At 37.7% G+C, this 57,671-nt stretch carries 37 protein-coding genes and 2 pseudogenes (2 of these 39 cut by a window edge); 7 read left to right on the plus strand and 32 right to left on the minus strand.

Annotation, left to right across the window (positions count from 1 at the left end; translation table 11 throughout):
- The 6 genes from E1I69_RS05520 to E1I69_RS05545 all read right to left on the minus strand — a co-directional run.
- Positions 1-529: the 5' portion of an ABC transporter permease gene (locus E1I69_RS05520; protein ID WP_136378677.1), read on the minus strand. The gene continues 419 nt to the left of window position 1, outside the view; the window shows 529 of its 948 coding nt (coding positions 1-529); it begins with the start codon at positions 527-529; its stop codon lies beyond the left edge, outside the window.
- Between the two features lie 53 nt (positions 530-582).
- Positions 583-2,073, minus strand: coding sequence for a sugar ABC transporter ATP-binding protein (locus E1I69_RS05525; RefSeq protein ID WP_136378601.1), 1,491 nt, complete (start codon positions 2,071-2,073; stop codon positions 583-585).
- A gap of 113 nt (positions 2,074-2,186) precedes the next feature.
- Entirely contained in the window at positions 2,187-3,143 is a 957-nt protein-coding gene (locus E1I69_RS05530) for a sugar ABC transporter substrate-binding protein (protein ID WP_136378602.1), read from the minus strand.
- Between the two features lie 207 nt (positions 3,144-3,350).
- Positions 3,351-4,553, minus strand: a complete 1,203-nt coding sequence (locus tag E1I69_RS05535; RefSeq protein WP_136378603.1) for a response regulator transcription factor — start codon at positions 4,551-4,553, stop codon at positions 3,351-3,353.
- A gap of 5 nt (positions 4,554-4,558) precedes the next feature.
- Positions 4,559-6,373, minus strand: a complete 1,815-nt coding sequence (locus tag E1I69_RS05540) for a cache domain-containing sensor histidine kinase (RefSeq protein ID WP_347561784.1) — start codon at positions 6,371-6,373, stop codon at positions 4,559-4,561.
- 15 nt (positions 6,374-6,388) lie between these two features.
- Complete coding sequence (locus E1I69_RS05545) at positions 6,389-7,390, minus strand: substrate-binding domain-containing protein (RefSeq protein WP_136378604.1); 1,002 nt, start codon at positions 7,388-7,390, stop codon at positions 6,389-6,391.
- A gap of 251 nt (positions 7,391-7,641) precedes the next feature.
- On the opposite strand from E1I69_RS05545, the gene E1I69_RS05550 reads away from it, so the two are divergent.
- The 6 genes from E1I69_RS05550 to E1I69_RS05570 all read left to right on the plus strand — a co-directional run bounded on the left by E1I69_RS05550 (position 7,642) and on the right by E1I69_RS05570 (position 12,690).
- Positions 7,642-8,445 carry a DnaD domain-containing protein gene (locus tag E1I69_RS05550; protein WP_242634537.1) on the plus strand — a complete coding sequence of 268 codons (804 nt, stop codon included), beginning with the start codon at positions 7,642-7,644 and terminating at the stop codon, positions 8,443-8,445.
- Between the two features lie 538 nt (positions 8,446-8,983).
- Entirely contained in the window at positions 8,984-9,160 is a 177-nt protein-coding gene (locus E1I69_RS24355) for a hypothetical protein (protein WP_154670397.1), read from the plus strand.
- The gene (locus E1I69_RS05555) at positions 9,147-9,710 is read left to right on the plus strand and encodes a hypothetical protein (protein ID WP_136378606.1); all 564 of its coding nucleotides are present in this window, start codon (positions 9,147-9,149) and stop codon (positions 9,708-9,710) included. The genes E1I69_RS24355 and E1I69_RS05555 overlap by 14 nt, the downstream gene beginning before the upstream one ends.
- Before the next feature lie 281 nt (positions 9,711-9,991).
- A complete protein-coding gene (locus tag E1I69_RS05560) occupies positions 9,992-10,819 on the plus strand; it encodes a nuclease-related domain-containing protein (RefSeq protein WP_136378607.1) in 828 nt (275 codons plus the stop codon).
- 53 nt (positions 10,820-10,872) lie between these two features.
- On the plus strand, positions 10,873-11,295 hold the full coding sequence (locus tag E1I69_RS05565) for a hypothetical protein (RefSeq protein ID WP_136378608.1): 423 nt from the start codon (positions 10,873-10,875) through the stop codon (positions 11,293-11,295).
- A 435-nt stretch (positions 11,296-11,730) separates the two neighbouring features.
- On the plus strand, positions 11,731-12,690 hold the full coding sequence (locus tag E1I69_RS05570) for a DNA/RNA non-specific endonuclease (protein ID WP_136378609.1): 960 nt from the start codon (positions 11,731-11,733) through the stop codon (positions 12,688-12,690).
- Between the two features lie 612 nt (positions 12,691-13,302).
- Here the strand turns inward: E1I69_RS05570 and E1I69_RS25185 are convergent.
- The 19 genes and pseudogenes from E1I69_RS25185 to E1I69_RS05660 form a co-directional block, all read right to left on the minus strand.
- Positions 13,303-13,461 (minus strand): annotated as a pseudogene (locus E1I69_RS25185) (ATP-binding protein); the annotation flags it as partial.
- A gap of 227 nt (positions 13,462-13,688) precedes the next feature.
- On the minus strand, positions 13,689-17,315 hold the full coding sequence (locus tag E1I69_RS05580; RefSeq protein ID WP_136378611.1) for a recombinase family protein: 3,627 nt from the start codon (positions 17,313-17,315) through the stop codon (positions 13,689-13,691).
- A 122-nt stretch (positions 17,316-17,437) separates the two neighbouring features.
- Complete coding sequence (locus tag E1I69_RS05585) at positions 17,438-18,946, minus strand: recombinase family protein (RefSeq protein ID WP_136378612.1); 1,509 nt, start codon at positions 18,944-18,946, stop codon at positions 17,438-17,440.
- Complete coding sequence (locus E1I69_RS05590) at positions 18,885-21,239, minus strand: S8 family peptidase (RefSeq protein WP_136378613.1); 2,355 nt, start codon at positions 21,237-21,239, stop codon at positions 18,885-18,887. The genes E1I69_RS05585 and E1I69_RS05590 overlap by 62 nt, the downstream gene beginning before the upstream one ends.
- A 22-nt stretch (positions 21,240-21,261) precedes the next feature.
- Positions 21,262-22,356, minus strand: a complete 1,095-nt coding sequence (locus E1I69_RS05595; protein WP_136378614.1) for an AAA family ATPase — start codon at positions 22,354-22,356, stop codon at positions 21,262-21,264.
- Between the two features lie 209 nt (positions 22,357-22,565).
- Positions 22,566-23,477 carry a hypothetical protein gene (locus E1I69_RS05600; RefSeq protein WP_161974840.1) on the minus strand — a complete coding sequence of 304 codons (912 nt, stop codon included), beginning with the start codon at positions 23,475-23,477 and terminating at the stop codon, positions 22,566-22,568.
- Positions 23,453-26,167, minus strand: coding sequence for a recombinase family protein (locus E1I69_RS05605; RefSeq protein ID WP_161974841.1), 2,715 nt, complete (start codon positions 26,165-26,167; stop codon positions 23,453-23,455). Before E1I69_RS05605 ends, E1I69_RS05600 begins: the two co-directional genes overlap by 25 nt.
- Before the next feature lie 115 nt (positions 26,168-26,282).
- Positions 26,283-27,398 (minus strand): recombinase family protein, encoded by a 1,116-nt coding sequence (locus tag E1I69_RS05610; RefSeq protein WP_136378617.1) that lies wholly within the window; start codon positions 27,396-27,398, stop codon positions 26,283-26,285.
- 285 nt (positions 27,399-27,683) lie between these two features.
- On the minus strand, positions 27,684-28,418 hold the full coding sequence (locus E1I69_RS05615) for a hypothetical protein (protein ID WP_136378618.1): 735 nt from the start codon (positions 28,416-28,418) through the stop codon (positions 27,684-27,686).
- A complete protein-coding gene (locus E1I69_RS05620; RefSeq protein ID WP_136378619.1) occupies positions 28,405-29,739 on the minus strand; it encodes an AAA family ATPase in 1,335 nt (444 codons plus the stop codon). The genes E1I69_RS05615 and E1I69_RS05620 overlap by 14 nt, the downstream gene beginning before the upstream one ends.
- A 316-nt stretch (positions 29,740-30,055) precedes the next feature.
- On the minus strand, positions 30,056-33,430 hold the full coding sequence (locus E1I69_RS05625; protein WP_136378620.1) for a recombinase family protein: 3,375 nt from the start codon (positions 33,428-33,430) through the stop codon (positions 30,056-30,058).
- 114 nt (positions 33,431-33,544) lie between these two features.
- Positions 33,545-34,003 (minus strand): hypothetical protein, encoded by a 459-nt coding sequence (locus E1I69_RS05630; protein WP_242634538.1) that lies wholly within the window; start codon positions 34,001-34,003, stop codon positions 33,545-33,547.
- Between the two features lie 6 nt (positions 34,004-34,009).
- Positions 34,010-34,354 (minus strand): annotated as a pseudogene (locus tag E1I69_RS25425) (recombinase zinc beta ribbon domain-containing protein); the annotation flags it as partial.
- Positions 34,355-34,617: 263 nt separating this feature from the next.
- A complete protein-coding gene (locus tag E1I69_RS05635; protein ID WP_136378622.1) occupies positions 34,618-36,693 on the minus strand; it encodes a hypothetical protein in 2,076 nt (691 codons plus the stop codon).
- A gap of 221 nt (positions 36,694-36,914) precedes the next feature.
- Positions 36,915-40,529 (minus strand): recombinase family protein, encoded by a 3,615-nt coding sequence (locus E1I69_RS05640; RefSeq protein WP_161974843.1) that lies wholly within the window; start codon positions 40,527-40,529, stop codon positions 36,915-36,917.
- Positions 40,530-40,644: 115 nt separating this feature from the next.
- Complete coding sequence (locus E1I69_RS05645; RefSeq protein WP_136378624.1) at positions 40,645-42,111, minus strand: recombinase family protein; 1,467 nt, start codon at positions 42,109-42,111, stop codon at positions 40,645-40,647.
- Between the two features lie 71 nt (positions 42,112-42,182).
- Positions 42,183-43,355, minus strand: coding sequence for an AlbA family DNA-binding domain-containing protein (locus tag E1I69_RS05650; RefSeq protein ID WP_136378625.1), 1,173 nt, complete (start codon positions 43,353-43,355; stop codon positions 42,183-42,185).
- A 26-nt stretch (positions 43,356-43,381) separates the two neighbouring features.
- Positions 43,382-44,962, minus strand: coding sequence for an LA2681 family HEPN domain-containing protein (locus E1I69_RS05655; RefSeq protein WP_136378626.1), 1,581 nt, complete (start codon positions 44,960-44,962; stop codon positions 43,382-43,384).
- A 149-nt stretch (positions 44,963-45,111) separates the two neighbouring features.
- Entirely contained in the window at positions 45,112-46,734 is a 1,623-nt protein-coding gene (locus E1I69_RS05660; protein WP_278186148.1) for a recombinase family protein, read from the minus strand.
- Positions 46,735-47,062: 328 nt separating this feature from the next.
- Between E1I69_RS05660 and E1I69_RS05665 the strand changes: the two genes are divergently transcribed.
- Positions 47,063-47,662 (plus strand): hypothetical protein, encoded by a 600-nt coding sequence (locus tag E1I69_RS05665; protein WP_136378628.1) that lies wholly within the window; start codon positions 47,063-47,065, stop codon positions 47,660-47,662.
- A gap of 94 nt (positions 47,663-47,756) precedes the next feature.
- Here E1I69_RS05665 and E1I69_RS05670 read toward each other — a convergent pair whose 3' ends face one another.
- The 7 genes from E1I69_RS05670 to E1I69_RS05700 form a co-directional block, all read right to left on the minus strand.
- A complete protein-coding gene (locus tag E1I69_RS05670) occupies positions 47,757-48,485 on the minus strand; it encodes a hypothetical protein (RefSeq protein ID WP_136378629.1) in 729 nt (242 codons plus the stop codon).
- Between the two features lie 177 nt (positions 48,486-48,662).
- The gene (locus E1I69_RS05675; protein ID WP_136378630.1) at positions 48,663-52,283 is read right to left on the minus strand and encodes a recombinase family protein; all 3,621 of its coding nucleotides are present in this window, start codon (positions 52,281-52,283) and stop codon (positions 48,663-48,665) included.
- A 121-nt stretch (positions 52,284-52,404) separates the two neighbouring features.
- A complete protein-coding gene (locus E1I69_RS05680; protein ID WP_136378631.1) occupies positions 52,405-54,069 on the minus strand; it encodes a recombinase family protein in 1,665 nt (554 codons plus the stop codon).
- Between the two features lie 6 nt (positions 54,070-54,075).
- Positions 54,076-55,677 carry a recombinase family protein gene (locus tag E1I69_RS05685; protein WP_136378632.1) on the minus strand — a complete coding sequence of 534 codons (1,602 nt, stop codon included), beginning with the start codon at positions 55,675-55,677 and terminating at the stop codon, positions 54,076-54,078.
- A gap of 286 nt (positions 55,678-55,963) precedes the next feature.
- Entirely contained in the window at positions 55,964-56,947 is a 984-nt protein-coding gene (locus tag E1I69_RS05690) for an N-acetylmuramoyl-L-alanine amidase (RefSeq protein ID WP_136378633.1), read from the minus strand.
- Entirely contained in the window at positions 56,931-57,359 is a 429-nt protein-coding gene (locus tag E1I69_RS05695) for a phage holin family protein (protein WP_431731862.1), read from the minus strand. Before E1I69_RS05695 ends, E1I69_RS05690 begins: the two co-directional genes overlap by 17 nt.
- An 86-nt stretch (positions 57,360-57,445) precedes the next feature.
- A protein-coding gene (locus E1I69_RS05700; RefSeq protein WP_136378634.1) for a hypothetical protein crosses the window boundary here: on the minus strand, positions 57,446-57,671 show its final stretch. Its footprint extends 833 nt past the window's final position; the window shows 226 of its 1,059 coding nt (coding positions 834-1,059); the start codon falls outside the window, past its right edge; it ends in the stop codon at positions 57,446-57,448.

A 57,671-nucleotide genomic window follows, 5' to 3' on the forward strand; every position in this document is an offset into this window, starting at 1 on the left:
ATATGATTAAAAGAATAATTAAATAAAATACCGGCATTGGTAGTACCCCACCAATATAACCGGAACCAATTGAATTAAAAGAATCTGACATGACACGAATTGGTTTCCCATCAGAGATTACGTAAGCCGCGCCTCTTGCGATATTCATCGTCGCAAGGGTTATAATGAAAGGTGGGATGATAGTGGTTGCAGCAATATACCCATTTAGTGCACCAATTAACATTCCAACTAAAACCCCTACAGCCACTGCCGCAGCAACAGGAAAACTAAATAATGCAATGAGCGATGTCGTGACAACACCTACTACCGCCATAATTGACCCAACTGAAAGGTCGATACCGCCGATAATAATGATCATGGTCATCGCTAAGGCCAAATATAAATTGGTAGATGTTTGTCTTAATACGTTTAATAAATTATTGGATGAAAGGAAGTTGGGATTAACGAGAGATATCACGATACATAAAACAATTAGTCCGATAATAATCCCCAAGTTTTCCCTTACGAAGTTTTTAATACTGCCCCCCATGTTCATGACAATATTGTCCTTTTTGTTTACATTGTAAGATACTTGAGACACTTTTAATTCCCCCCAGTCGCGTAATGCATGATTGTCTCTTGATCAGAGTCTTCCTTATTTAAGATCTTTTGAATTTTACCCTTGTACATAACGGCAACTCGATCACTCATGTTGATAACTTCAGGAAGTTCAGAAGAAATCATGATAATCGAAACACCCTCTTTTGCCAATCTGTTCATGATTGCATAGATTTCTGCCTTTGCCCCAACGTCAACACCTCTAGTCGGTTCATCAAGTATCAGAACCTGTGGCTTTGTTGCTAGCCATCTAGAAATCAATACCTTTTGCTGATTTCCACCACTTAAATTTCCGACTTCCTGCTCCGGGCTTGGCGTCTTAATTGATAATTCATTTATATAATGATTGGTTTCATTGTTTTCATATTTAAAATTAACCCTTAAAAATTTGATAAAGTCTTGTAAAATTTTAATCGTTAAATTGTATTTAACCGATTGCGTTAAGAATAATCCTTCTTCTTTACGATTTTCCGTAACATATGCAATTTTATTTTTTATGGCATCGTTAGGATTCTTGATATTCACCTTTGTGCCATTGACCATAATTTCTCCCTGCTCAAATGAGTCCAGGCCAAAGATACACTTCATCAACTCTGATCTTCCAGCTCCCACTAGCCCGGAAAAACCAAGAATCTCACCTTTCCTCAGTTCAAAGCTGGCATTTTCAATAACACCTTTTCTTGTTAGATTGTTAACTTTCAAAATCGTTTCACCAGTCGTAGAAAAATCCCTGACATAGTAATTTGTTAATTCACGACCAACCATCATCGCGATTAATTTATCATTTGTTGTTTCTTTTGTTACCACTGTACCTACATACGTACCGTCCCGCATAACTGTAATTCTGTCGGTAATTTCAAATAACTCATTCATACGATGAGAGATATAGACAATTCCTACGCCTTGTTCTTTTAAATTTCGAATTGTCTTAAATAAGAACTCTACCTCTTTATCCGTTAATGACGAGGTTGGTTCGTCCATTACAATAATTTTCGAATGAAAAGAAACGGCTTTTATGATTTCAATCATTTGCTGCTGTGCAACAGTCAATTGATTGACTGTTGTTTTAGCTGATAATCCTAAATCGAAATCATCTAAAAATTTTTGCGCATTTTCATACATCAATTTTATATCTACGAATCTTGCCTTCGTTAACGGCTCACGACCCAGATAGATATTTTCCGCTATCGATAAGTAAGGGACTAAACTGATTTCTTGATGAATAATGCTAATGCCAAATCTCCGTGCATCTTTGACACCATTAATCTGAACTTCATTCCCATTAATAAAAATGTTCCCTTCGTTAATATCATAAATGCCATTCAATATCTTCATTAATGTTGATTTTCCAGCACCATTTTCTCCAAGCAGTGCATGGACCTCTCCACTTTCTAGTTCAAAATCAACACCTTTTAAGGCATAAACTCCAGGAAACTGTTTCGTTACACCTTTCATTTCTAACAGTTTACCGCTCATATTTACCACCTCATTTCATTTGAAAGAAGTGACTCTTAAATGGATGCTTAGCAACATATGCTCTGTTCCTTTTTAAGAGTCACCCATCAGTCAAAAGCGTTATTTATCGTATCTTACTGCCATCCATCAGTGCCGTATTTATCCACATTGTCTTTATTGATGATGAATGTTTCTACTGGCGTTCTTTGTTCAAATTTTTCACCTTTTAGTACTTTATAGGCTACATCAACTGAGATTTGACCAATGGAAATCGGTGATTGAGCACCTGTTCCTACAAACGGACCGCCTTCCGCAATTTCCGCTTTAGCACTTGGAGAACCATCGACTCCATAAATAGCAATATCGGTCTTATTGGCCGCTTTGACAGCCGCTAATGCTCCTAATGCACTTGGGTCATTTCCACCCATAATGGCTATAATATCTGGGTGAGCTTGAAGGATATCCTCTGTAATATCAAGAGATGTTTCTAAGTCACCTTTACCATCCTGCTGCGCTACGACTTCGAAGCCTTTACCCTCAATCGCTTCCATAAAACCTTCAATTCGATCATTGATAGAGTTCATGGTTGGACTATCAAGAATTGCAATCTTTCCGCCATCCGGGTAATTTTTCACCAAATCTTCGCCTGCCACACGGCCTGCATTTTTGTTATCAGAACCAACATATGCAGTAACATATTTGAAATCTTTAACCTCTGTGTCATAGTTAATGATCGGTATTCCCGCTTCCTCCAGCATGACTAAAGCAGGTCTAATTCCTTCCCAGTCAACTGGGTTTAAGAAAATAGCATCGATTCCCTGTGAAATCATGTCTTCAATTTGATTAATTTGAAGTTCTACATTCATCGCTGGATTTGTTGTAATAAGCTCATCACCATTTGCTTCAACCTTTTCGCGGATTGCTTGTTCAAGCACCTGGAAGAATGGATTATTCTGTGTCATCGACGTATAACCAAACACATACTTGTCTTTTGATTCCTTACCATCTCCACCAGATTGTTCGTTGTTGTTACACGCAGCTAACACAAACATTAGCAAGGCAACTAAGAAAACGGATACAAACTTTTTCATGAGATTTCCCCCTTTGTTAAATATGTGAAATTTTTGCGAGTAAGGATGTAAGCCCTTTCCCTGGTACTATCGTATCAATTGCATTAGTTTTAGTCTTTTCGAAAATTTAACAATTTTTATGAATTTTTAACTTTAATAAAAGCGCTTACAATCTTAAAAGGATAGGACACCTGTAATCCAGCGTCCTACCCTTTCGTTATACTCCCACTATTGAAGTGCGCCTTTACGATACTGGTTGGGGGAAACCCCTACAGCTTTTTTAAAGGCAGTGCTGAAATAGTGCTGAGACTCATAGCCAGCTTGCTCTGCAATTTCATACACTTGTAAGTTGGTAAAATTCAGAAGGTGTATTGCCCTCCTTATCCTCAATTCGGTAACTAAACCGGTAAAAGAGGTCCCTAATTCTTGTTTGATGAGCCTACTTAGATAAACAGTTGATACTTGCAACTGATGAGCGACAAATTCTAGTGTTAAACCTGGGTTCGTATATTGCTGATAAATGATTTCTTTCGCACGCCTTACAATCGGAGATATGAGAGATTCCTCTGAAATCTGCCTTATACAATTCTGATACACAGCAGGAACGGAATCGAAATCTCCTGAAATCGTTTCAGAATAAAGAGTTGGGGATATTTTTAATTCAGATTGGGTATCCACATCTAATTCTGTGAACATTTTTTCATCAACATATTCCCAAAGCAAGATAACTAGTCCTGATGGATCAGAAAATATGAGTGAATGCCTGTTTGGTAACATATCTAAAATAACATTCTTCAATTTCCATTGCCGTAATTCATGATTCATTTCTAGATTTAAAGACTGACTCATTTGTAAATCGCGACAGCGAATGACTATCATCATCTGGGGTACTTTCTTTGGGAGCCTCCAAAACTGTAACTGCTCGACAATTTCATCCTTTGTAAGCTTTCCCTCAACCCATTCACGGCAAAACTGTTCTTGAAGAATCAACGTATTATGTGTGATATGATTTGAGGCTATTTCTAGATATTTTGTTTGAGCCATATGGGATTGAATGGAACTTCGAACCTTGTTTAGGACTTCTAATAAGCTATTGGGCTTTATCGGCTTCAAAATATAGTCTTCCACCTGTAGGCGTAGTGCCTCTTGGGCATAGCTAAACTCATCATAGCCAGAAATGATTACAACTCTACATGCTGGAAGCTTTTCCTTGATATTTTTTATTAAGGTAAGTCCATTCATGATTGGCATATTTAAGTCTGCCAGAAGAATATCCACTTCATATTTATATGCAAGCTCTAAAGCTCTTTCGCCGTCTTCGGCTTCTGCTGTCACTTCCATCCCATATTTTTGCCAATCAATCGAATAACGGATTCTTTCACGAATATTTGGTTCATCATCTGCGATTAATACCTTTAAGAGCTGTTCCAATTATCCTACCCCCATTGCAATTCATAATTTGGATTCAGAGGAAGCAAAACCTTAACTAACGTACCCTTTCCTTGAGCACTTTCAATGGATAAACCGAAAGCATCACCATTCGTTAACTTGATTCTTGCCTGTACGTTCATGATTCCGTATCCAATTTTCGTATTATCTTTTGTCTCTTCCAAACTATTAAAATCAATTGCTAAATTTTCTCGGATTTTTGATAATCTCTCTTCTGGAATACCAACTCCGTCATCTTGTACGAAAAGGACTAGTTTACCCTCTTGTTCTTCAGCAGCGATCAAAATAGTGCCTGGTCCCCGCCTTTCCTTGATTCCATGATAAATTGCATTTTCAACAATTGGTTGCAGCACCAGTTTAATAACTGGGATATGGATTAATCTGGAGTTAATTGAAATACGATAATTCAATTTATCTTGGTATCTCGCTTTTTGAATTTTTAAATAGCTTTCAACATGCTCGATTTCTTTTTCCAAGGGGATAATGTCTTTCCCCTTACTAAGTCCAATCCGGAAGAGCTGTGATAAAGAATCCACAACTTCTGACACATCCATTGCCGCTTTTTTTTGAGCCATCCAGCTTATCGTCTCCAGTGTATTGTATAAAAAGTGTGGTTTAATTTGAGATTGGAGTGTCTGCAATTCTGCATCCCGCTTTTGACGCCCTTGAATTTCGATTAATGAAATCAAATCGTTAATCTTAGTCAGCATGGTATTAAAGCTGGTACCAAGTCTCCCAATTTCATCTGCCCGATTCCCCTTATACCTAATCGATAAATCCCCTGATTCAACCTGATTCATAAACGCGTTTAATTGATTGATCGGTCTTGTCATTGAATGGGATAAATAATACGATGCACCAATGCCAAACGCACAAACAATAAATAAAAAGCTAATCACGTAAAAGTTAATCTGCTGAACCTCTATAACCGATTCATTTGTTGGAAAGACCCCAATGGTTGTCCAATTCGAAAACGGCAATTTCCTGTAAATAAACTGTATATTATCTCCATCAATCGATTTAGTAAATGAACCGGATGAATCGTTTTCAAACCAGCTTGCCTTAATCTCATTCACCAAGGAGACTTGCGGAGAATAGATAGCTTCTCCCTCATCATCGATAACCATTAAATATCCAGACTTTCCTAATCTGACATCCTGAATGACTTCCGAGATTGCCCTTAATTTTAGATCAATTAGGATAACACCTGTTACTGTTTGCCTTTCTGGCTCAATAATTGCACGTACACCTGAGACGAGCTCACTATTTAAATAATTGGCATGTGATTTCACACTTCTCCCAGCAGGATGGCCGATAATTTTAAAAATACCATTATTCTCAACGGCTGCTCGATACCATTCCTCTTCAATTAATGAATGAATGTCTCGTGGATACAGTTCATTACTGATATAGTTCCCCTTTTGATTGATGATAAGAATCCCCGCAATTTCAGGATTAACCGTTGTTAACGCCTGTAAAAATTGCTCAATGTCGTACTGATGATTTCCTTCTTGATTAACATCGTGTTGAAGAAAATCTATCACCTGAGGATTCATAGAGATGAAATAAGAAATATCCTGCATATTTTCAACGTACGATTCTAATGATTTATTTGCCTGACCCAATAATTGAAGAGTATGCTCTGTTACTTGTTTCTCAATAATTTTGTCAACGGCAAGACTAATCAATGAACCAAGGCCAATGGAGGGAAGGATACTTATAATTAGCAGTAGTGCTATGATTTTATAACGAATCGGCATATCATTTATTCCTAAAGAAATGACTTTTTTCAATTTCACCACTCAATTCCTTCTCACCTATTCTGCATAATAACTATCTACATTCTTTTTAGTTACAACGGTTATCCCTGTATCCAGTGTTGGAAGTTTGTTATGTGCATATGGATCACTAGGTAATCTAATTAATCCATGATGAAGATGAAACAAATAGTTTAGCGCCCAATAGCCCATGCTCCAAGTGCCCTGAGCAAGAGTAGCCTCTATCGTTCCTTCCTTTATCATATCAAGTGTTTGTTTATCTGTATCAAAGCTAACAATTTTAACGTCCTTATCCTTTTTCAACTGTAAAACAGCCCTTCCAGCACCAACACCTCCATTTGCCTCCGTTATAAAAATACCTTTCAAATCGGGATAATTAGTTAAAATGTCCTTAACAACCTGTTCCGAAACAATTTGATCCCCTCTTCCATCTTCAATCGCGACAATTTCAATTTCAGGATATTGCTTTTCAATTGTCTCTTGAAACCCCTTGAGACGATTAATCTGATTTTGCTGATTAGGGATTGTAACTACCGCTACTTTTCCTTTTCGATTAATGAAATGCGCCAGTTCATGAGCTGCTGTCGCACCAGCATTGACATTATTTGTACCGATAAATGTGTATGCATTACTTTTCGGAGCGTCTGAATCAAAAAGAACAATCGGGATCCCCGCGTCGATTGCTTTAAAAATGGTTACATCCAGTGCATCTGGGTGGATAGCCGAAAGCGCAATACCCGACGGTTTTCTAGCGATTACCTGCTCAAGAACGGTGATTTGCTCCTTCACATCATATTGTGCTGCTCCATGATACTCAACGGAAACGTTAAGTGCCTGGCCTGCATCCTCAAACCCTTTTAAAATCTTTTTCCAATAATCAGTACCTGCCTGGAAGGTGACCATAACATATTTTTCGTCTACTTGTCCCTGCAGTCCTTTTGTTTCATTCAGATTCGCTGTTGCTTCACGTGTTTGAAAGTCTTTTAGATATAATAGAAAAGCAATGATTAATAAAGCATATACAACTAATAGCTTCTTCATTTGTAACCCCTTCCACTAGGTTTTTAGCTAAAGCAAGCACCAAGGAAGTTATCAAAGCTTCCTCTAATACTATTATTCTATTTAAATAATAATTAAATTCAATAAAAAATTCTGTCATTCTTGAGTGATGATCGTTTAGTTATAACATAACCCGGTATCTGGCTCTAGTCCCCAACATCCAGACACATACTCAACAACTAGTATTTCCCCTTATAATTCCGCACAAAAAATTTTATTGTAAATGTGATTTTGTGCTAGAAAAAGTAATTGGTCATAATGTCAAACGGTGGTACACCATCAATTACGAAAATCTCGAAAACTTGAAAACGGATACTCCTGCGAACCACGAAATCTCACCATCTGACCATAATGAACAGACGATATGTTCAAATCCAACAGACGAACTGCTCAATTTAGACAGGCCATGTGTTCAAAATGAGCAGTCTAGCTGCTCAAATTGGACAGAGGATGTGCTCAACTTGAACACACCATTACTAGAGAGTACTTCAGAGAGTACTACAAAGAATACTTCAGAGACTTCTTCTTCTTCAAAAGAGACCTACGAAAAAGAAGACCCATTCCGATTTTTTGAGCAAAACGGATTTGAAACAATTGGAGGCTTTATCGCTGACAAAATCAAAGCATGGTGTACAGATTTATCAGACGATTTCGTTATTGAGGCTATGAAGCTAGCTGTAGAAAATTCATCAAAGCGTTGGAGCTATGTCGAAGCAATATTACGAGATTGGGTGGAAAAAGGGTATCAAACTTTAGATGATGTCCATGCAGCACGTCTTGCGTATAAAAATCAAATGAACCACTCACCTATGAAAAAGCCTCCTAGACAGGAATACATTCCAGAATGGTTTCAAAAGCGTGAGCAGAACCACGAAGCTACACATGACACTGCCTTTAAAAGGGATAAAGGAATTATTGAGGAGCAAATAAAAAAGCGTACGGAACAGGGAGCCACCGCTTCACAGGAACCAACACACAAATCCAGCTTTGAAGAGAAAAAAAGATTGTTTGAGGAGCGTTTAAAGATGTATAGATGAGTGCCAGAAACCAATGCGGGACAATGTACCTGTCCCTTCGCCCACTATTCTAAAATACTATTTATCACATTTTGCCACTATAACAGCGGTTTTGGTTCACTCAAAAAGTCATCCAACAAACGTTTGTTTGAATTTAAAAATCCTTGTTGCTGTTGTGTTAAACAGTCAAACAAACGATTGATTGAAATGTAATTTCTGGATTCGTGCAGGTGAGATTAATTTAATAGTGCCCTACTTTTTTCAGTTAAAGGCTCGGAGGATAGTTCATTGACCCTACATCCCTGAGTTCGGTCACTTCTTGGTTGAATCGGTCATATACAATACTCACTAATTTAGCAAGATAAAGCTTATCATAGTGATGCCTTCCCCCAGTGGCTAATGGAACCTATGCTCCGGAAAACATAAAATATAACATCATTTTACAATTATCTTCATTATTTACCAGCTTATTGAAAACATTGTAAAAATTTAGTATACTAAATTTAACCAATAAGCATACTAAAACTGTTAACATTAAAGTAAGTTAAGGGGTGATGGTATGTGTAATAAGGAGGAAAAAGAATTGGGAACAACCGCTATTAAACGGATCGATAAGTCTAATGTATCCGGTTTATCTAAATCAAAAAAAGAACTATTAGAAAAACATATGGGTAGCGCATCTGCAAACATTGATTTAAACAAGATTCGTGAATGGTGGAAATATGAAAATAATTGATTTCAACAACCCATCTTTTTCTGGATTTGAACCTGATGAGGACATACTGATTGATACAGGAATAATACTTGGTTATTATAACGAGTATGATGCTTACTATTCAACTATAACAAAGTTGTTTAATGATCATATATTAAATAATGACAACAACCTTTTTCTTTACATAAACCCTACGGTTATTAATGAGATTAGTCATTTAGCTAAGACTCCTTTAAAACAATATCTTAAGAAATTTCCAACTGAAGCAGTTAATTTTACTTCTGGAGAAGAAGAATCATTTAAAGAAAAGATTATTAATGGTGTTAAAGAGTTAATTGAAAATGAAGTATTGCTAATACTAGACGGCGACAAAGAGAGTGCATTAAAACAGATTGAACTATCCGAAGCACTTGGAGCTGTAGACGCCGTTAATGCTTCCATTGCAAATTTATATGGGACAAGTTTTCTTACTGTTGACAGAACATTAACGAATAACATTTTTAGCAGACAATCTGATTTACCTAATATTAAAACAGTATATTATACTTCTGGTAGAAATAGAGATTACTAGTTATAAGACCTTTCGCATTGTGTGAGGGTCTTTTTGTATGAAAAAATGGGACATCATTATCTAACTAACAAATGCCCGATGTGTAATAAGGACACCAAAACTTCATTAGTAATACACTGTAAAGCATAAAAAGAAGTGGTGCCTGTAAAAACTCAACACCCCAAAACAACAAACACCCATTAATACTACAATACTGTAAAACCTCAAACAAAGGGACGGTCCTCCTGTTCTCCTGTAAATTAAGTTACAATAGTAATAGATCAACCTACGAGGAGAATAACATGCTATTATTTCTGAACTTTTTAAAGAAGAAAAAGGAAGAACCAAAGCAAACTAATACAACGGCACCAAAACCAAAAAGAACGAATGAACAAGTTGCTACTAGAAAAGGTGAACTAGGAGAATACAAGATTGATATACAACTTGATCAACTGCCGAAAGGGTGCCGATACTTAAGCGATCTCTTTGTAAAGAATCCAAAAGCAAAATCAGGGTATTCCCAAATAGATCATGTGGTGTTAACTCCATATGGTATCTTTGTCATTGAAACGAAAAACTATCAGGGGATCATTTACGTCGGGAAAGATCGTAAGACATGGTTAGTTAATGGGAAGTTTAAAATGATGAACCCTTTTGTGCAAAACTACGGGCATATAAAAGCATTGACTGCTTTTATTGATAAAAATTACCATGACTTCTTTATCTCTATGGTATCTTTCACAAAACGGTGCACCTTTAAAGTAGACTTAGAGTACCGTAAAATAGCATCCAACGAAATAATAGTCTATGATATCGAGCTGTCGGAATTCATCCATCGAAAAGTATCAGTATTAAAAGTTCAACACAAAGAGCCTCTCCTAACTGAAGGTGACATCTCTACCATTTATAATGCCTTTACAGAGGCTAATATCACTGACCCAAAGGTTAGAGAACAACATAAACATGCATTAAAAACAAATACATCTGATGAGGAAACCAACTCAAGCTCAACATGTTCTATTTGTAATAAACCTGTTTCAGAAAAAGTTAAAATGTATTGTTTAGCGAATGAAAAATTCAAAGGCAACATCTATTGCTATGATCATCAAAAATCTTCCGTTAGACTCTAAAGTAGTGCCTAAAACTAAAAAATGAATTATTGTATATTTTGGAGGATAGATAAATGAAGTTTTTAAAATTTGTATTAATAACAATAATTGTTTTGGTGATTCTTGGCTATGGGATATACCATTTTGGAACCAAAGTAGCATCTGATAAGTTAGTAGATACTATATCAACGGAATTAGTAAATAGTGGAGAAATGGAAGAGATCAAACAATCTATTGAGAATGATCCAGAGTTAATGTCTTTTTTAGAAGATGCAAAATCCATTAATGAGAGTAAACTTCCATTTCGAACAAAAGAGGAAGCTACTAAGGTTCTAATAAAAAAAGTGGGAATTACTGAATTAAATGATATTAGAGAACAAGTACAAGAAGGTACAATATCAAAAGAAATAGTACTTGAAAAAGTGCAAGGAAAATTGACCGAAGAAGAAATTTTAGCATTAAAAGTGATTGCTTATAAAGAATTATATAATCAATAGTATACAAGAGGACTTAACAACTACAATACCCACTAAGGTAGTGATTAATGGTGACTACATTTACATAGTGTCTAGAAGAGGATGGCAATGAAGTTGACAATTGCTGGGACGAGGGACCTGTCCCTCTGTCCCCAAAGACAGTGTATTATCACTTAGTAGACCTTTCTAATGAATAAATAATCCCTTCTCAAATAATGAGATGGGATTATTTTTTTATTTCCTTAACAATTCGTAAACTGAATGATTAGTGGATATCCGAATGTAGATTCGAGTCGTAAGTGCTTAAAAAGCAAATCAGGATTTTTGGAATTTAATAATAGTTGATATGAACAATCTTAGAATGTACTATTAACACAGAGGTAATAGTGTTAATCTGTGTTAACATTCTGAGATTTTCAGAATGAACAATATGAACTATTATAGGAGAGTCCTGAAATGAAAAAGAAAATGAACTATTTAATATTACTTTTATCGGTCATCTTTATGTTTGGTTGTACCAACGTTGAAGATACATCCATTACAGATGTAGAAACAGAGCCACAAGAAGTAACAACAGTTAATACAGAAGAAAATACCGAAAAAGAAGAAGTTATCACTACAGTTGTTGATGAACCAGTAGTAGAGGAAACACCACCCCCACCAAATAATGAACTGTTCTCAGGATACAAACTTATTGAAGTAGATGGTGGTGATTTATCTGGATATCGTGAACCTAACGTCGTTGTTGACATTGGTTTTGGGGACCGTCAATATTGGGCATTTACGAATGAATTTGGGCAGCTCGTCCGTGTTATTGCTGACGAAATCATTCTTCAAGATGATAATAGCGAACCTGTAACATCGTCTGGCAGATACTACTCTGATGAGGCAAAAGTTCCTGGCGTCGAAAGAGCAGATTTAGATGAAGGACATATCATTGCTGATTCTCTCGGAGGGGTATCGAATGCTTATAATATTACCCCACAAGATAGTACGCTCAACCGACATGGTGACCAAGCTTATTTGGAAGATGCGATCCGCAAGGCAGGTGGAGCTACTAATTTTGAAGCAATTATCACATATCCGAATACGGAAACGCAGATTCCTTCAAGTTATCAGTATACCTATACTTTAATGGGTAATGTGATCGTTGATACATTTGATAATGTGAACCCAGATGAAGTAAACGCGTCACTCGGTTTAACAGGCAGTAAGCCTTCCAACTCAACTAGTTCAAACACAACTTCAACTAGTCCAAATACAAACGGTGATATTTCTAGTATTGATACAAACGGTAATGGACAAGTGACGATTAAAGAAGCAAAAGCAGCAGGTTTTAGTATGCCAATAACGTCTGACCATTGGTTATACAAATATATGGATGATCGTGATGTTGACGGTATGGTAGGTGAATAAACCTCTATAACTTTGAGGCAGATAAATGTACGAAAGAACGGTTTTCTCGTTGGATGATTTATAACAATTTGCGATTGGATGTCTGTGCAGGAACAGCTGAAGTTATGGTCATATCATCTAAATTATTTATCACTAACAGGGGCGTTTTTGAAAGATTATAGGCCTAATTTCTCGCAAAAAGCACAGAGGAATTAGGCTTTATTAATCTATCTAAATCCTTAACTTCCACCCAACCCTGGCTTTGAAGAGAAAAAAGACTGTTAGGAGAACGGTTAAAGAAGTCTTAGAACACTTTCAGAAAAGCACTGCGCGACAATGTACCCGTCCCTTTGACCCACTCCTTTACCCAACTATTCTAAAATACTAATTGATTGCATTTCACCACTATAACAGCGTTCCAGATGCATCCAAAAAATCATCCAATCAAGCGTTTGTTTGAATTTGAAAGTGCTTGTTACTGTAACGTTATTCTGCCAATCAAACGTTTGATTGAAATAAAATTTCGGGATTAGTACAGACGAAAGTAAATGAATAGTACACTAATATTCATTTCTCTTTAAAAGATTTATAACTGGGACGAGGGACCTGTCTCTCTATCTATTTATCGCAATCTTACCATTCCCTTACTCCTTGTTTTATTCTTTCGACTCGGTTATTTTCTTGGGAGCGACTTAGGGACATTGCTTCCCATATGGCTTCTTCTGATATTTGCTTCTCTCCTCGTATATCTGAAACAGTACGGGCGAGGCGCATGATTTTTACTTGAACTCGGTTGCTCGCCGTGAGGACGTATGGATAAAAATACGCAAAATATAGATTAAATTATCCGAGTTTCTACTATTATATAGCGCGATAATTTAGCCCTTCTCTCTCATTTCACGTGACCTCTATCATTGGTTAGCATTTCTCTTGATTATTAAGCTATTAAACTAAAAAAATGGCCCACCCCCAAACTGGAGATGAGCCTAGTAAATCGTATTCTTCTATAGTAATGCTGCTTAAAGTTCCCCGTCCTTCTTCATTCGATAATGATTTTGTTCTAAATGATAATCGTCCCGCTTTGCTTTGAACGTTTCCATTCTACCAGACTCTATTAGAGGCTTGAGAACAACATCCATCAAATGAGGTTTTGAAATAAACATCCTTTCATTTATAAATGCCAAGATTTCTTTCATGACACGTGGTTCTTCGCAATACTTAAGCAACTCCGCTATCTCTGGCCTGTTTCGTAAAGCTTCGTGTCGTTGTCTGGATTTCTCCTTTCTCTCTTCTGCCATTTGCTCGAGGAATGAATCATACCTTTCATCAGTCGTCCATGCGAATCCGAAGTTAAAATGATAAATGACTTTTCCGCTTGTATACACGGTTGCCTTCTCAATAAATTCTTTATATAACTCCTCTGAAAATGTTGTTGGCTGTTCAATCATGTGTAGTTTCAAGTTTTTCATAAATTGCTTTAAATTCTTTCTGTACTGTATGGCATTTTCTCTTCGATTGCTGTAAACCTTTAGCTGGTCATACATTCCACACAGTTCTTCCGTAATTCGGTCGACCTTCCTGGAATCCTGCCCCTGTTCTTTTAAGCCTTCACTCACCGCATCATATAAGACTTGGTTTAATTCATGCAGTTCATTTTGTATCTTTTTCTCCGCATCTAAATCTTCATTAGTAAGTTCAACTTTTGAAATGGCATCAAGGGCATCTTGATAGAACGTGTGGGATGTACTTATTGCTTCTAATAGATTAATAAAATGCTGTTCAATATATCTTTGTCGAAAATACCTTGTATCACATGGATCATTCACATATTGATGGGGTCTATTAAAATGGCGGCATGACCAATATTGATTATGATAATAATTTTTTGAGTTCTTCACTTGTGTTCTCGAATGAACCAATGCTTGTCCACATTCCCCACAATACATTTTATTCGTTAGTATCTCATTTTTATATTCACCCACATCTTCATGCGGTGCACTTTTTTCCATAGCTACTCTTGCCCGTTCATCTAGAATCCCTTGGACTTCTTCCCATTCTTTCGGTTTAATAATTGCTTCGTGGTGTCCTTCAATATAATATTGAGGCGCTTCCCCCTGATTAAGAATAGGCCGCTTATCTGCAGTATTCACGGTTACATATTGTTGAAAAAGATAATCGCCACGATATTTTTCGCTTCTCAAAATTCTATCGACGGTGGATTTATTCCAATTATCCTTCCCTGTCGGTGATTTAATATCTTCTTTACTCAAATCCTGTGAAATCTGATAAACTGTTTTTCCCTTTCGAATATCTTTGTAAATCCGTCGAATCACTTTAGCCTCTTCTTCAACAATGTGCCATCGGAAATGCTTATCTGCCCTGTAACCATAATTTGTTTGCTTTCGGTGAATCACACCTCTTTTCGCTTGGGTTCTTAGCCCCCAAGAAATACTGCTACCCAAATTCACACTTTCCTCTTGAGCAATACCTCCGAAAATGGAAAGGATGAGATCGGACTGAGGATCGTTTGTCCATAGGTTCTCTTTTTCAAAATATACATACACCGGATTCGGTAATGTTTTCAATTTTCGTGTGATATTCAATGTGTCGAGAACGTTTCTGCTAAAGCGTGAAATACTTTTCGTCACAATTAAATCGATACGGCCTTTTTCACATTCTCTAAGAAGTTTATGAAACTCTGTACGGTCTTTCATCGATAGTCCAGATATACCTTCATCTGCAAATATTCCTGCAAATTCAAATTTGGGGTCCTTTAAAATGAAATACGTATAGTATGCAATTTGATTCTTAATGCTGCCAGTCTGCTCTAAATGGTCCGATGAAACCCGGCAGTAGGCTGCTGTTCTAAGACGCTTCGTTTCTAGCATTCCAGGTTTTTGATAGTCCATTTTGGACTTCTCAATAGATTCAAGAATGCTTTGTCCTTTATTTGGTTCAATCACTTCAACTTCTCTTGTTATTGTTTTTCCAACCATTTCACCCTCATCCCTATCTTTAAGATCGCCATTTTCATTGAGGAGGGTCAGTTCATGCTTCACCTCCTCTCCTGTTATATTTTCTTTCGTTTTATTAATTTTTGTATGTTCAAACTGTGTAGGGTTTCCTATTGTTGTAGTGGTTTTATCTAGCCATACCACCTCATAGTCGTTTTCAGAAGCAATGGTTATATCTAAAATCCAACCCCTTAGTTCATCCAACGTGACATCTTCATAGAAATCCTCCAAAGACTTCACATTTTCAAGCCATTGGAGGGTTTTTATCCGGAATGGTCGATCTTCTTCAATTTTTCCAATCTCTTCTTCAAATTCTCGATATTCTTTTTCTAACTGTAAGATTTCTTTATCGGATAATGTTTCTCTTGCAATTTCCATCTCAGACAACCATTTCAATCGGTGAAACTCGAAATGATCTTGTTTGTTAATTTTCTGGAGTATTCTTTTTAAGATTAATAGAATGGAAGAGTCATTCATATCAAACCTCATATTTAGCGCCTTCAAAATCATTTTATAAAGGTGATCATCTGAGAGCTTTGGATTTTCACATTCACCCACCCTACCTGCGTGACACTGCCAGTAACTCGATCGAACTCTCCTGGTATAAGTTAATCGGTAATTACAACGGTAACAACAGATTCTATTTCTAAATGATGGCGGTTCCTTCTTTTTTGGCTTTTTTGGCTTTTTTGCTTTTTTATTATTTTTGTTCAGGAGCTCTTGAGCCTGTTCAAAAACTTCAAGACTAATAATGGATGGGTGAGTGTCTTTTATCATGACTTGGTCTTGAATTCCTTTGGAATACTTATGTGTAAACAAATCCTTTGTATGAATCCTCGATACCTTATTTCCTGTATAGGTCGGTCTCTGCAACATACCTTTCACTGTTTGGGATTGCCATACATCCTTCCCTTTAGCCGTTTTGATTCCTCGTCTCGTCAGTTCTTTGGCAATACCCGTTAGGCTCCATCCTTGTAAATACCAATCAAATATCTGTTGAACAACCCTTGCTTCCTCTTGGTGTACTTCTAATGTGGCATGTCCATTTTTCGTCGCCTTTCTATATCCATAGATGTGGTTAAATGGAGGCTTACCCTTTTGCAATCGCTTTTCATACCCCCATTTCACAGAGTTCGAAACTGCCTGAACTTCTTCTTGAGCAAGAGCTGCATACGTGCTCAAAAGAAATTGATTATACTCAATGGAAGTGTCTAGTTTCTGCTCCTCAAAGTATATGCCTACACCTTTGGCTTTTAATTGTTCAACGATACTGATAAGGTGTTCCGCATTCCTACTAAGTCTTGATACATTCTTGGTCAAAATAAAATCGACTCGCCCTTCATCCGCATGACGAAGTAGCCGCTGTAACCCTGGTTGTTTTTTTGCATTTGTTCCACTAATCCCGTTATCAAAGTACACACCAACAAATTTCCAATTCGGTTTATTACGAATCATATGTGTGTAGTGATGAACCTGATTTTCCAATGAATGCATCTGCTTTTCCGTATCCGTGCTAATCCTACAATATGCCGCTACCTTTACAGGCTTATCTCCAATTAACGGACTTTCTTCCCGAGCCCTAACTGGATCCCACAATGTGCGGACCCACTTGCCTTTTTGCAATTCATCCAATACAATAAACCCCTTTCCTATAAGTGATAATGGTTCGTGTCCATCTATCACTCACATCCCGAGAACTTTCAAGTTCTTTTTCCGGGTGGAAAGAGGTTTATGTTTATTCGATAAAATTTAGCTTATTTCTTTTTTGGTGTCTTACGTTCTCTTACACAGAGGGTCCGGTTCACCCCGCATTTAAATTGAAATTCAACTGTTCGTTCCTTATAAATAATACCCCTTTCGATTGTCTTTTTGAAAAGCGTTACATCAAAGTCCTCTAGTTTCTCAGTTTCTTCTAATAAGACTAGGAGCGATTGAAATTGCTTTTCTAAATAAAGTTGCTCTTGCATGTTTTCCTCCAGGCTGTCCCGCTCCTGTTGGAGAATTTCTTGTTCGTAAATCAAGTGCCTTAATGTCGCATCATATATTGCATCGCTTGTGGCCGATTCTTTTGCCGCCAAGTCACTGATGCGATCGGTTATGGTTTCAATTTGTGCATTTAGCTCCTCCAGCCGCTGTTGTTCTGGTGGTGAGAGGGATGCCTTTTCGATAGCTTGTTTCCCTTCTTCTATTACTTCATCGAGGTTTTCTTTCATTTCCCTCATAATTTTCATAAATGAATTTTCAAGGTCTGTCTCATGAACATAGCTTGTTTTACAATCTTTATAGTCTGGATCTCGTCCTGCGGTCACTCGGCATTGCCATGCAGAAATGTAATACTTCTCCCCCTTCCTGCTTGAAGTCATCCGTCTTCGTATCACCGGCCTTCCACATTCTCCGCAATAGTACTGATTGGAAAATGGGCTGTGTCCACTAAAGTGCTGCCGATATTTTTTATCTGGGTCCCTCATCATCAGACTACGCCTTTTCATTTCTTGTTGAACGGCTTCAAAGGTTTCTTCGCTGATAATTGCTGGGTGGGTATTCTTCACAAAATATTGTGGCTGAATATCTCTGTTGCGAACGCGCTTATGCGATAAAAAATCAATCGTAACGGTCTTCTGCGCTAAGCAGTGTCCTTGGTACTTCTCTTGTCTCAAGATTTTATAAACCGCATCTGACGTCCACGTTTTATTCCCTTTCCCTGTCTTTAATCCGTCTCTTGTTAAGCCTTTTGCAATTCTTGGACACCCTTTACCTTCTAGGAATTCTCGAAATATTCGCCTTACCACTTCTGCCTGTTCTTCGTTGATGACTATTTCTCCATCTTCAGTTGTGTCATAACCCAGGAAAAACGTGGTCGGCATATGAACTATTCCTTGTTGGAATCTCTTCTGCACTCCCCATTTCGTGTTTTCACTTACGCTACGGCTTTCTTCCTGTGCCATCGAGGATAAAATCGTTAGGAAAAGCTCTGACTTCGAATCTAATGTGTCAATATTTTCCTTTTCGAAGAAAACGCCCACAGCTGGTCTCAGACTCTTCAAACGCCTGATAATTGATATACACGCCGTGAGGCTGGATGGATAAAAATACGCAAAATATATCCCCCCATAACAATAAAAAAATGCCCACCACGTATAGTGATGAGCAAGATTAAACGAGTTTCTTCTATATATAATTGATGACGACCACCGCTTAGACTTATGTCCGTAATGTAACCTCATTGGACAACTTAATATTATTGTGCCAAAAGTTATATTCATCTAGTTTTTGATTCACTTGGTCATAGACTGGTTTTGTTCCGGTTGGGTCTTTGATTGTTACCATCAAACAAAAATCCTGACTTAAGTCGGTCTCTTCCTGCTGGGCCTTAGTCTCAATATGGTCCCTGAATAACCCCCTTAAGAACAGGTACCACTTTTTGTCTTTAGTAGTATATTTTAATTGATTAGCTTCGGTCATCTCAGACAGATCAACTGCATATTTCTTTACTGGATAATACTTGTCCCCGTATTGAATTAACAGCCTTTCTCTTAAAGCAAAATCATCTTGATTGTTTTTCATCTTAGTCTTACTATAAGCACTCTCAAGCAGCAGATTTTTCGAACCGTCTCTTCCCACTGGATTAAGTATGTTTCTTCGTGTTGTGTCACGGTCCTTTTTGGTATCATAGGTCCCCATCTTTATGTCAATATTGGACTGAGAATATTCTGCCCTTTGAGAAGAATCTAGTATTGGGTTGTAAACTAAGGTTACAATAATCTGCCCACTATAGTAATCTCCTTCAGTTAAACAATCTGGCATAGGAAAATCCATAATATCTATGTATTCCCCTTTTGAAATCTCATCCCTCAATATTAACGTCGCCTCATTAGGGGAGTTGTAAAGAATGTTTCTTACATTTTGTGGTTTACCAAAGCCTACTTGATTAACCCTCTCTACGTTAGGGATTTTTAGTAATTCAGAATAACTAGCAGAATGAATCATCAACGCTTTTAATAAAAGCGGATCAAATTCTTCATCCATCTCTTGATATAGACCGGCAGCTAATGCAGCAATACGAGGGGTGGAATAGCTTGTCCCAACTGATTGATGCACCGATCCATCTAAGCCAAATGATTTTACCCCAGTGGTAACCAGTTCATTTTGTTCATTTAAACCGGCATTTCCACCATAATGAACGACTTCTGGTTTGATAATATAGGATGGACCTCTCCCAATTCTAGTAAATGGGGATGGGTTATCTACATCCGCTAAGTCTGTATTTGATTTTTTATGAGCTATAGAGCCAACTACTATTGACCTGATAGAATCTGCTCCTTGATGTATTTTGCCTTTTGGATGTCCAATAGTAAAATTACTACAGTTTCCCGCCGATTTACATATCAGTACACTATACTTATCTTGCAAATCATCTAATGCTACCGCAAAATCCGAAAAACTAGTTTCATCAACTGGTGTAGTTACACTTATCGATAGGTTCCAAACCTTTACTTCTTTATAGTGAGTCTTTATAGCTTCTTGAATATTTCTAATTAACTCGTCTTCACTAATACCCTCTTTATCAGTATCCGGGAAAACACAAGCATCAAGAACTTTAACACCATTAGTCCCAACCCATTCGCGATCCTCAAGTTGATCTCCGTATACTACCACCCCAGATACAAAAGTTCCATGATTCTTTTTCATATAACCTTCTGGATACGCTGTCCAACTCTCTTCACTTAACCAAGGTTTAAGATGAGGAATATTGGATATTCCGTTGTCAAGAATACCTACAGTGGCATATTCCTTTCCATCTTCAGGCAAAAGTATATCCACACCCATATCTTCATTTGGGCCCATATCTAAAGCTACTTTATACTTAGGCATTGGTTCTATTGAATAGACCGCTTCAAATGCTTCATCATTATTTATCAATTGCAAAGCATCTTGACTTACAGACTTAATATTGTAAATGACATGGTCAGAAGTGTAATTTGTCTTTTCTAACTGCAACCCTAAATCAGATACCGACTTTTCAAAATAATTTCTGATTGATGTGTTTTGTTCATAATTTTGGAAGTTAATTAACCTTACTTTGTAATCTTCCTCTTTTTCACTTTTTACTATAACAGGCTTAAATTCCTCTATGCTATCTATGCACGATAATGCATATGCAAATTTTTCTGTATTTTTAAGTCTTTCAATAATGGCTTCTGCTTCTTTTGATCCTTCTAGCTTAATTATTATTTCATCTGCCTCCGCAAGACCTAACACGTTGTTTTGTGCCCCGGTTTTGAAAAGGTTACTAACTTCTTTTCGATGCGTTTTAGCTGTTGCATCATCTACGATCTTTGTTTTGAATACAAGTGGAATTACAGAGTTGGAGTTCTCTTTCTTAAGAACTTCCTTTTTAAACGATTCTACAGTATTGACGAAAGACTCTGATTTTCGTACCAACGTTCTTTCATCAAGAACCCATTTAGGTAAATCACCGGATCCACCAGCTTCTACCCTAAGGTTATCAACTTCTCTTTTGGCAAAAAACTTTATTGGTAATCTTTCATTTTCCATAGTAATCGTCCCCCCATTTAATTCAATCAGCTAATTTAGAAACTTCTCTAATTTTTCGTAATGAATATCCGTAGTTCTCATTTACTTCCTTATGAGTCACACCATAATGCAATAAAAATTTTATAAAATCATTTTCACTAATAATTTTATGGTTTTTATATAAGTAAAGTTCATAAAGGATTTCCCAGTTATTAACAGAGTCTTTTTTATTTATAATAGATTTTTTGATTGAGTTGTTTATGATGGTTTTTACATCTGCATGACTCATTCCCTCAAACGAAGCTGATACTTGTTCTAACTTTTTATCATTTTCAACTAAGTTACTGTTGGCATTTTTCATAAATGATTTAACCAAAGACATAATTTCATCTCTATCCGGCTTATCAAGGGTTATTATTTTTGAAAACCTTCTCCAAATTGCAGGATCTAATAACTCATGGTGGTTAGTCGCAGCAATTAGAATGCTATTCTCACTGAAATTATCAATGTTTTGTATTAAACTATTTACGACTCGTTTCAGCTCTCCTAATTCATGCTTATCATCACGAAGTTTTGCAACAACATCAAATTCATCTAAAAATAAAATACATTCTCTCTTTGACGCATAATCAAAAGTCTTTCTAATATTTTTTGATGTACTACCAAGCAATGACGAAACTAATCCATCCAACCTAACCGTCAATAGTGGCAATCCAGTTTTATAAGAAATATATTTTGCTACTGTGGTTTTCCCGCAACCAGGTGGGCCATACAACAACAAAGAACTAATCATCTCAACTCCGGCGCGTAATATTTCATCCCTTTGTTGATAACTATTAATAAATTCATCTATTTCATCTTCAATAAATCCTTTTAGGATTGGTTTATCAAATGCATCACTTGGATGAAAAACGTCCACCATATCCATACGACTTTCTGTATCAACCGGCTTGGTCGCAAACTCATCTAAGGAAGCCATTCTTGTTTTTTTATTACTTAAAAGAGTACGGATTTTTTTAGATAAAGAAATATCTCCTTGTTTCTCCAAGTTGTCAGCAAGGACTTTGGCATAGTTGTGAACTTTTTCCTTATCTCCAATAATTCCACCCTCTATGATTTTAACTATTTCTGTGTACATACTACTCACTCCTCTATACAAAATTATGATAACACCGGAAATGTTATCCAGTCAACGAAAATGTTATAATTATGTTCATTTTTGTTATTTTATATTCATAAAACGTTATTTTTATTGCACTTTTGTTATTTTAAACCCGTTTTACTTCTTGTTTACACCATCAAAAAAAGCCCACCAAGCGGCCTAAGCCAACTCAGTGGGTTCCTTCATTACTTCTTCACCATATAATATTTTCGCTTACTTTGACTATTTGGTATAAAATCCTTCTGCAACTTCCCTTCTTCCATCAATGGCAGTACAATGCTCTTTCTGAAATAAGATTCTGAGATCGTCATCTTCGTGTTCATAAAGGCTAGGATTTCTCCCCATCTCCGTGGTTCCTCACAATATTTCAGTAAGGCAGTTACCTCTGGCCCTTTTAAAAATGCCGCTTGCTTCTCTTTTCGTCTAGCTTGCCTTTCCGCTTTTCTTTTCATTGAAATCATTTTTTGATAATCTTCATATCTTTCATCCGATGACCACTCTAGACCTAAACTTAATTGGTACACAATCTTACCATCTTTATAGACCGTGGCTTGCTCGACAAAATGTTCAAAAAGCTCTGTAGGGAATGCTTGGTTGGCTTCATCGTTCAGCCTTTTTATTTGCTTCTTCAGTTCTTTGAATTCATTTCTATAATGCTCTGCTAGCTTTTTACGGTCAGAGAAGTCTTTCAACTGCTGATGAAGTTTTACTATCTTTTCACTTAGGGCATCCACCCTTTGGTGATCTTGTCCGTCTTTATGCAGTTCTTCATCTACTGCCTCATATAGTGCTTGATTCAACTGCTCTATCCTTTTTTGCACCTCTGCTTCTTGTTTCAGCTCCTGGGCACTTAACTCCGTTTGAGCAATGACCTTTTCTACTTCTTGTTGAAATCTCTCATCTCGTTGAAGCGAGTTTAATAGATTAATAAAGTGCCTTTCGAGATAGTCCTGGTGAAAACGTTGGGATGAACAGCCGTTCACAGCGTAATATTTCTCCGCCAGCCTACACACCCAACGATTTATTTCTTTGGTTCCGTTGGATCCTCGTCTTTCCAAACTTCGCTCATAGCCTAATACATTACCGATTCCCCGCAATATAACTTCTCTGTAAAAGACGTATTTTTATTCTGGTCTTTGGAATACCTTTGGAAGTTCTGCTGCTTAAAGGCTTCGCTGCGTTTGTGAATAATGTTTTGTACCTTCTCCCATTCTTCTGGATCAATAATAGGTTCATGGTGGCCTTCAATATAATACTGAGGTAACTCCCCTGCATTTGGAGCGGTTTTTTCTTCTAATGTGTCCACAGTGATATATTTTTGATAGAGATAATCCCCCTTGTAGACCACATTCTGCAGGATTTCCTTCACCGTGCTAAGACCCCAGATCTCTTTTCCTTGTGGGGTGGGGATGCGATCCTGAGTTAACCCTGTAATGATTTGCGTATAATTTTTTCCTGCTTGCAAGTCAGCGTAGATGCGACGCACGATTTTAGCTTCTCCTTCATGGATAATCCATTGATAATTTTCTCCCACTTGATAACCATAATTGGCATTTCCAACTTTTATGATGCCTCGTTCTGCCTGAGCCCTTTTCCCCCATGCAATAGACTTTCCAATGTTGATACTTTCCTCCTGAGCAATGCTTCCGAAAATCGTAATCATCAATTCACTGTCGGCATCTTCTGTGTGAATGTTCTCTTTCTCAAAAAATATGTGAACGGGTTTAGGGAGAGATTTCAATAAACGAATCGTCTTCAATGTTTCTAAAGTATTCCGGCTAAATCTTGAAATGCTCTTACAAAGGATTAAATCAATATTTCCTCGGATGCATTCATCTATCATTTTTTTGAAATCCATCCTGTTTTTTAGCGACTTTCCAGATATCCCTTCATCCGCAAATATCCCTGCAAATTCATATTTAGGGTCTTTAAGAATTAAATACGTATAGTATGCGACCTGAGTTTTGTAACTGGTAAGCTGCTCTTCCCGGTCAGTCGATACTCCACAATAAGCGGCAGTTCTAAGTGGTTTTGTAACCGGTTGGGCTGTGGGGGAGGAAGGATGTTTACGCAAATCTTTTTCAATCGTCTTCAACAAGTTATTCTCTTTTCTTGGTTCAATTTTAATGACTTCTCTTTCCACAATGGCTTGCATAATTTCTTCACTCCTTTCCTTCAATTGTCCATCCGCATCAATGACCTGATATATCGGCTCGAGCTCTTTATGCTTTTGTATTTCAGGAATCCTATCCTTCTTTGGATTCTTGGGCATTTCTCCTACGGTGATTTCTGTGCCATCTACCCATTCGATGTGATAATCATTGGATGAATAAATCTCCACTCCCATCACCCAAGCCCTAAGCTGGTCAATCGTCACTGTTTCTAGAAACTCCTCTACATTCTGTACCGTATTAAGCCAACTTAACGTTTGATTGCGATACGGACGGTCATCTTCAATTCTGGCAATATGTTCTTCAAACGCTTTGTACTCTTGTTCTAACTTGGCCAGATCTCCCTTCCCTTCTTTCGCTAACTCCAGTTCAGTCATCCACTTTAATCGATGAAACTCAAAGTGATCTTTTTGATTAACCTCCTGAAGCACCTTTTCAGACTGTTCAAGAATAAGAAGATTACTTACATCAAACCTTTGTAGGAACCCTTTAATCAACATCTCTCTCAAACGATCTTCTCTAATGGAAGAGAAATCACAGACGCCAATATCACTCGCCTGACACTTCCAATAGTTCACCCCTCTAGTTGGATAATTGCTCAAACGATATCCACAACGGTGACAGTTCATTCTTCCTGATAGAGAATGTTTATGCCCCTTTGGCCCTGTGTACTTCCTCTTGGGCTTGAGTTCCTCCAAACGTTTCTGTGTCTGGTCAAATACCTCCAAACTGATAATGGGAGGGTGGCAGTTTTCGATGGCAATTTCATCTCTAATATGTTTAGTGGTTTTATTCGTAAAAATATCTTTTGTCCGAACCCTTGTCAGTTTGTTTCCGGTATAAGTCACGTTCGTTAGAATGTGTTTTACTGTCGACCCTCTCCATAGGTCTTTTCCAACCGACGTTTTTACTCCTTGTTGCATCAGTTCACGGGCAATATCAGCCATGGACATCCCTTGTAAAAACCAGTCAAAGATTAGGCGAATAATTACTGCGCCCTCTTCATTAATTTGAAGGGTGTTCCTTCCATCACTTTTCACCACATCATAACCGAGCATTTTGTTGTATCGAGGAATGCCTTTCTTGAAGTTCTTTTCATATCCCCACCTGGTTGAGGTAGAAATAGTTTCGACTTCTTCTTGGGCGAGTGCTGCATAAGTACTCAAAAGAAATTTATTGTACTCGATGGATGTATCAATATGTTCTTTTTCAAAATAAATTCCCACCTTCAACGCATTCAGCTTTTCAACAATCGAAAGCAGCTCTTGGGCATTTCGTGACAGACGAGAGACATTCTTGGTCAAGATAAAATCGACTCTTCCTTCCTCACAATGGCGAAGTAACCGTTGCAATCCCCGCTGGCCCTTGGCACTGGTTCCACTTGTTCCGTTATCAACATAAACACCGACAAACTTCCAATTGGGTTTTCCTCGAATCAGATGGGTATAGTGGCTCACCTGATTTTCAAGTGATCGTAATTGTTCATCCAAAGTAGTGCTAACCCGGCAATAAGCAGCAACCTTCACTTGCCTATCCCCTATTAATGGACTTTCTTCTTGTGCTTTGACTGGATCCCATAATGTACGGACCCACAATCCTTTTTGCAATTCATCCAATACAAAAACCCCTTCCCAATAAGTGATAATGGTTCGTGTCCATCTATCACTCACATCCCGTAAAGGTTCAAGTCCTTTTTTCGGGTGGAAAGAGGTTTATGTTTATTCTAATAGATTAAGCTTTTTTCTTTTTAGGTGTCTTGCGTTCTCTGGCGCAGATGGTCCGCTTTACCCCGCATTTAAATTGAAATTCGACCATCCGCTCTTTGTAGATAATTCCCCGCTCAATGGTACTTTTGAAAAGCTTCACATCAAAGTCCTTTAGCTTTTCTGTTGTTTCTAGAATATCTATAAGGGATTGCAATTGCTTTTCTAAATAAAGTTGCTCCTGCATATTATCCTCTAAGCTGTCCCGCTCCTGTTGGAGAATTTCCTGTTCATAGATGAGATGCCTTAATGTTGCGTCGTAGATGGCATCGTTAGTGGTTGAACCCTTTGCAGCCAGGTCGCTGATCCGGTCCGCCACTGCCTCGATTTGGGTATTCAGTTCACCCAGCCGCTGTTGTTCCGAAGGTGAAAGAGAAGCTTTTGTGATAACTTGTTTGGCTTCTTCTATTACTTCGTCCGGATGTTCCTTCATCTCCCTCATGATTTTCATAAATGCATTTTCAAGGTCTGTCTCATGAACATAGCTCGTTTTGCAGTCCGTGTAGTCTGGGTCTCGTCCTGCGGTCACTCGGCATTGCCAAGCAGAAATGTAATACTTCTCTCCTTTCCTCGATGAAGTCATACGTCTTCTTATGGCTGGTCTTCCACATTCCCCACAATAGAACTGATTAGAAAATGGGCTGACACTACTAAAGTGTTGGCGATATTTTTCATCGGGATCCTTCATCATCAGCCTTCGCCTTTTCATTTCTTGTTGAACTGCTTCAAAAGTTTCTTCACTAATAATCGCAGGGTGGGTATTCTTCACAAAATACTGTGGTTGAATATCGTTGTTGCGAACGCGTTTGTGAGATAAAAAGTCGATAGTGACTGTTTTCTGTGCTAAACAATGACCTTGGTACTTTTCCTGTCTTAAGATTTTATAAACCGAATCTCCCGTCCACGTTTTATTTCCCTTTCCTGTCTTTATTCCATCTCTCATTAAACCTTTAGCAATGCTTGGACACCCTTTTCCTTCTAAATACTCTCGAAATATTCGTCTGACCACTTCAGCTTGTTCCTCGTTAATCACAATTTCTCCGTCTTCATCGGTATCATAGCCCAAGAAGAAGGTGGTCGGCATGTGTACGATACCTTGTTGGAATCGCTTCTGTACACCCCATTTTGTGCCCCATGATACGAGTTAGATAAAAAATCTAGGGATAGACTTAGATAAAATTGAAATCGCTAAATATAGATAAAAATCGGCATTTTTTATCTAACCATAGTAACTATTCAGCACTTTTGAAGAGTATGGCTGTTAGATAAATGAAAAATGACCAAAACAAAAAAGCCCACCACCTATTATTAAGGTAATGAGCTATTATAGATCCGGTTCTTTCATACTATATTTATATTATTTTAAAACTCATAATTCCGAAGTCTTTAACTCTATAAAATTAAACATCAATGGGACATTTGTTGAACGTTGTAAGGATTTTATCCCTTGCGATATAAAGGTCCAACTAGCTATATATTGCTCATTATAACCTTCAGCATCCGTATCAGGCATAAATTGCAATAGATACTCTTCTAATGGTAAAGCTAAGTCATCTAGAAATGCTTCTATATTATCAACTTTTGTTTCTGAAGACGGATTGGGGTCATCAAAAATTACATGCTCTAAATTTCTAGAAAAATAGAACATTTGATAATTGTATTTGTTAGAAACAATACTACTCACTGAATTCATAGTGCGAATATTTCTACTTCTAATATCATTTCGGTTCAGTATATTATTCTTTTGTGCTTCCGTTGAAACACTAATGCAATTATTTTGGTAATAAGTTAGAGCTTCTTGCTGGTTATCTACAAGGACATTATCTTCAGGAATTAAACAACCATCTGTATCAACTATATGAATAACAGCTAATATGTCTGACTGCTTAAACTTTCTCTTTATTAAAACTTCTTTTACTATTTCCCCAATAACATCCTTGATAGGTTTCCCTTGTTTTTTTATGTCATATAAAATATCACCACGTTGGGGTTCAAAGCGAATTTCATGGTCTTTAAAAAGCTCTCTTAGACGATCTATGAGTAAAGTTTCGTCGCTTTCTCCTTCAACAATTAAAAGCACTACTTTTTTTCTATTCTTCGCCATTTATCTTACCTGCTTTTCTAAACGACTTTTTTATGTCGTACAAGTCTGTTTCGCCATAAATAGGTTCATCTTGTCCGCCAAGTTGCACTGCACGTAAATAGATATCGCGTGCATTATTTAACTTTTTAACACCTTTTAATTGGAGATAGCGATCCTCTTCATTAAGAGTCGTAAACCATAAATTACGAATAGGAAGAACTTCCAAGATTCGTAAATTGTGTGATGTGAAAAACAATTGTCCTTGCCCATTCTCACTTATTACTTCTAATAATTCGCCTAATAAATATTCGAAAATACCTGCATCTAGTTCATCAATTACTACACATGCATTAGGATTATTGTACACTGCTATTAATGTGCTAAGAATTGAAATTATTTTTATAACCCCAGATGATTCACTTCTTAAAGGTAGTTCAATACTTCCTTTGGTAGATAAAAACTCGAAGCGGATACCATCTATTCCATTATCCATTTTTTCTTGATGAATTTTTCTAATTTTAATTTGAAGACCAGGTATGATAGTTTTAAGAACAACATTCGTTTGTTCAATAACTTTTTGAATTGTATCAAATAGCGGAGGTGGTAAAACCATTGTATCACTTAACTCATACGGTATACTCCCTCGTATATTTTCAACATGTACGTTAAATGGCATGACTATATTTGCTATTAATAATCCAGATTGGATTTGATCAATTACGTGAAAGTCTCTATTGAAATCTACCAAAAGATTGTTCATTATTTCAGTTTCTATTTCATTTAAAAAATAATCATATACTTCTCTTAATTCTTCTCTAAAAATAAACGAGGTGGCATTATCGTTTGCCATTCTATTTGCTACCATTACTGTTACTCTAATATCCTCATTCATTGATTTTATCTTTTGATTTCTAATGGAAATTTCCTGATTATTTTTGTAGAAAATATCTTTAAATCGTTTCTTGCTTATATTTTCTCTATAGGAGACTTTTTCTTTTATTACTTGTAGCTTATCTTTTCCTTTACTTATTGAAACTTCATATTTTACGAAAAACTCTCCAAGATAATTTTTAATTATTAGATCAAAGGACAAGTCAATGAACTCTTCATTAAAGTATAATAAATGCTTAGATAGTTCCGGCAGTTTCCTCGTGTCTAATAAAAGCTTTAATAGATTAAATGCTTCGACAATTGCAGTCTTTCCAGATCCATTTTGCCCGTAGAAACCTATTACATCGGCAGCAGTTAGGTTATCAAAGGTTGAATTTGTACTGAAATTTCCCCTTTTAACATTTTTTAAATTTTTCACTTCAACATTTGTAACTCTAATAATACTCGACATATCGTTTCCTCCTAGGATCTTATAACTTTTATGTCTTTCAAAAAATTATATCACACAAAATTTTACTTATAAATAATTTTGTTTAAATTTTTACCCAAATACACTTTAAATTAATAATATTTGATAACTATTAAATAAAATAGACAATTTTTAATCATTTTATTCAATAACACCTCTTTTGGTGTGGTTTTTTTAATTTTGGTTTAAATTAATTTCTGATGGCAGTTTTATTATGTGAATGTTAAATAAAAAACAAAAACCCACCAAGTAGCCATCTAAAACCTAGACGCTAACTCGGCGGGTTGCTTGTTTCCCGTTATTTTTTTTTCTTCCGTTTTCTTTTCACCTTTAGTTTGTAGGAGCATTTTTCTTCCAGATATGCTTCCCATTCAACACCTAACTTTAATTGATATACAATTCGACCATCTGAGTGAATAACTCCACTTTCTACAATCCGTTCAAATAAGTCCGCCCGGAAAGGGATACGTTGTTTTAGAGGATTGAAATCATCTATTTCATGTAGTTCATTCACCAACCACTCGAATTCTGCTTGATATTTTGCAGCCAGTTCCTGTCGTTCTTCATATGCATCTAACTGATTTTTTAACTTCACAATTTCATTCGTTAATGCCTCAACCCGCTTAGTATCCTGCCCAGCTTGATTAAGCTCTTCATCAACAGCCTCATAGAGTTCCTGATTAAGTTGTTCCATTGTAGCTTCTATTTCTTTCACTTCGGCAAGTTCTTCTGTTGTAAGGTTGGTCTTCTCAATAACCGCTCTTATCTTTTGTTCTAGAAGATCCTCAGATTTCATGACCATCAAAGCACTCATAAAGTTATGCTCCAAATACTCCTCACGAAAACTTGGGGCTAAACATGTGGCTGAGAAGTTTTTTCCTGCCGCTGCACGACAACGCCAATAGTGTCTAGCTTTCCTCTTGTTTGAATTCTTTTGATCCGTATAATACGTGTGCAGACCCATCACTCCCCCGCATTCACCGCATCGGAAAACTTGACGAAATGGATGTGGAGCGTTGACTGAGGAACGGGTTGTTTGAGGTTGGTTCGATTTTCGGATGGTTTGGACCTTCTCCCAATCTTCCGGTGTAATAATAGCTGGATGATGGTCCTCAATATAATATTGGGGCAGTTCCCCTTGGTTAACTACTTGTTTTCTCGTAAATGGATCTTTCACATAGGTTTGTTGGTAAAGTATGCAACCTTTGTAAACGGGCGATGCTAAGATTTTCCCTACCGTGTTTGGATGCCAATATCTATTTCCGTTGGCAGTTTCAATACCATCCTCGCTTAACTCTCGAGCAATACGCCCGATACTTTTTCCTGCTGCGTAAGATTCATACATTCGCTTCACCACAGCCGCTTGTTTTGGCTCAATGCACCAATTCTTACGTTCATCAGCAATATATCCATACGGGAATCGGCTTGGCCTTACAATCCCTATTTCTGCTAACTTCTGCTTTCCCCACTGACTACTGGTTCCCACATTGATTGCTTCTTCTTGAGCCATACTACTAAGAACTGTTAACATTAAATCACTATCTTTATCGGCTGTATGAATATTCTCGCGTTCAAAATGTACGTAGACTGGTGGATTCAGCGACTTCAACATCCTCACATAATACAAAGCGTCGACCGTATTCCTTGTAAACCTTGATATAGACTTGGTCAAAATTTGATCAACTTTTCCTTGCTTACACTTTTGCATCAAACGATTAAACTCTGTTCGGTTTTTGGTTTGTGTCCCTGATAATCCTCTGTCCGCAAAAATGCCAGCAAAGCTCATCTCAGGATTTTTTAAAATTAAATAAGTGTAGTACGCGACTTGTGATTCCAGACTAATTTGTTGAGCATCCTGTTCTGTTGAAACCCTACAATAACTAGCCGTTCTGAGCGTTTGTTGTTTCGTTTGCGTTTGAAGCGACTGTTCAACCTTCCACATGTTCTTTTGTTCTTTTTTAATTTGCTTTGTTAAACTAACATGCGATGTTGAATTCGCTTCTCTTTTGATGGGTGCAACAAGCACATCACCATCCTCCTTCCCTTCAAGATCGATTCCTGTTTGTGTAGATTTTTCTTTTCTCTTTTGATTCCTCAAGGTTCTTGGTGGTTCAGGCATAGGACCTTCACCAACCTTTGTCTCTTCTTGGTCAAACCAATGAACAATAAACGTATCTTTCGAATAAATGGTCATGTTCACGACCCATGCTCGGAAATAATCAATAGTGGCTTTCTCAAAAAATTCATCTAGAGATTGGAGGCTTTTCATCCATGAGAGGGCTTTTTCTCGATAGGGTCTATCTTCTTCTATTTTTTTGACGTACCTTTCAAAGTGAAAAAACTCCTCTTCTAGCTGATGTTTTTTATTTACAATACCATCCAGTTCTTTTTCTGGTGCTACTTTCTCTTCTTCTTTAACAAGGCGTATGTCGCTAAAATATAGTAATCTTCGATGTTCTAAATAGTCATGTTCATGGAGTCGCTTCATCGGATAAAAAATGTCCCTTAGCGCTATAGAGTCACTGCTAAAGCGTTCTTCAAAGGCTTTTTTTATCATGGAAAGAATCTCTGACTCATACATTTTAGTAGAATCACACATCCCACTTTTACTCATTCTGCAACGCCAACAAGGTGTCGCATAGTCGGTTAAGAACTGATAATTACATCCGCATATCCCACACATGACTCGTCCTGATAACGACCGGAAGTCTGCTTTTTTATTTTTCTCTTTACGCTCTGTTGGTTTAAACCGTTTTTGCACTTCCTCAAACATGGATGGGTCAATAATAGCTGGATGGCTATTTTCAATGTAATAGCTCGGTACATCATTGGGTTTTCCATTGTCCAGAATGCTAGTAGTGTGAAAGTAGGCAAATCGATTTCCGGTGTATGCTACATTGGTTAGTATCTTTTTAACAACTGACCCATCCCAAATCGTGCCTCCTTTAGAGGTTTGAATCCCTTCTTGCATCAAATAACGTGCAATTTCATTAAGTGCTGCTCCATCAAGAAATAATTCATAGATCTTCTTGACTACCCCAGCTTCTTCTTCATCAACGCTGATATGCGTCTTTTTTTGTTGATAGGTAACGTGGTATCCAAGAATTCTTTCAAACTTCGGTGAGCCTCTCAATGCTCTTTTCTCATAACCCCAACTAACATTATGCGAGAGCGTTTCCACCTCATTTTGAGCAAGTGCTGCATAGGTCGCCAGTAAAAACTCGTTAAATTCCTTGGAGGTATCAAGGTTTTCTTTTTGAAAATATAAACCTACTTTAAGTTCTTGTAGCTCTTTCACTACCTCAATAAGTTCTTTTACATTCCGGGAAAATCTAGAAATACTTTTCGTGACAATGTAATCGATTTTTCCTTCCCTACAATGTCGCAACAAACGCTTGAGACCAAATCTATTTTTCATTTTGGTGCCAGAGACACCTTCATCGTAATAAATGGATACCAATCTGAATTGTGGCTTCGTTTGAATAAAGCGTGTAAAGTAATCAATTTGATTTTCTAACGACTGCAATTGCGTACTGATCTTTTTGCTAGTTCTTGCATAAGCTGCCACCCGGATCGTGTTTCGTTCCGATTCTATTAAGCTTTCCTTTTCCTGAATTAATGGCTTCCACAGAACCTCATTCCATTCATAATCTTTTAGAATGTCCTTCGACAAACACAAAAACCCCTTTCCTTTTACAAGAATTGTGATGTTCCTTCATCTGTTGAAGGTATGTTATCTATCACTCATACTCGATAAAAGTTCAAGGGGTTTATTTCTAGTAGAATTTTATTTTTGTCGTAGTGCTACGAACGTTCTTGTAATCCCGCATTTAAATTCCAGTGTGACTTTCTGATCTTGGTTGATGGTGCCTTGCTGAATGACCTGCCTAAAAATATCCTCATTAAATTCTGATTCATCAAATTCGTATAGGAAGGTGAGTAGGGTCTCTAAATGCCGTTCCATATGCTTACTTTCCTGTTGCTTATTACTCAGTTCATCGTATTCGGACTGAAGCAACTCTTGTTCATAGTATAGATGGTTGATAGAGGCTTCATAGACACTTGCGACAGTAGAGTTACTTTGTTCGGCTAGTTCTGAAACTCGTTCGTTAATTTGTTCGATTTGGGCTTCGAGATTCAATTTTCGTGCTTTTTCTGCTGAACTCAGGTCATATTCTTCAATGACTTTATGAGCTTCTTGAATCAATTCTTCCTTTCCTTCTTTTAACTCATAGAGTAATGTCATGAAATCCCGCTCAAGTGCAGATTCCCAAACAAATTTTGCCTTACAATTCACGTTGTACTTTTTAGGATGAACCCTGGTTCTGCATTGCCAAGCTGTATAAAGGAATTTTTCTCCGTTCCTCTCCGATGTAAGCCGCCGTCGAACAATGGGGTGACCACACTCTTCACAGAAAAGGATGTTTGAAAAGCATGATTTATTTGAATAAGCCTGTTTATATTTCCCGTCTGGATTCCTAAACATATTGCTTCTTCTTTTCATCTCTTGCTGGACCGCATTCCAATCTTCCTCTGGAATGATAGCAGGGTGATGGTTTTTAATGAAATATTGTTGTTCTCTTCCATCATTACGGATTCTTTTATGGGTTAAAAACGCCGTGAGGACGAGTGGATAAAAATACGCAAAATATAGATTAAAATATCCGAGTTTCTACTATATATCTAATGCGGTTTTTACTTCCCCTTTTACCTAATAATTTCTCGTTTCATTTTTAGAGCGATTTTCTCCCCATAAAACGCAAAAAATGGCCCACCTCCCTGAATGGAGATGAGCCTGATTGGTCATTTTTCTTCTATATTAAGTTATTGGGATTTCACCTTCGGAAATATATAACTTTCTTAAGCCTTCCTTTTAGTCCAAAATATACCTATGCTATTGATGTCTTCCATATTTTCAAACACGCCTTCATCGGAATACTTTGTACAGTTACAATTCCTATACTCTTGTTCACATTTACTGCATTTGGACTGATTTACAATAAATACTGGAGCAATTTCTAGGCTACCCTTTTCTATTTCTTCAATGACTTCAGGATGAGGTTTTAGCATTTGAAGTTCTATTCCCATAGCTTGCCTATCTTCATCCCAATATAATTTATGATCTTCTTCTATAAATCTTCTATCAAAATATAAGTAGCCCGCCGGTTTTAACATGTCTTTTAGTTTTGGATTATCATTTGCCTTAGGGAAGTACTCCGTTAAATTCTTGGCTACTTCTTCACACCATGATCTTACATCTGATTCATTATTGGGAAATAGCAAACCATCATTAAATAAAATTAGAATGTCCTCTATATGCCCTGCAAAAGAAAAGACTGCTTCTTTACTTTCATACTCAACGGAAATATTAAAAGTTATAGTCCTGTCGTCATTCCTTTTACTCCAAAGTTCACACAACTCTAAAATTATACCTAGTGTAACATTTGCATCATCTACAGCATTTTCTCCTCTATGTAGAATCATCGGGAAATTTGTTACTAAATCTTCATATGCTACAATTTCGGTATTTGGAGGCACACTTAATGATTCCCCTCGCTTACGTAATCTTTTTATTATTTCTAGAGTATCGGACTCTATGTATCTAACACTTCTTTTACTATTTATAAGCGAATGGGTTACTCTTATTTTCCTGCCGCTCTTTTTATTAGGAACTATGTCCTTATAAGAAAGTGCTATTCTAACTCCTTCACCTTTCTTCATATAGGAAGGGGAGTATTCAGACAATGGAATCTTATCATCCTCTTTTTCAAGAATCTCTGGCTGAAAGCTTTTTTGTGAATCTTCCCCACCAAAGTATTCTCCAACTAATGTGTTATCTCTATAATAATGAGATATAAGTTCTTTCCACTCTGAAACAGATATGTCACCATCAAGTCGCCACAATTTGTTATAATCAGTGTTTTTACCAGAACCTTTTATATCTACATCCCATCTATTAAGTATCCCCTCTTCATCATAGATTCGAATGGCACCATCAAGGTGGAAGGGATTACTGGTAGATTCATCTATCATACTATGAACAAATCTGCATCCATAATTACTTTCACTTATACCTAAACTTGGTTTTACAATAACTTCTTCACACTCAAATGTTTTCTTATTATCCTGTTCATACCACCAAAATTCTGTGTTTTGCACGTCATTAAATAATATTTCCTTTTCCGAACTCTTATGTGTAGTAACTCCTATTGGTATATCTGCAAGATTATCTGAAAATTGTGGCCCCCACCAATATTGGAATTCAAACACTTCAGAATAAGAACCTGCTAGCCCAACCATATCAGGATCCAAAAGAACTTTTGATGTTACTTTATCGGACCCTCCTATCTCTTGAAATCGTTTTAAAAATGGTGTGTTAAGTGTATTAAGTCTGGAGAATGATCTCCGAAAAAAGGAACTAGCATACAATAACAACCCGTCTTTTTCGTATATACCAGGGGCTATTGGGTTTAATTTTGATAGTAATACAAGGCCATGTTTATCATCTGTTTCAAAAATTTCTGGGAATACTCTTTTAGCTATGCCTTTATCGATAATCGCCGCTGATTCAGTTGAAGAAAAAATATAATCTTCGGATAAATAAGGATTGAGCTTCTCTAAAAGTTGATCCTTATACGGTTTAATAAAATTAGTAGTTTTATTTAAATAAAAGCTTCTAATTCGACTATCGATACCTTCGCTTTCTTTTTCATTCTCTGGAACATAGGTAATGTTTGTAGTCCTTACCATACCAGGTTCAAAATGTAGTGCATTTATCAATGTCCAAGCAATTGGTTTTGTGTGATCATGACCTAAATAAGATGGTACACCTAACTGCCAATTATCACTATATGCGGATTCCAAAGCTCCCACTGTAAACTTTATATTATACTTGTTTACCTCATCACTATTAACAACTCCCAATAATCTTAGCATTTTCATCACTCCTCTTTTCTTCTGCCACCCAGTTCATAGCATTATTTATTCGTTATACTTACCACTGGTTATATTTTACCATTTTTCAATCAAGCACAAGAATATATAGTCTATTAATCTGTTAGAACCATAATAAAAAGCAAAAAACGGCCCACCTCCCTGTATGGAAATGAGCCTTAATCTATTACTCTATTAATTTACAACTTCCCAGAACCAGAATGCTAGATAACCACATAATGAAACACTTCTCTGGTTCCACCCTTTTCCGACGCTTTGAATCTTTCCATTCTTCCTTGCTTCATTAATGGCCTCAAAATAACTTGGAAGATGTGCGAATCAGAAATGATCATCCTCTCATTCATAAAACTTACAATCTCTTTTATATCCTTTGGCTCCAAGCAAAATACTAACAGCTCCTCCACCTCAGGCCCATTAAGTAACGCCTCATGTTTTTCCTTCGTTTTCTGCTTCTTCTGCTGCCTTTTTAACTCTACATAGTCATCATAGGTTTCTGGCATTTTTTGTTCCAGTTCGAATATGAGATGGTAGGTAACCTTTCCATCTTTACACACCTCTCCACGACTTATTAATTCTTGAAACAAATATTCAGGAAAGTCATCACTTTCGCCTTCCACATACTTTCTCACTTTTTTCATGATTTCCTTAAACAGCTTTCTTTCTTGTTCCACACATCTTTCCCGTTCACTAAAGTGTTTCAGTCGGTCATGCAACTCCACCAATTCTTCTGTCAGCTTATCCACCAGCTGAGTGTTTTGGCCGTTTTCATGGATACCCTCTTCTACAGCTTTATACAAGGCTTGGTTTTGCGTTTCCACTTTGTCCTGCAAATCTATTTTTTCCTGCTTCTCTTCCTCTGTTAATTCCAATCTATTAATCCAATGCAAGACGTCATTTTTAAAATTAGGGTCCGCATGAATTTGTTTTAAGAAGTGGATAAAGTTCCACTCTAAATAATCCTGGCGAATACGCTTTGTATCGCATCGTTCAGTTCTATACCTCTGATCATGGCGACAGCACACCCAGAAGTGCGTTTCATAAGGATTTTTCCATCGTCTCTCTACATGACGTCTATGCCCCATCAAATATCCACATTCACCACAGTACAGTTTTTCAATAAATTCTTCATTTTTCATTTCGTCTTTTTCATACTTCTGATTTTCTTCTTTGATAAATCCTTTTCTCCGTTCTTCTAAAATATCCTGAACCCGTTCCCAGTCCTTTGGCTTAATAATCGCCTCATGATGATTTTCAATATAATACTGTGGTTCCTCTCCCTGATTACGGACGACCTTGGATTGCAGCGTATCGACAGTCACATTTTTTTGAAATAAATAATCACCCTTATACACTTCATTCTTTAACATCCCCATCACTGATTTAGGATTCCAAAAATCCTTTCCTGTAGCTGTTTTAATACCATCACTGGCTAAGTCTTCACAAATTTTATTTACTGTCTTACCTTTTATCACTTCCCTAAAAATACGTTTAATGATTTTGGCTTGTTCCGGCTGGATATGCCAGCGATAATCTTCGTCTACCCAATATCCATACGTAGCCTTTTTCCACCGGATAATGCCTCGTTTGGCCTGACTCCGATGTCCCCAAGCAATGCTCCTTCCAACATTCATGACTTCTTCTTGGGCGATGGCACCGTAGATGGACATCATCAACTCTGATTGGGGGTCTGACGTCCAGATATTCTCCTTCTCAAAATAAATATACACAGGGGTTGGGAGTTGTTTCAGGTGTCGTGCAATGGAAAGGGTATCTAATGCATTCCGGCTAAAGCGAGAAATTGATTTTGTGATGATGACGTTAACAAGTCCTCGTTCACAATCCTTCAAGAGTTGGTTTAATTGATCTCGCTTTTCCAAGGAACGGCCTGTGATACCTTCATCTGCATAGATACCCGCAAATTCATAGGATGGGTCTTTCAAAATGAGATACGTATAGTATGCTACCTGTGTTTTCATGCTTGTTTTCTGTTCTAAGCGATCGGTTGAAACCCTACAGTAAGCAGCTGTCTTGAGTGTTTTTTTATTTTTTTGCAAATGGTCAGGCTTTTCGTTTCCTATCGGTGCGTTCCCAATCGTTTCAAGAATGGCCTTCCCTTCACCTGGTTCTATCTTTTGTACTTCTCGCTCAACTGTAGTATTCACTTCTTTTTCCCTCTTCTCTTTTAAAGCCCCATGTTCATCGAGAAGGATCAGTTCCTGATTCACCTCCTTCTTAGGGCTCACTTTTTTCTTTGGTTTATCTTTCTGGGTTGAATGAATGGATTTGCTTTCAGATAATTGACCAACCGTCAGGCTTGTCCCGTCAAACCATTCAACTTGATAATTTTTTTCATTTTCTATAGTGATTTGATGAATCCATGCACGTAAGTGTTCTGTCGTTACTTTTTGGTAAAACTCTTCCATAGACTCTAGTGTTTTTAGCCACTCCAATGTCTTCACTCGAAAAGGACGATCATCTTCTATTTGAGCAACCTGTTTTTCAAATGCTTGGTATTCTTTTTCTAAGGCATTTATCTTTTCCGGATCCTCATTACTTTCCTTCGCTATCTCTAATTCCGTTAACCATTTCAACCGATGAAATTCAAAATGGTCCTGCTGATTGGTCGCTTTAAGTTCTTTCTGCAACTGGGCAAGGCTATCCGGTTGATTCAATTCATATCTTAAACGCATCGCATGTAATGCCATCTGTTTTAACTGTTCTTCATTTATGTTTGGAGCATCGCATGTTTTTGCATTACTCGAAGCACACTTCCAATAATCAATTCGTGGACTAGGGTGAAATTTATACCGATACCCACATGCGTGGCAAATGAGCTTTTGGGAGAATGCCGGTCGATTTCTCTTCGTTGGTGTTCCTGTATTCCTTTTGTTGCTTTCTATACGCCTCTGTACTTCATCGAATACTTCCCGACTGATGATTGGAGGGTGGGTGTTTTCTATCTCAATCTCCTCTCGATCGTGATACGTCTTTTTGTGAGTGAAAAGATCTCTGGTCTCGGTCCTTGCCATTCTATTTCCTGTGTAGGTGTACGCCTTAAGCAATTTTTTGATATTGGAAGGCGACCATCTTTCTTTTCCGGTAGCAGTTTTAATCCCCTGTCTGTATAACTCTCTTGTAATTTCAGCCCTAGACCGCCCTTGTAGAAACCAATCAAAAATGTTACGAACAACCGCTGCTTCTTGCTCATTAATCTCAAGTGTATTTCCTGTCTCCCCTCGAACTAGGTTATAGCCATATAGTCTAGAGAATTTAGCTTCGCCTTTTTGAAACTTTTTCTCGTATCCCCATTTTGTAGAAGTAGATAGGTTCTCAATTTCCTCTTGGGCAAGGGCTGCATAGGTGGTGAGTAAAAATTGATTAAAAGTAATAGAGGTGTCTATTTGTTCTTTTTCAAAATAAATTCCCACCCCTTTCGCTTTAAGCTCCTCTACTATTTCCATTAAATGTTCTGCATTTCTCGTTAAGCGAGATACATCTTTTGTAAGAATAAAATCGACTCTTCCTTCATCGCAATGACGCAGTAACCGCTGCAGTCCTCGTTGTTTTTTAGCATTACTCCCGCTCGTACCATTATCAAAATACACACCAACAAATTTCCAATTAGGTTTACTTCTAATCAAGTGGGTATAGTGGTGTACCTGATTCTCCAGCGAGCGTAATTGATTTTCCAAATCAGTACTGACTCGGCAATAGGCAGCGACCTTAACAGGCTTCTCACCATGTAACGGACTTTCCTCTCTTTCCTTTACAGGATCCCATAATGTTTTGGTCCACATGCCTTTTTGAAAATTATCCATAATAAAAACCCCTTTCCGATAAGTCATAGTGGTTCGTGTCCATCTATCACTCACATCCCAAGAACTTTCAAGTTCTTTTTCTGGGTGGAAAGAGGTTTTTGTTTATTCGTTTAGATTAAGCTTTTTCCTTTTTGGGTGTTTTTCGTTCCCTAGCACAGATGGTCCGTTCCACACCGCACTTAAATTGAAATTCAACTATCCTCTCTTTGTAAATAATGCCTCGTTCAACTGTATCTTTGAAAAGCTTCACGTCAAAATACTCCAGTTCCTCAGTCTCTTCTAATAAGACTAGGAGGGATTGTAATTGCTTTTCTAAATAAAGTTGTTCTTGCATGTTTTCCTCCAGGCTGTCCCGCTCCTGTTGGAGAATTTCCTGTTCATAGATGAGATGCCTTAATGTGGCATCGTAAATGGCATCGCTGGTAGCTGACTCTTTGGCAGCCAAGTCACTAATGCGGTCGGTTATCGCTTCAATTTGCGAGTTCAACTCCTCTAATCTTTGTTGTTCCGGTGGCGAGAGGGATGCCTTTTCAATGGCTTGTTTCGCTTCTTCTATTACTTCATCGAGGTTTTCCTTCATTTCCCTCATAATTTTCATAAAGGCATTTTCAAGGTCTGTCTCATGAACATAGCTTGTTTTACAATCTTTATAGTCTGGATCTCGTCCTGCGGTCACTCGGCATTGCCAAGCAGAAATGTAATACTTCTCCCCCTTCCTGCTTGAAGTCATCCGTCTTCGTATCACCGGCCTTCCACATTCTCCGCAATAGTACTGATTGGAAAATGGGCTGTGTCCACTATAGTGTTGCCGATACTTTTTATCTGGGTCCCGCATCATCAAACTTCGCCTGTTCATTTCTTGTTGAGCTGCTTCAAATGTATCCTCGCTGATAATGGCTGGATGGGTGTTCTTTACATAGTACTGTGGCTGATGTCCCCTGTTCCTGACGCGTTGATGAGTAAGATAGCTAGTTGTAACGGTCTTCTGCGCTAAACAGTGGCCTTGGTACTTTTCTTGTCTTAAGATTTTATAAACCGAATCTCCCGTCCACGTTGTATTTCCCTTTCCTGTCTTTATTCCATCTCTCATTAAATCTTTAGCTATGCTTGGACACCCTTTTCCTTCTAAAAACTCCCGAAAAATTCTTCTTACCACCTCTGCTTGTTCTTCGTCAATAACAATTTCCCCCTCTTCAGTCGTGTCATAACCCAGGAAAAACGTGGTCGGCATATGAACGATTCCTTGTTGAAATCGCTTCTGCACTCCCCATTTCGTGTTTTCACTTACGCTACGACTTTCTTCCTGTGCCATCGAGGATAAAATGGTTAAGAAAAGCTCTGATTTTGAATCCAGTGTGTCAATATTCTCTTTCTCGAAAAAAACGCCAACCGGACTTTTCAGCCCTTTTAACCTTCTGATAATTGATATGCACGCCGTGAGGCTGATTGGATAAAAATACGCAAAATATATCCCCCTACTTAAACCCGCTATATAGAAGGATTTATCCACTGTTTCATTTAATCCGCATATTAGGTTTCCAACCCAAATAAAAAAATGCCCACCACGTATTGTGATGAGCAAAGTTTGATGAGTTCCTTCTATTATATTGATAACGTCAACCCAGATATTTTTCTATCTTTTATTTGCGCAATTTATGAATCAGCGATTAACTGTCGGGCTTGGATGTTCCGTTTAAAATCCTTAAATGCCTTATTTAAAGCTAGGCCTACCGATAACATTTCTTTATTTACCTCTGCTTCCAATTTATCACCTGTATCTACAGTAAAGTGAATTTGTTCTGCATCAGCAATATAATTTTCTATTAGTGTTAAATTACCCTCCACATAGGCCTCAAAGGATACCTTTTCTTTTTCATTCTCAAAATACAGAATAACTTCATCAAGATTTCTTTTCGCGTATACTTCTTCCATATCTTCATCATCGAAGAAGAACTGTTGCAGCTTATATACCGTGCTGTCCCTTAAATAATATCTGTAGGAGTATTTATAATTAATTCCCCATTGATCACGACCGACAAAACCACGCTTAGGTATAGGTGTTTTATATCTACCACTGTCTAAAATCACTAATTGAAAATTTTCTAGCACCGTTTCATTACACATGATTTTTAAGTCCTTATACATGAACTTTGAATTTGTCTGAGAGTAAACATAAAACTCGCCTGATCGCCTATCGTACTCATCGTCATCATATTCTTCTACTAGCTTAAACTCCGGATTATAAATATTATAGTGTGTGTCGTTGTTCTCAACCCATTCTATTTTGTTCTCTAATCTATTTACAATCTGTGTCAGGGGTGGCTGAGTTAATCCAAGCCTTTTCTTCCATAACATTTCAATCTGCTGTATATTAGCATTTTGACTGATTGGGGTATTCCTGTCTCCGATCCTCGTGTAAATGTATTCTTCTTTTATATTGTGATATCTTTTGCTCTTTTTCTTAAGGTAAAAAGGCACGTTATAGGAATTGAAAACAGTAAGGATATCAATTTCCTTGCCAGCAATTCTTATGGTCTCTACCTTTACTTCCGGAGTATTATCACCTGCAAAAACCGTATTGGAAAGGAAGTCTAGAATGGCTACTTGCTTAACTCGATTTTCTTCATTAAGTCCTATAATTTCTCCATTATCTGAAACGCCAATAATTAGGTAGCAATCCCTATCATGTACGGTATTTGCAAAACAAAGAATGTCATGTAATAACCTTTCATTATCTTTATGCCACTCCTGTTTGAAATCCCAATAGTCTCCTTCTGCCTTTTTATTAATTAACGTATAAATTTTCGACGCTAAGTTATTTCCCATTATTAGCCCCCTTACTAAAACAATTATTAAAAGAGTTGCTTCCAATCATCATCATATCGATCCATATGCATAGGCATAACCCTCTTGTCTGAATCCTCATTTTTTCTCTTAAACTGTTCTTCCAAGTGTACAGCCATGGTCAATAAAATAATTCCTTCTCTTACATAAGTAAGAAGTTTCATTACAGCATCCTTAAATTCATCCACAGTTATAGAATAGGCCAATGGATCTTCTCTTTCTGGCTGAGATTCCCTTGTTATCGGGTATAATAAACTGTCATGCACCTTTAAATATCGATGCTCCAAATGATGGCGAATTTTGGAGATATGTTCGATTGCTGGTTCTATGTAGTGATGTTTAACCTTTTGTTTACCGATATCTTTACACAACCAGTAAAGACCAATTAATGGGAGGTTAAATGTTTTCTCATCTGTCATCTTCGACTTTAAATCCACTTTTAAGTTGTACGAATTTTTCCCTTTATTTATTCGCCCCTGCCATATAGAACGGTAGGAAACATCCCTATCCTTAATCCCTATTTCAAAATATTCATTTATGAAAAATGCAATCCGATCAAACAGCGAGTATAAACTTCTATAGGAATATTTCATCTTCTCTATTGAAATCCCATAAGTAGGATAATCCAGTGTATTGACAAGGTGAACATCTTTATCGGAAAAATGGGCTCCTTTAGAGGATAATGCATCATAAACCATGAATCTGGCAGACACATACTCTTGTTTAATTTGATTAAACAAACCATGGTACTTGGGGCCTTCATCAATCTTAGTCACGATGTTAGGTAAATGAAGAATATCATTTGCTGAAACTGAATAAGGAAAAGCATCGTTTAACGTATTGAGAAACAATGTATTTTCAAGACACCAATTTCGATAGTTAATTTCCTCCTCGGAATCTCCCAACGAGTATTCTTCAAATTCATAAGGTTCCTCCAAAAATTCTAAAGGATACCATTTCTTTAATCTTTCAATTAAGCCTTCATAATGTTCATAAACTTCTGGCTCGACCTTCTCAAATTCCAGTACTTCATTTAATAATTGGTAGGATTCATTAGCGAAAACTGATTGATGACCACTATCATAATCAAATGCAGCATAATCCATTAAAAACCCAGCAAAGTTCCCTATTGCCATTGGAAAGTCCCTGCCTACACCAATTTTCAAATATGAAAGAGCCTTAATAATCCTTCCACATGTATTTAGTAAGTTTGCGTAGTTGGTATATGCCATTAATAAGTAAATGGATACATATTGAAATTCTTCAGATTCTTCCTTTAAATCTTCTCTCTCTTGGTACGTAGTTAGATTTTCTATGGATAGTCTGAACAATAATAAACACATCTCAAATTCCTGTTCGTTATTCTTGTCCTCAGAATAGCTTAAGGCCCCTTTGTATTTTAAATGGATATAGTTACTATAAGAAGTGGCTCCATGATATGCTAGAATCCCTTTTTCAAGAAGATTGTAATCTCCAGACTCAACCCAATTTAGACAATCCTCAGCAATTTTATGTAAGGTGTCCGTATCTCTATCATCAAAAGCCTTATCGGCAAATAATCCAACTGTATGTACATCCTCATTTATCATGAAATTTCCTCCTCCCCATTCTATATCTAATATTTTACATTATTATCAACCAATTGTTTTAAAGTTCGATTACCTATTATTGAATAAACTTCCCAGACAATAAAAAAGAACCCACCAAGCAGCACATCAGCCTACTCAGTGGGTTCTCATTACTTCTTCACCATATAATATTTTCTCTTACTTTGACTGCCTGGTATAAAATCCTTGTGCAACATCCCTTCTTCTATCAATGGTAGTACAATGCTCTTTCTGAAATAGGATTCTGAGATCGTCATCTTCGTGTTCATAAAGGCTAGGATTTCTTCCCATCTCCGTGGCTCCTCACAATATTCCAGTAAGGCAGTCACCTCTGGCCCTTTTAAAAACACTGCCTGTTTTTCTTTGCGTCTTGCATGCCTTTCCGCTTTTCTTTTCATTGAAATCATTTTTTGATAATCTTCATATCTTTCTTCCGTCGACCAATCTAGGCCTAGGCTTAAATGGTATACAATCTTACCATCCTTATAGACCTTAGCCTGTTCCACGAACTGTTCAAAAAGGTCCGCTGGGAATGCCAGATTCATTTCATCGTCCAGCTTTTTAATTCCCTTCTTCAGTTCTTTGAATTCATTTCTATAATGCTCCGCTAGTTTTTTACGGTCAGAGAAATCTTTCAACCGCTGATGCAGTTTTACTATCTTTTCACTTAGGGCATCCACCCTTTGATGATCTTGTCCGTCTTTATGCAGTTCTTCATCCACTGCCTCATACAGCTCTTGATTCAACTGTTCCATCCTTCTTTGAGCCTCTTCTTCTTGTTTCAGTTCCTGAGCACTTAACACTGTTTGAGCAATAACCTTTTCTACTTCTTGCTGAAATCTCTCATCTCGTTCTAGCAAGTTTAATAGATTAATAAAGTGTCTTTCCAGATAGTCTTGGTGAAAACGTTGGGAAGAACAGCCGTTCACAGCATAATATTTCTCTGCCAACCTACACACCCAGCGATTTATTTCTTGTGCACCACTGGAGTTTCGTCTCTCAATACTTCGCTCATAACCTAGTACATTTCCACATTCCCCACAATACAACTTCTCCGTAAAGGATAAATTTTTATTCTGATCTTTGGAATACTTTTGGTAGTTCTGCTGCTTATAGGCTTCGCTGCGTTTATGGATAATGGACTGTACCTTCTCCCATTCTTCTGGATCAATAATAGGTTCATGATGACCTTCAATATAATACTGAGGTAACTCCCCTTCATTGGGAGCAATCTTTTCTTCTAATGTATCGACTGTGATGTACTTTTGATAGAGATAATCCCCTTTATAGACTACATTCGTTAAGATTCCCTTTATCGTGCTTAAACTCCAAATGTCTCCTCCTTGTGGGGTAGGGATGCGATCCTGAGTTAACCCTGTAATGATTTGCGTATAGTTTTTCCCCGCTTGCAAATCAGCATAGATGCGACGTACGATTTTAGCTTCTTCTTCATGGATAATCCATTGATAATTTTCCCCCACTTGATAACCATAATTGGCATTGCCAACTTTTATGATGCCTCGTTCTGCCTGAGCCCTTTTCCCCCATGCAATAGATCTTCCAATGTTGATGCTCTCTTCTTGAGCAATGCTTCCGAAAATCGTAATCATCAATTCGCTGTCAGCATCTTCCGTATGAATGTTTTCTTTCTCGAAGAAAATGTGCACGGGTTTAGGGAGAGATTTCAATAACCGAATCGTCTTCAACGTTTCTAAAGTATTCCGGCTAAATCTTGAAATACTCTTACAAAGGATTAACGCCGTGAGGACGTATGGATAAAAATACGCAAAATATAGATTAAAATATCCGGGTTTCTACTATTATATAGACGGTTAATTTCACTCCTCTTCCCCTCTAATTCCTCAATTCATTTTTAATGCGAATTTCACCCCATATAACGCAAAAAATAGCCCACCTCCTTGAATGGGGATGAGCCTGATTGGTCGTTTTTCTTCTATTCTTCTTTAAAAATAAACAAAATAAAAACACCCTCACGTAAAAAGAATTAATTTAGGTGTATTTAAATTTGAAGTTATATTATTTTATAATAAAGACACTGATATAAGGCAAAGGATGATTTTCTTGAATACCTATATAAAAGAAACAAAGTTTGCTACTAGCAACTTAATAAAGCTAATCAACGATGAGGAAGACCAGCTTATTACTCTAAAATCCGCACTAACTAACAAAGAAAAACATCATAGATTTCTCTACGATGACTTTATTCGCAAAGACTTTGATCCTGATGATCACTTTAATGAACATCAAATGATGTATGCATTTACTAAGCAAGCTTCATACTATGAAAACCAAATAGAACCTTTGAATATCAAAATTAATGAACTTAAAAACTCTATATCTGCAAAGCAGGAATCAGTAAAATCTTTATCAGGGGCTTTACTACAAATTGCAAAACAAGGGATTAGCATTGTTCATGGTAATTTAGAAAATTGCCCAGATGGGAGAGTTATAAAAAATGAACCCATTAAAAATATAATTTGGCAAGGCAGGAATCAATCTATTCATTATGAAGAAGGACGTTTCAGACCGGCAGTTGTACGATGTTTTGAAAATATCGGTATAAGTTTAAATGATGAAAACTTAGCAAAGGAAATAATTGATTTATTAAATTGGAAAACCTATGTAAATTATGAAAAAGATCTAATCTCACTACTAGACTAATGAGGCCCATATTCCTCCTAAGGGATGGGCTATTTTATTATAAATAACCCTGTCCCATAGATCACTGGAGTATGGTCAAGTTAATAACTTATTCTTAATCAAATGTATAAGTACTGGTTAAATGTTCCGGAAATTCCTCCCAAAAGCTAATTATAGCATTAGCATATGAATCAAAACCTATTTTCTCCATATCAAAGACAATTTCAGAATTTGTCGTTAGTTCCTGGTCCATAAGGCGCTCTTCACCATAATAGGCTTTTAAGAATAATTCCGGCTTCTTTTTATAGAGTCTCTTGGCTGACCTGCCATCACCATGCTTATAGGTATTTACTAAATCAGCAAGAATTTCAATTGTTCCCCAGGGCGAAGTTGTTGTTAAATCGTAATTTAATAGTTTATAACACTCTTTAAGTTCTCCCATGTTAAAACCAAACTTCGAGAATTCTCCTGTTCTAACTGGGCTCCAACTATGATTTAATTCTGAATAGACGAAGCTACGTAATTGCTGTTCAAACATTTGATACATCGTTGTCAGCAGAGAAAAGTGAAAATTGTATTCCATTAGCTTTTCAGCCTGGTAAAAATCATATGCATCAGATTCTATCATCTCAAACACGTCGCCTGGATCGACTACCTCATAGTTGTACATTGTGCCGTACTTATCAGTTAACCTTTCTTTGTATTCATTAGCTCTTCCCTCTATATCAGAAAATAGAGTATTCATAGCTGTATCGTATTTGGTTTGCAACGTCTTATAAATAGAGATATATTTTTCTCTTTTATATTTGTCTAACCAAACGTTTAACTGGACTTGTTCACTCATGTTTTTGCCTCCCCCTCAGTACTATTAATTACAATATATAAAGAATTCTAACTCAAGACAATAATAAGACCCACCAAGTTAGTTACATTATTAAATGCAAAAAATGGCCCACCTCCGTTATTTGGAGATGAGCCTAATTGGTCATTTTTCTAAGATTAATAGATTGCTAGATTACATTTATTTCTCAATATCCTTTACATGATACAAATACTCTCTAAAATTCTCTCTTTTTCTTAAGAAGCGTTCAAATGTCCCTTCCTTCCACAATGGCATAACCACTCGATCAACAAGTTTTGTTTTTCCGATTTTTACCCTTTGCTGCATAAATGCTAACATCTCTTTCACCGTCCTCGGTTCCTGGCAGTACTCGAGAAGGGCAGCCACTTCTGGTCCTCGAAGAAATGCTTCGTGTTTTGCTTTTACCTTCGCCCACCGTTGTGCTTCGCATTGTTCCTTAAAAGTAGAATATACTTCACCAGTCGACCATTCCAATCCGAAACGCAAATGATACACAACGCTGCCATCTTTATATACAGCCGCATGTTTCAATACATCTTTGTATATTTCACTTGGGAAGGCTGTTGATTCACTTTTTATATAAGCTTTCAAGTTTTTCATAAAACGCTTGAGTGCCTTTCGTTCCTCTTCCACTTTCTCCTTCCGGTCTCGAAAAGACGCAAGTCTCTCATACATGGCACATAGCTTTTCAGTCATTTGGTCAACTCGTTCTGTATCTCTCCCCTGACCATGAAGGCTTTCATCGACCACCTCGTAAAGCTCTTGGTTTAATAGTTTCACTTCCCATTCTAACTGCTCTTCCTCAATTTTCTCTTCAGGGGACAAGTCCATCTGTTCAATCGCCTGCTCTGCCTTCTGATAGAAAGTAGAATCCTCATTAATATTTGTTAATAGGTGTTTAAAATCTTGTTCAAAATAGTCCTGTTTAAAACCCTTAGAATCACAAGGATCATGAACATGATAATGCGGAAAACCTGCTCGATAACAGACCCAAAAATGTTGATAATAGTCACCATTTTTTTTCGGCCTTTTATTCACATAATGGACCACTTGTTTGGTACATTCCCCACAAATCATCTTCTCTAAGAATGTTTCATTTTTATTTTCATTGATTTCCGGCAAGGGAGCTGAACGCTTCTTCTTTACCTCTTCCGCTCGCTCATCTAATATCTTCTGTACTTCCTCCCACTTTTTCTTTGGTATGATTGGTTCATGGTGCTCCTCTATATAATACTGAGGTTCTTGACCTTCATTAGGAACGTTTTTCTTTCGGCCATTTTGCACCGCTATCGTTTGTTGGAATAAAATATCGCCTTTATAAACCACATTCCTTAAGATGTTTGTAACCGTTCTGGCTCCCCAGGTTAAATTACCAGTTGGGCTCGGAATCTTTTTCTCACTTAGATCAACTGCGATTTGAGCCACAGTGGCTCCTTTTCGTACTTCTCTAAAGATGCGCCGGACCACGCTCGCTTCTTCTTTCACTATATGCCAACGGTAGTTATCATCAATGGTATAACCATAGTTCGGTCTTTTCCGATGGATAATGCCCCGCTTGGCCATGCTGCGGATGCCCCATGCCATAGACCTACCCATACCGATACTTTCCTCTTGTGCAATGCTTCCGAAAATAGATAACATAAGGTCTGCTTGTGGATCCGAAGTCCATATATTTTCTCTCTCAAAGTAGATGTAGGTTGGATTTGGAAGCTGACGAAGATATCTTGTAATTTCCAGGGTATCTTGAATATCCCGGCTTAGCCTGGAAACGGACTTGACCAAGATGACATCAATTCGTCCTCGTTCGCACTCTCGAATGAGTCGATTCAATTCATCTCGATTTTTCATGGAACGCCCCGATATCCCTTCGTCTGCATAGATGCCTGCAAATTGATAGTTTTGGTTTTTCAAAATCAAATAAGTGTAGTATGCTACCTGTGTTTTCAGGCTTGATTGCTGCTCTAAACGGTCCGTTGAAACACGGCAATATGCAGCTGTTCGCAGGGCTGATTTAGTATTTAAATGGGAAGAAGGTTGTTTATTCACCCCCTCCATCGAGGCCTCAATCGTCTGCAAGATAGCTTTACTGTTGTTTGGTTCAATCTTCTGTACTTCCCTTTTAGGAATGGATGATTTCTTTTGTTCCTTTTCCTCTATCATTAATTCGCCTTTGTCATTCAGTATTTTCAATTCAGAAGTCACCTCCTTTGTTGTTTGGCTTTCTTCAGTCGGTGATGAGTCTATATCCTTTATTAATGGTGAGCCAATGGTCGTCACCGTTCCATCCAACCATTTCACCTCATAGTCCGTATCAGTAGTTACCGATGTGCTTAAAACCCATGCCCTGAAATGTTCTAGAGTGGCTTGTTCGTAAAATGTCTCCATATTCTGAATGGATTCTAACCATTGAATGGTACTGGTCCGATAAGGTCGTCCTTCTTCTACGCTTTCAATATGTTCTTCAAATGCACGATACGCTTCTTCTTTTTCCTTCAGCTCTTCATCGGTATCCGTAGTTCGAGCCATCTCCATTTCCGTCAGCCACTTTAACCGGTGGAATTCGAAATGGTCTTGTTGATTGGCAACGGTCAGTATTTTCTTCAAAGTACCGATTTGACCATTTTCATCTTCTAAGAACTTTTTCTCGAAAGCCTCTAGCATCATGGTTCGTATTTGATGTTCTTGTAATTCTGGACCCTCACAAACACCAGCATTCCTTGCATTGCACCGCCAGATATTACCGCTCTTCCTTTTATGAACTCTTATGAGTTTTCCACAATGCTGGCAGATGATTTGTTTCTGAAAAGCATGTGGTTCTGCTGGAGTGGTTCGCTTACGTGGAGATTTATTATCTAAACTAAACTTCTCTTGAGCCCGATCAAAAACATCAATACTAATAATGGCTGGATGGGTATTTTCAATCGTAATGGGGTCATCCTTGTTAATCGTTTTTTGCTTGGTAAACAAATCAGTAGAATGAAGTCTGGCCACTTTATTACCGGTATAGGTAGGGTTCTGCAACATATATTTAATGTTTTTTGTCCCCCATACTTTCCCGCCTTTCATGGTTGGAATCTCTTTGCGTATGAGTTCTCGTTTGATATCTGGGATGGACCAATCTTGTAGAAACCAATCGTATATCAAGCGAACTACCTTTGCTTGTTCCTCATTGATTTCAAGGGTGGGCTGTCCATCTTTTGTGATTTTTCGATAGCCGTAGGTCGCTACAAACTTTGGCTTTCCTTTTTGCAAACTTTTTTCATAGCCCCATTTGGTAGAAGCAGAGATCGTTTCAATCTCCTCTTGCGCAAGTGCTGCATACGTGCTTAATAAAAATTGATTGTATTCAACCGAGGTGTCTACCTTCTGTTCCTCAAAATACACGCCCACTCCCTTGGCTTTTAGCTCTTCCACGATTTTGATAAGATGCTCCGCATTCCGAGTGAAGCGAGACACATTTTTGGTCAAAATAAAATCGACACGTCCTTCATGGCAGTGGCGGATAAGGCGTTGTAACCCTTTCTGTTTGGTGGCATTCCTACCACTCGTGCCGTTATCAAAATACACACCAACGAATTTCCAATTTGGTTTACTTTGAATGAGATGGGTATAATGTTGCACTTGGTTTTCAAGCGAATGTAATTGCTTTTCTATATCTGTACTCACCCGACAATAAGCAGCTACCTTCACTTCATGGTTTCCGATTAACGGACTTTCTTCTCTTGCCTTAACTGGATCCCACAACGTTCGGACCCACATGCCTTTTTGAATTTCATCCAATACAAAAACCCCTTTCCTATAAGTGATAATGTTTCGTGTCCATCTATCACTCACATCCCGAGAATTTTCAAGTTCTTTTTCCGGGTGGAAAGAGGTTTATGTTTATTCAATTAAATTTAGCTTAGTTTTTCTTTGGTGTCTTCCGTTCTCTTACGCAGAGGGTTCGTTTCACCCCACATTTAAATTGAAATTCAACTATTCGTTCCTTATAAATAATACCCCGCTCAACTGTACTTTTGAAAAGCTTCACATCGAAATTCTCCAGCTCTTCAGTCTCTTCTAATAAGTCTAAAAAGGATTGTAATTGCTTTTCTAAATAAAGTTGTTCTTGCATGTTTTCCTCTAGGCTATCCCGCTCCTGTTGGAGGATTTCCTGTTCATAGATGAGGTGTCTTAATGTAGCATCATAAATGGCATCCTTGGTGGCCGATTCCTTGGCAGCCAAGTCACTGATGCGATCGGTAATGGCTTCAATTTGCGTGTTCAACTCCTTTAGCCTCTGTTGTTCCGGTGGCGAGAGGGATGCCTTTTCAATGGCCTGTTGCGCTTCCTCTATTACTTCATGGAGATTTTCCTTCATTTCTCTTATTATTTTCATAAATGCATTTTCAAGGTCTGTCTCATGAACATAGCTTGTTTTGCAGTCCGTGTAGTCTGGGTCTCGTCCTGCGGTCACTCGGCATTGCCAAGCAGAAATGTAATACTTCTCTCCTTTCCTCGATGAAGTCATACGTCTTCTTATGGCTGGTCTTCCACATTCCCCACAATAAAACTGATTAGAAAATGGGCTGACACTACTAAAATGTTGGCGATATTTTTCATCGGGATCCTTCATCATCAGCCTTCGCCTTTTCATTTCTTGTTGAACTGCTTCATAAGTTTCCTCGCTAATAATCGCTGGGTGGGTATTCCTCACAAAATACTGCGGTTGAATATCGTTGTTGCGAACTCTTCTGTGCGATAAAAAATCGATAGTAACGGTCTTCTGCGCTAAACAGTGACCTTGGTACTTCTCTTGTCTCAGGATTTTATAAACCGCATCTGACGTCCACGTTTTATTCCCCTTTCCTGTCTTTAATCCGTCTCTTGTTAAACCTTTAGCAATGCTTGGACACCCTTTTCCTTCTAAATACTCTCGAAAAATTCGTCTGACCACTTCGGCTTGTTCTTCGTCAATAACAATTTCCCCATCTTCAGTCGTGTCATAGCCCAAGAAGAAGGTAGTCGGCATATGAACAATTCCTTGTTGGAATCGCTTCTGGACGCCCCATTTTGTGTTTTCACTTACGCTCCGACTTTCTTCCTGAGCCATCGAGGATAAAATCGTTAGGAAAAGTTCTGATTTTGAATCTAATGTGTCAATATTTTCCTTTTCGAAGAAAACACCCACGGCTGGCCTCAGACTCTTCAAACGCCTAATAATTGATATGCAGTCAAGAGTGTTTCTCGCGAAGCGACTGATTGACTTGGTCAAAATATAGTCAATCCGCCCTTCTTCACAGTCTTGGATCATTCGATTAAACTCTGTACGGTTCTTCGTTGAGGTCCCTGATATCCCTTCATCTGCATACACATCAGCTAGTATCCAGGCAGGGTTTTTACTTACATAATCTTTGTAATGAGCCACTTGCAGCTCATAACTGCTTGCCTGCATTTCAGAGTCAGTGGATACTCGGGCATACACTGCAATCCGTTTCTTTTGTCCACCAGGATTCGCTTCCGTCCGGCCCGTTCTAGCTTTTGCCGGAATTATCCGTACCCTTGATGAACTTTGATGGCTACTCATTTATCCCTACTCCTTTCTTAAATCAACTATTGTTTCCTTCTCATCAATCCAATTCATACAAAAGGACATTGGTGTTATCGCTTTTACACGTACTACCCATGCCCTTAAAAATGAAATATTTTGAAGTTCTTTTTGTAATTGTTTAGATGGATCCCTCACTGCATCTAGTTCCTTGAGCTTTGTCTTTGCTTCTTCTCTAAAAGCAAAATCTTGATCCAGTAGCTCCCACCAATCCTCCCTTATCTTTAGTTCTTTTTCAATAGATGCTCTTTTCGATGCCAATTCCTCAAGTTTCTCATCTGTACTATCCGCTTCAGACCCATTGGCATTAATAAGTGCAATATTCTCTTCTAATAAAATTTTTTCTAAATCCAAGCGAAGTCTGTTGTAAGAAATGTCCCTTGCAGCAACAGCTCTTGTAAGGTCCTTCTTCATTCTCTCCATGTCGTACATAAACCGTGCCAGCCGGTAACGCTCGAGAAAAGCATCTTGCATGGCTTCCCTAATCACTTCTTCTTTAATGCTTCCCATGGTACAGAGCTCTTTACTTCTTACATTATTCTCACAGCGCCATCTAACAACTTCTTTGCAAATGAATCGATGTAAATTCCCTCCGCATTTCCCACATTGAATTCGGCTGGAAAGCGGGTAGCGGTTCACCTTTTTATTTTTATTCGGTTTTTTACGCCTCTCTAGTTCCCGCTGGGCTGCTTCAAATGTTTCTCGGCTCACAATCGGTTCATGGTGGTTCTCGATAAAATACTGATTTCGTTCTCCATTATTGGCCACTCTCTTATGTGAAAGGTAACTTTCTGTATAATATTTCTGGCAAACCACATCTCCCGTGTAATCCCGATTGAGTAGCATCAATCGGACTGTGGCGGAGGACCAGTCTGTTCGCCCGTTAATTTTCTTATATCTCTTTTTAATGAATTGCTTAGCAATTTGAGCAGGTGTCTTTCCATTCAATGCCTCTTCAAATGCTTCTCGAACAATGTGTGCTTCTTCTTCTAGGATGATCCATTCTTTCTTTTCGTTCTTTTGGTAGCCAAGCTTTCTAACAAAGACTGGCTCACCTCTTTCATACCGCTTTTCTAATGCCCAGTTTATATTCTCAGAAATACTTCGGCTCTCTTCCTGTGCTGTCGCAGATAACATGGTGAGAATAAATTCGCTAGCCATATCGCCTGTGTCTATATTTTCTTTGTCAAAAATAATTCGAACACCCAACTCAGTCAGTTCTCGAATCGTGTTAATTGCGTCAAGTACATTCCTTGCAAATCTGGACACCGACTTGCAAAGGATAATATCAATTTTCTTTTCATAAGCGTGTCGGATCATTCGATTAAAGCCTGGTCGCTTGGCCACCGAAGTCCCAGTCCTTCCTTGGTCTGTATAAATGTCAACCATCTTCCAACCCGGTGTGGAGCGAATCAATTGAGTGTAATGCGTTTTTTGGTTATCAAATGATCCTTCCTGTTCATCTGAAAGGCTGCTGACTCGTACATAAGCAGCCACTCTAAGTTGTTTAGGTTTTTCCTCTAGTGGATCCATTAATGTAATACCACCTGCACCTTGTCCAAATGAACCAAATAATGATTCTGCCATGCTGTTGCCTCCTTTCAATTTTCATCTTCGTTTCTCAACACCAGGCTTCTTCTATTCAATCATGGCTCCCAAAGAAAGCTGTTGAAACCCAATTGCATCAAGGGTTCCAGCTTTTTTTGTTATTGTATATATCACTTAATTCCATCCTAATAGCAAGTAATTAAGAGGATAAAAAGATTGATTTCATGCCATTAAATTGCCATTAAAAAATGCACCCAAATATCCACTTTGTAATTTACGAGTGAACATTTGGGTGCACAATTTTCATATACAGCAGTGTGTTTTGTTATTCTTTCTTAATGAACCCTTCAAACCCAGCTTTCTTTATTTTTTCTAGTAATACTTCTGCATTTTCCTTATTTGAAAAAGCACCAACTTGTACACGATATAACCCCGTATTGTCAGGAGGTTTTTTGGTTGGACTAGATGTTTTTATGACTATTAAAGCTCCTGTCTCAACCCAACTCATAATCCCCGCAGATTCTATTCCAGTCTTTTTATTCACTTTCTTTCCTAGTAGCACACAGGCCTTACCGCCTTTGACAACAGGCTTTCCATTTGACACAATCTGGGTCACTACATGATACGAATCAGTCTTTACCCAAGAAGGAATGGTGGCCCCGCCGGGATAATAGGAATTTGCTGTTGCTTTAACTTCCACTAAGTCACCTACCTGAATCCCTAATGGTAAATCCGGAGGTGTACTCGATTTATTTAAAGTAGCTCTTACTGCCGCCCGGAATGAATCCATATTTTCACTATGTTTCGGAAACCAATGCATGACATCCCCGTGATTGCTTGCAATTCCTTTTTTGGCTCCTTCAGAATGACAAATGATGTCTGCCTCAGTTAAATCATATTCTCGGCAAAGCCTCACACAAAGATCTACTGCGTTCTGCCAAGCCTTTCTAAAATAAGATTCATTATTTGAAACATTGTAGCCAACCATCGTGGATCCTTTACCATAAGAAAAACCACCAGGCTCGCAAATTTCAATGCCAATATGAGTGTTGTTCCCTATACCACCGCAATGCCAACCTCTATGGTTCCAAGGTAAGTACTGCCATACTTCTTTATCATCAACAAAAGCGTGAACACAAACTTGACGATTGGTTTCACCCGCTTTGTACGACTTATTCCAACGACTGAACCAGTCAGCTGCCATCACACCCGGAGTCGCCGTAGAATGGACCATAATTCCTTTTGGTGCAATTTTCTTCCCGGCTGTAAAACAATCATTTCTCGTCATATACTTAGCGTTTAGTTTCATTCTTGTCATCTCCCTTGCCATGTAATTGAGCTAAGACATCTTTCAATTTTTGTGGAATTGGAAGCCCGATTCTTGAGCCATTTTCCATTATGCTGATGCCCTCATTTGAGAGGTAAAAAAAGATGACGGCTGTTCGAATAACACTGCCCTCACCGATCAGTCGGCTGTCAATGATATGAGCAACACCGACAAGTATAAAAATAAGGATCTTTTTGAAAATCCCTCGAGCACCAATTTCACTGGAAAGCTCTTTATTAATAATGGCCACCATAATTCCAGTAATATAGTCTACAATGACAAAAATAATAAGAGCGTATAAAAATCCATCAAGGCCACCAAGAAACCAGCCAAACCAACCGCCCAATGCTGCAATTACAGTTTGTAAAATTACCCAAAGTTCTTTTATTGCCATGTTCTTCCCTCGCTCCCCAAACTGTTTAATCTATATAAAAAGGCGCCTGTGACAAGAGAGCCTCCAAGCGCCTGTATTTTCATTATTTAATACGGAGCATAATACACATAACCACTAGCTTTCACATAAAATCCATCGCCCGGAACATAAATGGCCCCGCCAAATGTATCAGAGTTGGTAGTAGTAAAACCAGGTTGTTCTACCCCTTCCCAATTCAACCCATCCACTGATACATACAGCATGCTTTCATTAAAAAGAGCATATTTTCCCCAATCTTCCATCCAGATGATGTTCTGTGGATTCGGAATTTTA

The sequence above is a fragment of the Bacillus timonensis genome, assembly GCF_004799755.1.
GTDB lineage: Bacteria > Bacillota > Bacilli > Bacillales > Bacillaceae_L > Ferdinandcohnia > Ferdinandcohnia timonensis_A.

What these genes read in the sequence shown, in the direction of transcription:
- E1I69_RS05670 (WP_136378629.1), bottom strand. Translation starts at nt 48,485, where the DNA reads ATGAGTGAACAAGTCCAGTTAAACGTTTGGTTAGACAAATATAAAAGA.
- E1I69_RS05690 (WP_136378633.1), bottom strand. Translation starts at nt 56,947, where the DNA reads ATGAAACTAAACGCTAAGTATATGACGAGAAATGATTGTTTTACAGCC.
- E1I69_RS05590 (WP_136378613.1), bottom strand. Translation starts at nt 21,239, where the DNA reads ATGGAAAATGAAAGATTACCAATAAAGTTTTTTGCCAAAAGAGAAGTT.
- E1I69_RS05650 (WP_136378625.1), bottom strand. Translation starts at nt 43,355, where the DNA reads ATGGGAAATAACTTAGCGTCGAAAATTTATACGTTAATTAATAAAAAG.
- E1I69_RS05555 (WP_136378606.1), top strand. Translation starts at nt 9,147, where the DNA reads ATGAAAATAATTGATTTCAACAACCCATCTTTTTCTGGATTTGAACCT.
- E1I69_RS05640 (WP_161974843.1), bottom strand. Translation starts at nt 40,529, where the DNA reads ATGGATAATTTTCAAAAAGGCATGTGGACCAAAACATTATGGGATCCT.
- E1I69_RS05570 (WP_136378609.1), top strand. Translation starts at nt 11,731, where the DNA reads ATGAAAAAGAAAATGAACTATTTAATATTACTTTTATCGGTCATCTTT.
- E1I69_RS24355 (WP_154670397.1), top strand. Translation starts at nt 8,984, where the DNA reads ATGTGTAATAAGGAGGAAAAAGAATTGGGAACAACCGCTATTAAACGG.
- E1I69_RS05530 (WP_136378602.1), bottom strand. Translation starts at nt 3,143, where the DNA reads ATGAAAAAGTTTGTATCCGTTTTCTTAGTTGCCTTGCTAATGTTTGTG.
- E1I69_RS05615 (WP_136378618.1), bottom strand. Translation starts at nt 28,418, where the DNA reads ATGGCGAAGAATAGAAAAAAAGTAGTGCTTTTAATTGTTGAAGGAGAA.
- E1I69_RS05680 (WP_136378631.1), bottom strand. Translation starts at nt 54,069, where the DNA reads ATGAGTAGCCATCAAAGTTCATCAAGGGTACGGATAATTCCGGCAAAA.
- E1I69_RS05630 (WP_242634538.1), bottom strand. Translation starts at nt 34,003, where the DNA reads ATGACATTACTCTATGAGTTAAAAGAAGGAAAGGAAGAATTGATTCAA.
- E1I69_RS05595 (WP_136378614.1), bottom strand. Translation starts at nt 22,356, where the DNA reads ATGTACACAGAAATAGTTAAAATCATAGAGGGTGGAATTATTGGAGAT.
- E1I69_RS05585 (WP_136378612.1), bottom strand. Translation starts at nt 18,946, where the DNA reads ATGAATATAACTTTTGGCACAATAATATTAAGTTGTCCAATGAGGTTA.
- E1I69_RS05565 (WP_136378608.1), top strand. Translation starts at nt 10,873, where the DNA reads ATGAAGTTTTTAAAATTTGTATTAATAACAATAATTGTTTTGGTGATT.
- E1I69_RS05685 (WP_136378632.1), bottom strand. Translation starts at nt 55,677, where the DNA reads ATGGCAGAATCATTATTTGGTTCATTTGGACAAGGTGCAGGTGGTATT.
- E1I69_RS05525 (WP_136378601.1), bottom strand. Translation starts at nt 2,073, where the DNA reads ATGAGCGGTAAACTGTTAGAAATGAAAGGTGTAACGAAACAGTTTCCT.
- E1I69_RS05655 (WP_136378626.1), bottom strand. Translation starts at nt 44,962, where the DNA reads ATGATAAATGAGGATGTACATACAGTTGGATTATTTGCCGATAAGGCT.
- E1I69_RS05545 (WP_136378604.1), bottom strand. Translation starts at nt 7,390, where the DNA reads ATGAAGAAGCTATTAGTTGTATATGCTTTATTAATCATTGCTTTTCTA.
- E1I69_RS05695 (WP_431731862.1), bottom strand. Translation starts at nt 57,359, where the DNA reads ATGGCAATAAAAGAACTTTGGGTAATTTTACAAACTGTAATTGCAGCA.
- E1I69_RS05560 (WP_136378607.1), top strand. Translation starts at nt 9,992, where the DNA reads ATGCTATTATTTCTGAACTTTTTAAAGAAGAAAAAGGAAGAACCAAAG.
- E1I69_RS05620 (WP_136378619.1), bottom strand. Translation starts at nt 29,739, where the DNA reads ATGTCGAGTATTATTAGAGTTACAAATGTTGAAGTGAAAAATTTAAAA.
- E1I69_RS05635 (WP_136378622.1), bottom strand. Translation starts at nt 36,693, where the DNA reads ATGCTAAGATTATTGGGAGTTGTTAATAGTGATGAGGTAAACAAGTAT.
- E1I69_RS05610 (WP_136378617.1), bottom strand. Translation starts at nt 27,398, where the DNA reads ATGCCGACCACCTTCTTCTTGGGCTATGATACCGATGAAGACGGAGAA.